Here is a 55756-nt window from a genome sequence, read left to right as displayed (position 1 = left end):
TACCTGCTTTTTGAAGATTTTCAGTTTCCTGACGAATAATTTCTGATGCAAAAGCGCTACCGCCCGGAGAATTAACACGGAGAACAACTGCCTTCACTTTCTCATTATCGTGAGCCTGTCTTAATAATCTCGCAATGGTATCACCACCAGCAGACTCTTCATCACTTTCTCCATCAATAATTTCACCTTCCACATTCACAACAGCCACAATATTTGGTTCATCTGGTGCAGATGCAAAACGGTCCTCTAAATGAGGTAGATAATCTTCAAAATCTAATAATTTAGTATTTCCCTCTGCATCTTGACCAAAAAATGCGGTCAATTTTTTATCTAAATCCAATCTTGTCGCAAAATGTGTCACTAACTGACGTTTTTTCACATAAGCCGTTTCATCACCCTTTAACACTTTTAAATCACTAATATATTTTTGTGCATTCGGTAATACATCATTAGCGGTAATATGACGATTAACCATTAACGTTTGCATATAGTTTTGCCACATGCCCCCAAGCCATTTTTGCATATTCGCTTTTGCTTCTGGCGACATATCATCACGCAAGAAAGGCTCTACCGCGGACTTATATGTCCCCACTCGGAAAATATGCGGCGTAATTTCAAGTTTTTCGAGCATGGATTTAAAGTAAAGATTTTCCTGACGCAAACCTTGAATGCTGACTTGTCCAATCGGATTGAGATAAATTTCATCCGCAAAACTCGCAAGAAAATATTGTGATTGTGTGTAATTGTCAGCATAAGCAATAACTGGCTTTTGTGATTCTTTAAAACTTTGAATGGCCTTTCCTACATACTCTAATGATGGAAGATCCCCCCCTTCAAAGTCATTTAAATTCAACACTAAACCACGAATTCGTTCATCATCTTTTGCAGATAAAATACTTTGCACCACATCAAAGGTTGAATATTTATAAGAGACTTTTTTATTATTTAAACGTTGGAATTCCTTTTCCCAACTCAACATATCTTCCGTGTTATCCGCAAGATAGCCCGTTAAATTTAAATATAATGCACCTTGATCACCTGATAAAACTTGGGTTTTCTTGCCATCACCCAAAAGACCGACAAGAAAAACCAATGCTAAAACAAATAATAAAAACACAAAATTCATCACAAGATTTCGGATAAAATTGAGTGCTTTACAACAAAATTTCAATACGTTTAATATGGCATTCATGTGAAATTAAACCTTTAAAAACAGAAATAAAAATTGTGCGTAGCCTATCATAAAGTTTAGTGAAAAACTATGTTATAATTAACCGCACTTAAAACTAAAAAAGGGAAAAACACTATGGACGCATTAACTCTTTTAACACAACGCAAATCCAATAAAAAATTAACAGCTCCCGCCCCTAGCCAAGTGCAATTAGAACAAATGTTTCAAGCGGCTTTACGTGCACCTGATCATGGTAAACTCGAACCTTATCATTTTGTCGTGATGCAAGGTACTGGTTTAAGTAAATTAGAGAACTTACTCAAAGCAGCTGTAACTGAATTTAATTTAGGTGAAGAGCGACTAAAAAAAGCAGAAAATTTTGCACGACGCGCACCGATGGTTATTGCCGTCATTGCTAAAATTAATCATGAAGTCGCCAAAGTTCCTGGTTGGGAACAAATGCTTACTGCAGGTGCAGCAACTTATGCTCTTCAACTTGCTGGTAATGCGCTAGGCTTTGAGAGCTTTTGGGCAACAGGTCCACTTATTGAAGGACGTGAATTACGTGAAGCATTTGGCTGTGGTAAAAATGATAAGATTGTTGCCTTATTACAAATTGGTACAGCAGCTGAAAAATTAGAAAAAGAGTGTAAACCAAAAGATTTATCACGTTTCGTGAGCCATTTATAAAAATCAAAAAAGGCGGAAATTCCGCCTTTTCTATTCCTTTTATTCTAACTCGCCTTCTATCCCACTTCGGATTTTATGTTCAAACGCCGTATAATCCACTAAAAAGGCATCATGACCATAATCCGAGGGAAACTCGTAAAATTTTAAATCGACTCCCGCTTGTTCTAAAAGCTGTTTACTTTTATGTAAATCAATGGATTTAAATAGTTGATCTGTCGTGACGGATACTAACGTATAACGTGCTTTAATTCGAGATAAAGCTTCTTTTACATCCGTATAACCAACACTTGGGTCATACAGATCGAGTGCGCGTAATAAATGCAAATAAGTGTTGGCATCAAAACGATCTAAGAATTTTTTGCCTTGATAACTCAAATAGGATTCTACTTGAAAGTGGTCGCCCCAAAATTGCCCTTCAGATTTAGTTGCACGACCAAATGCCTTAGCCAACTGCACATCGGTACGATACGTTAACATTCCTAACATTCGTGCAATGGAAAGGCCTTGATTAGGTGGCGTGCCATCATAATAGTCACCATTATTGAAATTCGGATCATTAATCACCGCTTGACGCATGACATGGTTAAAACCTATGGCTTCCGCACTAAAGAAGATAGAAGAACAAAGATTGACAATGTTATCCATAAAATCAGGATAATCAATTGCCCATTGTGTGGCTTGCATACCACCAAAAGAGCCACCCACTATTGCTTTTAAATGTGGGATACCAAGATGCTCAAGCAAAGCTTTTTGCACTTTGATAATATCTTGAACGATGATATTTGGGAACTGGCTACCATAAGGCTTTTCAGTAATTGGATTTATCGAACTCGGGCCCGTTGTGCCTTTACAACCACCTAATACATTTGAACAAATAAAAAAGTATTTAGATGTATCAAAAGCTAGACCTTCGCCCATAAAGTTTTGCCACCAACCATCTTTATTCGGTTCATCAAAATAAGGTTCTGCATCTCCCGTTAAGGCATGACAAATTAATACAGCATTGCTTTTATCTGCATTTAAAGTCCCGTAAGTTTGATATGCGACATTGATAGGCGAAAGCTGACCACCCAATGTTAATTGGAGGGGATTGTCTTGAAAAAGCACGACATTTTGCACAGCCATTAAATGATAACCTTTTACGTTGATGATTTAACAATTATCAACAGCTCATGTTTTTTGTCAAGAAATTTTAGACGTTTAGACGTCTAAATATTTTCTTATCAATTCAGTAAATAAATTACACTTGAACTTACATTGTTTTTTCAGTATGTTAGCAAAATGCAACTATCTAAAACGCTGTCAAAAATGACCGCTCTTTCCTGGCTCTCATGCCTTCCTCTAAAAAAACTCCTCGGTTATATCTTGGGGCTCTTTTTACTTGTCTTGATAGGTTGCTTCACCATTGATCGTGCCGTGAGCTTTTATGTACAAGACCGTGTGTATGAAGATCTCGAAACACTCCCGCATCGCCATTATGCATTGGTACTCGGTACATCCAAATATGTTGCCAAGGGAAAAACCAATAAATATTATGATTACCGCTTGGAAGCATCAAAACTCTTGGTCGAGCAAGATAAAGTCGATTATTTACTACTAAGTGGCGATAATCGCACGCTTCAATATAACGAGCCTCGCACCATGTTTTTGGATCTACGCAAAATGGGCGTATCTGAAAGTGTGATGTTTAAAGATTTTGCAGGATTCCGCACCTTAGACTCCGTTGTACGCGCAAGCAAAGTTTTCCAAGTGCCCTCTTTTACTATTATCAGCCAAAAATTCCATTGTGAACGTGCACTACTGATTGCTAAGTACTACGATATTGATGCAATTTGTTTTACTGCAAAAGAACCCGAAATGTATTTTGGGATACGTATTCGCGAAATATTTGCTCGCGTGAAAGCCGTGTTAGACTTAATTATTGGTGTAAAACCTTATTTCCTTGGTGCACCAGAGCCTCTGCCAATACCTATCGAATAGTTAATGATTCTTTAATTTTTACCCTATTAAATCAAAAAATATCTAAATAATTGGTTTTTTACTCTATTTTTTTGGAGTATTTATTTGACAATTTTTGATGAAATCGCTATTTCTAATACCTAATCATAAAACACAACATCTTACTTTTCATTTTTAGAGGATTATCTTATGTCTCATTTATCGGTAGCAAAATTTGGTGGTACATCTGTTGCAAACTACTCAGCTATGCAGGCCTGTGCCAAAATCATCATTGCAGATCCTAATACTCGCGTTGTGGTGCTTTCAGCATCAGCTGGTGTGACAAATTTATTAGTCGCCTTAGCAAATGGCGTGAAAGCTGAAGAACGTGCAAAATTAATCGGTGAAGTCCGTCAAATTCAGGAAAATATTTTAAATGAATTACAAGACGACAGCCATGTACGTCCTATCATCGAAAAATATTTAGAAAACATTACCGCACTTTCTGAAGCAGCAAGCCTTGCGACATCAAAAGCTTTAACTGATGAAATCATCAGTCAAGGTGAAATGATGTCGACACAAATTTTCATTGAAGTATTAAGAGAATTACAAACTACCGCAACTTGGGTTGATGTACGTAGTTTAGTGGCAACTAATGATAACTTTGGTAAAGCCGCACCAGATGACTCTCAAACTCAAGTAAACTGCGATAATTTATTAAAACCATTAATTGACCGAGGTGAATTAGTCATCACCCAAGGTTTTATCGGCCGTGAACCAGGTGGTAAAACGACTACTTTAGGTCGTGGTGGTAGTGACTACTCTGCGGCACTGTTAGCTGAAGTATTAAATGCAAAAGACGTATTAATTTGGACGGATGTAGCGGGTATTTATACGACTGATCCGCGTATTGTACCCAATGCACAACGTATTGATACAATGAGTTTCTCCGAAGCTGCTGAAATGGCAACCTTTGGTGCGAAAGTATTACACCCTGCAACACTACTTCCAGCTGTGCGCAGTAATATCCCTGTTTATGTCGGTTCTAGTAAAGCGCCTGATGCAGGCGGTACTTGGGTAACACGCGATCCACAACCACGTCCTACATTTCGTGCAATTGCATTACGTCGCGATCAAACCCTATTAACCCTTTCAAGTCTAAGTATGCTACATGCACAAGGCTTCCTGGCGAATGTATTCAATATCTTGTCCAACTATAAAATTTCCGTCGATACAATCACCACGTCTGAAGTGAGCATCGCATTAACCTTAGATAAAACAGGATCTGTTTCATCCGGTATCGAATTACTTTCTCCAGAATTGCTAAATGAATTAAACCAATATTGTACCGTAAGAGTGGATACGGGAGTCTCACTTGTGGCCTTAATAGGCAATGATCTACACCTTGCCTCAGGTGTAGCTAAACGCATATTTAATACCTTAGAAAATTATAATATTCGTATGATTAGCTATGGTGCAAGTACGAATAATATTTGTATGTTAGTACAGAGTGACAAAGCGGATGATGTAGTTCGTTCATTACATAAATCGTTGTTTGAATAATAAATTTATAGAAAGTGTGGTTAAAAATAACCGCACTTTTTTACGTTTAGAATTTGAGATTACGATAAAAAAAGAGTAAAGTATTAGCTTATTTGATTTATGGACTGACGCAAACTTAAGGCGGAAATTATGGGAAAAAGTGTTGTTATTCTTGGCGCTCAGTGGGGCGATGAAGGAAAAGGTAAGATCGTTGATTTATTAACAGATCGAGTTAAATATGTGGTGCGTTACCAAGGTGGCCACAACGCAGGTCACACGTTAATTATTAATGGTGAAAAAACCGTATTACGCTTAATTCCATCAGGTATTTTACGTGATAATGTGACCTGTTTAATTGGTAATGGCGTAGTGCTTTCTCCTGCCGCATTAATGCAAGAAATGGGCGAGTTAGAAAACCGAGGGGTAAAAGTACGTGAACGTTTGTTAATTTCTGAAGCTTGTCCATTAATTCTCCCTTATCATGTTGCGATGGATCATGCTCGTGAAGCTGCATTAGGCAAAAAAGCCATTGGTACAACCGGTCGGGGTATCGGTCCCGCTTACGAAGATAAAGTGGCACGTCGTGGTTTACGCGTGGGTGATTTATTCAATCGCGAAGCCTTTGCTGAAAAATTAAAAAATATCCTTGAATACTATAATTTCCAATTGGTGAACTACTACAAAGTAGAACCTGTTGATTATCAAAAAACATTAGACGATGTGTTTGCGGTAGCTGATATCATCACGGGCATGGTAGCAGATGTGACAACCATCTTAGATACGGCTCGCAAAAATGGCGACAACATTTTATTCGAAGGTGCACAAGGTACCATGCTTGATATCGACCACGGCACCTATCCATATGTAACCAGTTCCAACACTACCGCAGGTGGCGTAGCGACTGGTTCAGGTTTCGGTCCTCGTAACCTTGATTATGTGTTAGGTATCATCAAAGCATACTGTACACGTGTTGGTGGCGGTCCATTCACCACAGAATTATTCGATGAAACGGGTGCTGAAATTGCACGTAAAGGTAATGAATTTGGTGCTGTAACTGGTCGTCCTCGTCGTTGTGGTTGGTTTGATGCTGTAGCCATTCGTCGTGCAATTCAACTAAACTCAATTTCTGGCTTCTGTATGACCAAATTAGATGTATTAGATGGCTTTGATGAAGTGAAAATCTGTACAGCTTACAAAATGCCAAATGGCGAAATCGTTGAATATGCACCATTGGCAGCGAAAGATTGGGAAGGCGTAGAACCAATTTACGAAACTTTACCAGGTTGGAAAGAAAACACCTTCGGTGTCACTGATGTAAATAAATTACCGCAAACTTGCCGTGATTACATCAAACGTATCGAAGAAGTAACTGGTGTACCGGTAGATATCCTTTCAACGGGTCCAGATCGTGTTCAAACGATGATTTTACGCGATCCATTTGCGGCCTAAAACGGCATAAAAATAAACCGCACTTTGGCACAACCAAGTGCGGTTATTTTTTAAGGAGTTTTTAATGACTGAACAAGATATTGCTGACTACCTAAAAAATCACCCTGATTTTTTTACCCATCATCCTGAACTACTTCAACTGCTTAGTATTCCGCATAGCCATGAAGAAGGGACGATTTCCTTAGTCGAAGCACAGCTTGCTCAGCAACGAGAACAAATCAAAACGCTTACTCAACTCCTCGAAAAATTTCATCTGCTTGCCCATCAAGAAGCGGATATCTTCTTTGCTCTGTTACCTTTGCAGAAAAAACTATTTCAAACAGAAGACTTTATTGCCATCAATGAAAAACTTGATGACTGGGCAAAAGGCTATGAGCTAAAAGGTGCTAAAATCTTACTTTTCACTGACAGCTGGCAAAAAAAGGACACTATTCCTGAACAACATTGGCTAGACCGAAAAGCGTTTGAACTCATTCGCCTAGAGCGCATGGGGTTACGCCAATTCTATTTAGGCGATCTCTCCAATAAAGAAAAAGCCCTTATGTTCCTTCCGGAAGAACTCCCTATCGGTTCTGTGGCGATTTGCCGTTTAGGTGGAACACCGCAAAAACCAACCGCACTTTTAGTCTTCAAATCTCGAGACACTGACCGTTTCCACAACGACCAAGACACCACATTTCTTCGACATTTAGTCGATATTGTAGAATTGCATTTGGGAAGGTGGCTTTAAATATTGAAAATCAACTTGTGATATACAATCATCATTATGAGTAACGGGTATGCTACATAGCATTAACACCATTTTGTCATTTCCTTTATTAACTATTAGCATTCAGTCAAAACACCTAAAAAGAAAGTCCAATTATTCGGCCACCCAAAAATGCGAAGCCTTCTTAACCTGACTTTCTTTGATGATTAAAGTATATTCTTCTCACCACGAGAAAGACTAATTAAGCCTGAACGCACAATTTCAAGTAATGTGCTTTCTTCTTTCAGTGCCTCAACAAAAGCATCTAATTTGTCTTTTGTACCCGTTAACTGAATGGTATAAGATTTTGTTGTCACATCCACAATCTGACCACGGAAGATGTCGGCTAAACGTTTTAATTCATCACGCGATGAACCTGTTGCACGCACTTTCACTAACACCACTTCACGTTCTACGTGATCATGCTCACTCAAATTGATAACTTTAAACACATCCACTAATTTGTGAAGTTGCTTTTCAATTTGCTCAAGTACTTGCTCATCCCCTACCGCTTCAATCGTCATACGAGAAAGGGTTGGGTCGTCCGTAGGTGCCACGGTTAAGCTTTCAATGTTAAATGCACGTTGGGAAAATAAGCCGACCACTCGAGATAATGCACCGGATTCATTTTCTAATAAAACAGATAAAATTCTACGCATTATTCTTTCTCCTCTTGTGGTTTGCTGAAAATCATCTCATTCATCGCCCCGCCGCGAACTTGCATCGGGTAAACGTGTTCGGTTTCATCAACATTAATATCAACAAAAACCAATTTATTTTTAATGCTGAAGGCTTCTTGTAATTTGCTGTCTAATTCATCAGGTGTCGAAATTTGAATCCCCACATGACCATAAGACTCGGCTAACTTCACGAAATCTGGTAAAGAATTCATATAAGTTTGGGAATGGCGACCTGAGTAAATCAAATCTTGCCATTGTTTTACCATGCCTAAGAAGTGGTTGTTCAAACAAATCACCACAACTGGAATGCGATATTGTGTTGCCGTTGAAAGCTCTTGAATATTCATTTGAATACTGCCATCACCCGTTACACAAACCACGGTTGCATCAGGATGTGCAAGTTTTACCCCTAATGATGCTGGTAAACCAAAGCCCATCGTACCTGCACCACCTGAGTTGATCCAACGACGCGGTAAATCAAACGGATAATGTAACGCGGCAAACATTTGGTGTTGCCCTACATCGGATGCCACATAAGCTTGGCCTTTTGTAATGCGATACACCGCTTCCATCACTTGCTGTGGTTTGATGACGCCTGAAGTGCGGTCGAAATCCAAGCACTTTTTCGCTTTCCATTCATCGATTTGTTTCCACCAATCTTCTAAGTGATTTTGCGGACGTGAACCGATTTCTTCACCTAATAAGCTTAAGAATTCATCCAATACATTTTTCGCATTACCTACAATTGGAATGGCTGCTGGTACGTTTTTAGAAATAGAGGTTGGATCAATATCAATCTGAATCACTTTTGCATTTGGGCAATATTTATCTAAGTTGTTAGTGGTACGGTCATCAAAACGAACGCCAACACCAAGGATTAAATCACTTTCATGCATTGCTGTATTGGCTTCGTAAGTCCCGTGCATTCCAAGCATGCCTAAAAATTGTTTGTCCGTACTTGGGTACACGCCTAAACCCATTAACGATGAGGTAACCGGTAAATTTAAACGTTGTGCGAATTGTGTTAATTCTTTATGACAGCCTGCCGCAATTGCACCACCACCCACGAATAAAACCGGTTTTTTAGCCACTAATAATGCTTTTAATGCTTTCTTAATTTGACCTTTATGACCATTTACGGTTGGATTATAAGAACGAAGCTCAACAGATTTTGGATATTCGTAAGGATATTTTAAAGTTGGATTTACCGTATCTTTTGGAATATCTACGACAACAGGACCTGGACGGCCTGTTGAAGCGATATAAAAGGCTTTTTTCAAGATACCTGGAATGTCTTCTGCTTTTTTAACGATAAAGCTGTGTTTAACCACTGGGCGAGAAATCCCCACCATATCACATTCTTGGAACGCATCACGGCCGATTAAACCACTCATTACCTGACCTGAAATGATCACCATTGGTACCGAATCAGTATAAGCGGTCAAAATCCCCGTAATCGCATTGGTTGCACCTGGTCCTGATGTGACTAACACACAACCCACTTTACCGGTCGCACGCGCATAACCATCTGCCATATGTACCGCAGCTTGCTCATGACGGACTAAAATATGTTCAATCCCACCAAGGGTATGGATTGCATCATAAATATCCAATACGGCACCGCCCGGATAACCAAATAAATACTCAACGCCTTCGTCACGCAAAGACTGAACCACCATTTCCGCACCGGATAATTTCTTCATATTTTACTCCTAAAACTGACCGCACTTTTATTACTACGATTCGTAGTCAAAACAATGGAAACATCATACCGAAAGAAAACAACTTGTCTAGCATTGCAAAAGTCTAAAAAGACAAATTTAAAAGAATTAAAATCTGGAAAAATATGAAAATAAAGTTTTAAATAAATATTAAAGTCAAAAAATAAAGAGAATTGTATTTTTATATAGAGTTTTATAAAAATAAAAAAATTTTATTCTTTTGTTCAGAAATTTGAACTAGATCACATTTTAAATGTTGTGTTCTCTTATGAGTGGAAGAAAAAGAATCGATGACAAGAAAAAACCGCACTTGGAAGCCCAAAAGTGCGGTTAGATTTTAAGTGATTTTTAATTAGCCGTTATAGCGTTTGAACACTAAAGTTGCGTTTGTACCACCGAAACCAAAGCTATTTGACATGACAGTTTGTAAGCCTGCATTTTCTTTTGTTTCAGTCACGATATTGCAGCCTTTTGCCGCTTCGTCTAATGTTTCGATATTAATGCTTGGTGCAATGAAGTCATTGTGTAACATTAATAAGGTATAGATTGCTTCGTGTGCACCTGCTGCACCTAAAGAGTGACCGGTCATTGATTTGGTTGAAGAAATCGCTGGAATTTTGTCACCAAATACATTTTTGATTGCCCCTAATTCTTTCACATCACCAACTGGTGTTGATGTACCGTGTACGTTGATGTAATCAATTGGAGTATCTACCGTTGCCATTGCTTGTTTCATACAACGCTCTGCCCCTTCACCGCTTGGCGCGACCATGTCGTAACCATCAGAAGTTGCACCATAACCCACGATTTCAGCGTAGATTTTTGCGCCACGTGCTAATGCATGTTCTAATTCTTCAACCACTACAACAGCACCACCACCAGCGATAACGAAACCATCACGGTTTGCATCGTAAGCACGAGAAGCTTTTTCTGGGGTATCATTGTATTTGGTTGAAACAGCACCCATTGCATCGAATTCAGTTGCACATTCCCAAGATAATTCTTCCGCACCACCCGCGAAAACCACATCTTGTTTACCTAATTGGATTAATTCAACTGCGTGACCGATACAGTGTGCAGAAGTTGCACAAGCAGAGCTGATTGAGTAGTTCACACCACGGATTTTGTAAGGGGTTGCTAAACAAGCTGACACACTTGATGCCATGGTTTTAGTTACCGCATAAGGACCAATCGCTTTCACACCGCGTGGACCACGCACTGCATCACAAGCCACTAATTGGTTATGTGCTGAACCAGTACCTGCACCGATTACAAGACCTGTACGGTCATTTGAAACTTGATCTTCTGTTAAACCTGAATCTTCAATCGCTTCACGCATTGAAAGGTATGCATAAGCTGCCGCATCCCCCATAAAACGATACACTTTACGATCGATATGCTCGCTTGGATCAAGTTTGATTGTGCCGGCAACATGGCTACGCATTTTCATTTCAACAAACTCAGGGACAATTTCAATTCCCGATTTACCCGCTTTTAATGATGCCAAAACTTCTTCTTTGTTGTTACCGATACTTGAAATAATACCAAAACCAGTAATTACAGCTCTTTTCATTCTTTATTCCTTATGATTTAGGGGAAATTTAATTCAACTTACAGTTGTTAGCTGAACGCAATTTACTATGAAATGAAAATATTGCAAGCAATAATTCATTTGTTCGACCAGTTAAGTTTTAACCGTCTCAAAATTTCCGTGCTATTATAAAAGAATTTGATAAGGCAAAAAAGGGCTAACACATGTTCACCATTCAGCATGCAAAAATTCATTTTAACGAAGAGAATACCCCCGTTTCAGATAAGTTTGATGACGTGTATTTTTCCAATCAAGATGGTTTAGCAGAAACCCACTATGTGTTTTTAGAAGGTAATCAGTTGTGGGAACGTTGGGTTCATTACCAAGAAGCCCATTTTGTTATTGCTGAAACAGGGTTTGGCACAGGATTAAATTTCTTTGCGGTGACCACGCTATTCCGTGAATTTCGTCAGAAATATCCAGATTCACCTTTAAAACGCCTTTATTTTATCTCTTTCGAAAAATACCCTTTGCCACTTGATGCATTACAACAAGCTCATTTAGCCTATCCACAATTTTCTTGTCTTGCTCAGCATTCACAACAGCATTGGCTTAATCCCATTCAAGGTTGCTATCGTTTTCATTTTGATGAAACCACGTTAGATCTTTGGTTTGGCGATGTCGCTGAAAATCTGCCGCAACTGGGCGATTATATGAATAGCAAAATTGATGCGTGGTTTTTAGATGGTTTTGCGCCGAGTAAAAACCCCGACATGTGGAATGAGCAGCTTTATCAGCAAATGTTTCGTTTTACCAAGCTACAAGGTACCTTTGCGACTTTCACTGCGGCAAGTGCGGTGAGAAAAGGCTTAGAAAATGCAGGCTTTGATATTACAAAACGCAAAGGCTTTGGTAAAAAACGAGAATGTCTTTCCGGCCAAAAAACGCAGGAAAAACCAACCGCACTTTCTACGCCCTGGTTTCATAGTCAGCCAGCCAATCTCAAAGAACAAGATATTGCCATTATTGGTGGCGGGATAGCCTCGCTTTGTACAGCTATTTCATTGGTTAAACGTGGGGCTAACATCACAATTTATTGCGAAGATGAACAAACTGCCCTGAATGCATCTGGCAATAAACAAGGTGCTTTTTATCCGCAACTGAGTGATGATAACGATCGCAATATTCGTTTTTATATTCATGCCTTCGCCTATGGTCATCAATTCCTACAGTGGGCAATTCAACAACAAATCGAATTTGAACATAAGTTCTGTGGTGTCGCACTTTGTGCTTACAATGAGAAAGCTGAAAGTAAATTAAATAAAATCGCTGCGCTGAATTTACCTTCTGATTTATATCACTCATTAAGTCAAACTGAATTAAGCGAAAAAGTGGGTTTACCGTTACCTTTTGGTGGCGGCTTTATTCCTCAAGGCGCTTGGCTTGCACCACGTCAGTTAGTTCAACATGCTTTTGTCTTTTTAGAAAAACAAGGTGTCCAGATTAAAACATCACAAAAAGTAACTGCACTTTCTCAAACAGAAAATAGTTGGCAAATCACCACAGCTGAAAATGAAACTTTCTGCCATGAAGTGGTTGTTTTAGCAAACGGACATAAACTCACTGAGTTTGAACAAACACAGAAACTCCCACTCTATCCTGTTCGCGGGCAAGTGAGCCAAATTCCGACATCGGAAAACTTACTTAAACTCAAAACCGTGTTGTGCTATGACGGCTACCTGACGCCAGTCGATCAAGCGAAAATCAGTCATTGTATTGGCGCAAGTCATGTTCGTGATAATGCGAGCCGTGAATTTAGCCTAACCGAACAACAAGAAAACCAACAAAAAATTCAGCAGAATATTCCTGAATATTGGACAAAAGAAGTAGATACATCGGGTAATCTTGCTCGAATCGGTGTGCGTTGTTCGGTACGTGATCTTACGCCAATGATGGGCGCTGTTCCTCATTTTTCTGCTCAGCAAACACAATATCAAAATTTGTTTAATTTGCGACGCCGTAAACAGCCAATAGAACAAGCTGAAAACTACCCTAACCTCTATTTAATCGGCGCACTAGGCTCACGAGGATTAACCTCTTCGCCATTTTTAGGGGAAACACTGGCTTCCTTAATTTATGATGAACCCTTACCGATGAGTGAAGATCTGATTCATAATTTAATGCCAAACCGTAGTTGGGTCAGACGCTGGTTGAAGGGGGCGAACGTGAAATAAAAAAGTGCGGTTAAAATCAACCGCCTTTTTCTTAATACAAGCTTAAACGTTGTAATCGCTGTCTAGCGATTTCTTTAATTTCATTCTTTTTTGCTGTATTCATAATTTCTAAATAAAGCAATTTGGCTAAACCAATGTTAATCTGTGTACCAATACCCTCTTCATACATCCTTGCTAAACGAAATTTACCTTGATTGCTCCCCGCATTTGCAGCTTTTTGGAACCATTCAAAGGCTTTGGTAAATTCTTTCTGATTGGTATAAATTTCCCCTAATGTAAGCATGGCATCAGGATCTTTCGTTGCACTGGTTTCAAATAATTTAATCGCTTGAGCGGTATCTTGTTTCACATAGTTATTGCCGTTAAAATACATGACTGCCAAATTATTGATGGCTTTAATACTGCCTCGCTCAGCGGCTTCGCTAAACCACCAATAAGCCAACTCTTTATTTTCATCCACTCCACGGCCTAAATTATAAAGCATCCCTAAATTGCTTTGTGCTTGTAAATTACCTTCCAAAGCTAAAGGATACATAATTTCAAAAACGGCTTTCCAATCTTGTTTATCCGCTAATTTTTGCGCCAGATCCATTTTTTGCTGATCCGTCATTTGCGCTTTATCGACCAAATCAATGGTTTTCATCGCAAATGCTGAACTGCTTAAGGTGAGCGTGGTGAGGAGTAAAAGTTTGGCTAATGTCTTCATCTTATAACGTCGCTATCAATAAAATAATCAAAAAAATGGCGGATGTTCCGAATTCTATTAGACCGACTTGCTTAACCGAAAGTTTCTTGGTGGGTAAATAAATCGCACGAATTAATGCCGGCACAAAAGCAAGTGATAAGACATATTGTTGGGTAAACAAGCAACCGAGCACGCAAAGCACATGGAAAATAATAGAGGCTTTGAGATAAAGCGGATTTTTACGTTCACGCATCATTGATTTGACGTAAAGCGTCGTACCAATAAAAAATAAGCTTGGATATAACGCGACCCACCAGATTTTTTCATCAAAAGTGCGGTCAGAAAAATAATAGGATCCCATACCTGCAAGGGCAAAAATCGCAATACCCGCTAAATCATTGAGAAGATTCCGTTCATCTTTTTTCTTAGTGTAATAGATACTCACCAACACAAAAGGAAACATGGCTGCAATAAAGAAAAGAATCTGCCAGTTATAAAAAATGGCAGGAAGCGCAAATAAAAAAGCTGTGACACCATAGATGATTGTCCACTTTTTATATTCCGCCATATTTTTGCCTTTAAAGAGACTCAGCATTGGGTAACTCAGCAAATACATGCTGAACCAAGCTAAAAGCAAAAAGAAATGCGCCCAAACAGGTGAAGCTAATAACATACCGTAAACAAAAGGCAATAATGCCATCACAATGGCGCCATATTGATTCGAAATCAGGAGTTTCATAGTTTTCTTTAGTTGATAAAAATTCTCAATTATTTTATCTCACAATTTCTTGATTTACAAAGTCTAAAACCGCCTTTAGAATGGAATTATCGTCATCAAAAAGGAGCTATTATGTCGATTCAACGCATTCAACCAAGCAAACGCTTTTCTGAAGTGGTCATTCATAACAATACTGCCTATTTTGCAGGCCAAGTACCAGAAAAAACCGTTAAGCAAAATGCTTACGAGCAAACCAAAGAAGTCCTTTCACTGATCGATAAATTATTGGCTAAAATTGGTTCTGAAAAAAGTAAAATTCTTACCACGCAAATCTTCCTTGCTGATATGGCAGATTATGCTCAACTCAACCAAGCATGGGATGAATGGGTCGATAGTCAAAATCCACCAAGCCGAGCAACGGTAGAAGCAAAACTTGCGGATTCTGATTGGAAAGTTGAAATCGTGATTATTGCAGCTGTGTAAACACTGCTTTTTCAAAATGTGATCAACCGCAAAGAAACTTTTTTGTTTTTCCTTTACACTAAACACTGAATTAAAAAGAAGGAGTAATGTATGCAATCATGGACACCAGAAATATGGCAAGCAGCGGTGATCGGGCTTGTCGTTGGCGTAATCTTCGGCTATTTGCTATTACGTTTAACAAAAGGGTCTGTTAAAAAACAAGCTCAGACAGAAGCTGAACTGAAAGAAGTGAAAACACAATTAAGCGATAAACAAGCACAACTTGAAAAACATTTCGCTGAAAGTGCTGAATTATTTAAAACCTTAATTGGTGATTATCAAAAACTGTATCGTCACTATGCGGTTTCATCTGAAGCTTTACTCGGCAATAAACCTACCAATAAAGGTTTATTTACCCAGCAATTGGTGACAGCCTCATCAGAAAGTAAATCAGAAGAACCACCTCGCGATTATTCCGAAGGTTCATCTGGCTTATTAAAAACAGATAAAGAAAACCAATAATGATTAACGGTTGAACAATAAAAAATCAGGGATTAAATACTTAATCCCTGATTTTTTATTAATGATTACTCAATACTTGAGCCGGTTGTAACTTCGCGGCTCGACTGGCTGGATAAAGACTGGCGAGTAAACTTAATACTAATGCCGCCACGAGAACCAATACAACATCGAACCAATGTAATTCACTTGGTAAGAAATCAACGAAATAGATGCCATCTGATAACAATTTTCTACCGAGTAATGTCTCGATGCCTTGAATAATCGGCGTGAGATTCAGTGCAAGTACGACGCCTAACACGATACCAATCAAACACCCTTTCATTCCTGCAAGCAAGCCATACCAAATAAAGATCTGCTTAATAAAGCCATTATTTGCCCCCAGGGTTCGCATAATCGCAATATCACCTTGCTTGTCTTTTACCGCCATAATTAAGGTAGAAACGATATTAAAACACGCTACCCCAATTACAAGCACCATCGCGATATACATCACCGTACGGATAAGTTGAATATCACGATACATATAGCCAAATTTTGCCACCCAGTTTTGAATATAAAGCAGTTGCGGATAATCATTCAGCATCGAATAATCCATTTCTTGTACTTTAAATGGATCATCCACTTTCAATTCAACACCGGTAATTTGATCTTCACGATATCCCATTAATTCCTGTGCTTGAGGCAGGGAGAGTAAAGCATAACTGTGGTCTAACTGACCATCTAAACGTAAAATAGCGGTCACTTGAACACGCTCACGATTAGGCTGAGCCATTTGATCTTCACCATTCGGTTGAGAAATCAATAACGACACCCAATCGCCTGCTTTAACATCTAGCTCTTTGGCAATACCAGAGCCCAGCACCAATCCACCTTCTTCTGCGAATTTCTGCCAGCCATCACCTTCCACAAACTTACCAAGAGAACTCACTTGATCTTCAGCTTGTTTATCGACCCCTTTCACTTGAACGACTTTAAGTTTATTGCCATTTTCGACTAAGGCAGTAAAACTCACAAAAGGTGAAAGTGCGGTAATTTTTTTGTTTGTTTTTAGACGTTCCGCAAGGTTCTGCCAATGGTTTAATGTGCTCTCATTGCCCTGTGGGTTTAATGTGATTTCCGCATGTGGTACGACTGCCAAAATACGTGAATTCAGTTCACGCTCAAAGCCATTCATGGCACTTAACCCCACGATCAACACCGCCACGCCAAGAGCTATACCGATAGCAGAGAATTTTGAAATTAACGCCACCAACGGATTCTTTTGCTTACCCCGTTGATAACGCCAACTAATGAAAAAAGGCGTATTCATTATGCACCTTCCTTCAAAATTCCGTCTTGCATGGTTAAGCAACGAGACAGTTTTTGCGCTAATGACATATCATGTGTAACCAATAAAAACGCAATGTTTTGTTCCGCATTCAAGGTTTGAATCAACTCAAAAATACTTTCTGTGGTTTTATGATCTAAGTTACCTGTTGGTTCATCAGCCAAGACAAGAGCAGGGTTATTCACCAATGCACGAGCAATCGCAACACGTTGACGTTCACCGCCAGAAAGTGCAGATGGACGATGAGTAATACGATGACTTAAGCCTACTGCGCCTAATATTTTTTCAGCACGATCTTTTGCTTCTGTTTTATTCTGACGACCAATTAACATCGGCATCATCACATTTTCCAATGCGGTAAAATCTGCCATTAAATGGTGAAATTGATACACGAAACCGAGATTTTGATTACGCAATTTAGCCAATTCACTTTCAGACGCTTTTTGCAAAGATTGCCCTTTAATAAACACTTCCCCACTACTTGGCTGATCTAAACCGCCTAAGGTGTGTAATAAAGTACTTTTTCCCGAACCAGAGCTTCCCACAATCGCCACTAATTCTTGTGGTTTCATGGCAAAGCTCACGCCTTTTAATACTTGGGTTTGGTTCTCGCCTTCTTGGTAAAATTTATTAATATTTTGGCATTCTAATAAGTAGTTATTCATATTTTACTCATAACGTAATGCTTCCGCCGGCTCAGTTTTCGCCGCACGATAAGCTGGGTAAATAGTTGATAATAAGGATAATAATAGAGAAAAGGCAATCACAACAATGACTTGCACTGGCTCAATGGATGTTGGCAAGAAAACACCGTTCGGATTGACCGCACTTAAAATTGCCCCAAGGTTTAAGGTGATTAATACGCCCAGTACAGCACCAATCAATGTACCCACTAGCCCAACCAATAAACCTTGATAAATAAAGATAGAACGCACTTGTGATTTAGTCACACCTTGTGTTTGCAAAATGGCGATTTCCCCTTGTTTATCCACCACCATTAAACTTAATGAGGTCACGATATTGGAAATCGCAACAATAATAATTAAGCTAATCAACAAGTCCATCATATTTTTTTCCATACGAACCGCTTGGAAAAACTCCCCTTTTTGGACACGCCAATCACTGATATGGCTCTCTTTAAAATAGGTTGGCAATTCTGTGATTTGGAAAGGATCATCCAGGAATAAACGATAGCCTTGAGCTTCGCCTGGCTGAATTCGCATTAGGCGACCAATATCAGCTAAATTAGCAAAAACTTCATAACCTGACGCTTCGCCATAATCATAGTAAAGCTCGCTCACCGTAAATAAACGCTGCATCGGCACGCGACCAAATGGGGTGTATTGGCTGTTTTCCGTAATCATTAAACGAACCTTATCACCCACTGCTAAGCCTAATTTTTGTGCCAGGTTATCCCCAATAATCAACTTAAACTCACCTTGCGGTAAAAGTTGATTAAATTGGCTAGGATCGAAACCGTCCAGTAAAAGATCATCTGAAAAAGACTGAATACCAATCACTTGTCCTGCGCTCACGCCTTTTGCCGTTTGAAACACAACATTTGTGGTATTAATCGGCACAGCTTTTTGCACAAAGTGCGGTGTATTTTCAAGCGGTTTTTCTGCCGAAATAGGCACTTCTTGACTAACAATCGCGTGTGGAATGATCGAAAGCACCTGTTGTTTTTGATAGCCTTCTAATCCATTCATGACAGAAAGCACAATAATCAATGCCATCACACCCAGTACGATGCCAAAGCTTGCTAAATTAGCAACAAGTCGCCCAAAACGATCGGCGCTTTTTGCACGCCAATATCGCAGGGCGACGTATAAAGAAATAGGTAAATTCATTATTTTTGATTGAATTGTTGAACGAAATCTTCGATATTTTGCGTCACTTTTTTCGTTAGCGTGGTTACCGCACTATCACTCGCCCAAGCAATATGAGGTGTGATAATTAAATTCGGCATCGTTTTCGCTAATTCAATCAGTGGATTATTTTTCTCTGGAGGCTCTTTCACTAACACATCTAATGCGGCACCACCTAATTGTCCTGATTTTAATGCGTCACAAACCGCTTGCTCATCAATCAATGGACCACGACCAGTATTGATTAAATACGCCCCTTTCTTACAAAGTGACAAGGTTTCTTGATTGATTAAATTTTTAGTTGTTTCAGTTAATGCACAATGCAATGTCAGAATATCAGCCTGTTTTAGCACCTCTTCAAAAGGCGTGTAACCTTCACGACAAGTTGTCGCATTTCGATGTTCAGCATAAAGGACTTTCATGCCTAAAAGTTCTGCTAAACGCCCGACTTCTGTACCTAAACAGCCTTTTCCAAACACACCTAACGTTGAACCTTTAACATCTGTAATGGGATAATCAAAGTAGCAGAACTGTTTACTCTCAGTCCATTTTCCCGTGATTTGATCGCGCTGCCAGCCAGCCAAGCTGTGTTTTAACGCAAAAATCATGCCTAATACATGCTCAGGTACGGTCGTGGCAGAATAACCCGTCACATTTTTAACCGTCACACCTAATTCTTTTGCCGCGTCTAAATCCACGTTATTAGTACCTGTCGCAGTGATAGCAATGAGTTTTAATTTCGGTAATTGTTGCAACACCTCGCGGCTTAAAATCACTTTACTGGTGATAATAATATCCGCGTCTTTTGCTCGCTCAATGATTTGCTCTGCGGAAGTATATTTATACTCTACCCAGTTATGCGGAAAGCTTGGACGAGGAATAGGAATATGTTTCGGAATTGCGGTGCTGTCTAAAAATACGATATTCATTGTTATCTCCTTTTACAGAACAAAAGTGCGGTCAAAAACAATGCTATTTTCAACCGCACTTCTCTATTAAATAGACGTATCCAATTCAGGGAAAGATTTCACTAAATCATCAATGGCTTTCATCTGTGAGACAAAACCTTCTAATGCCGAAAGTGGCAATGCAGAAGGGCCATCACATTTTGCTTGATTTGGATTCGGATGTGCTTCTAAGAATAAGCCTGCAATGCCAATTGCTAAACCAGAACGGGCTAATTCTGTCACTTGTTCACGACGACCGCCTGAAGCAGCACCAAACGGATCACGACATTGTAATGAATGAGTCACGTCAAAAATAATTGGGCTGCCTTTCGACACTTTTTTCATTACGCCGAAGCCTAACATGTCCACCACTAAATTATCGTAACCGAAGTTTGAACCACGATCACAAAGGATAATTTTATCATTACCACATTCTTCAAACTTATCCACGATATTACCCATTTGACCTGGGCTTAAGAATTGTGGTTTTTTTACATTAATTACCGCACCGGTTTTTGCCATGGCTTCGACTAAATCAGTTTGACGAGCTAAGAATGCCGGTAATTGAATCACATCCACCACATCGGCAACAGGCTGACATTGATAGATTTCGTGCACATCGGTAATCACTTTCACGCCAAAGGTTTCTTTTATCTCTTGGAAAATTTTTAAACCTTCCTCCATGCCTGGACCACGGTAAGAATGAATTGAAGAACGGTTAGCTTTATCGAAAGATGCCTTAAAAACATAAGGCACACCCAACTTTTCAGTCACTTTTACATAAGCTTCGCAAACTTGCATCGCCATATCACGACTTTCAAGCACGTTCATTCCGCCTAAAAGTACAAAAGGTTTGTCGTTTGCAACATCAATATTGCCGATTTTTACAATTTTATTTTGCATAATATTTCCTTTTTAATGGATGGCATTGGCATCTTTCAATGCTTCGCCTTTCAGTTCTAAAAGTTGAGTTTTTAACAGAGATGAAGTGGGATCATTCGGACATTGATCCACAAAATATTCTAAATCCTCAATGGCGGAAGAATAAGCGCCCATTTGCGCCAACACTAAGCCACGATCGCGAATATCGTAAGGATCTTTTCTTACCGCTAACAAGAATTGGATATAATTAAAAGCAAAATCGTTTTGTTCTTCACGAATTAAGGCATTTTTGGCGAGCTGACGGAAACGTGTGGCCAGCATAGGAATATCCGCTCGGGCTAAATCCTCTGGTTGAATTTGAGCGCCAAAACCAAAGGCGCCTTCATAGAGTTTTTTCAATTCATCCACTGAAATATATTTTCCGCTCCAAGGATCAATAAAGGCTACTTCTCCGTCTACTTCTGCACGTAAAATCAGCTGGGTCGGGAAATTCACCGGATAAATCGGCAATTTTAAACTTGCAGCTAAATAAAGGATTAAGGCTCCAAGACTGACGGGCATGCCTTCACGTTCTTCTAAAATATACGGAAGATATAAATTACGGGCATAGAAATAATTGTCCGCATCACAATGAAAACCCCAATCACCGTAAAATAGCTGTAGTAATTGATGAATTTTAGCTTTATCATCCCATTCTTCTGGAATAGCTTGGCGAGCTCTACGCACTAAGCCCCCCACAAGCCCTCTTATACGAGGCTCATCAACTTGCTCTTTCTCATAAACACTCAGATAAAAATGAGTCATTTCAACATATAAAGCTTTTTGATCGTATTTCATTACCGCTTCCTATATCCCAACGTTACGCGCTCATTGTCGCCATAATCCCGTATGGTTGCAACCCCTTGCCAATGATTTTGCCAGAAAATTGACCGCACTTCTTCACCCTGTTTCCAGCCGTGTTCTAACAATAAATAGCCGTTATCTTTTAAATGTACTTGTGCGCACTCAATAAGATGGCGTAAATCAGCTAAACCGTTTTCACCCGCCACCAACGCCGAACGAGGCTCAAAACGCACATCACCTTGCGAAAGATGTTCATCGGTTTCATCAATATAAGGCGGATTACTAACGATAATATCAAACTGCCCTTCAACATGTTCAAACCAACGACTCTGAAAAAATTGTACCTTGAGCTGATTTTTTTCTGCATTGGATTGCGCTAATTTGACGACTTCAGGCATTAAATCCACACCGATGACATCTAATTGGATAGCCTTTTTTTGACAAATAGGAGAGAGCTCATAAGCTAACGCCAACGCAATAGCACCTGTGCCAGTGCCAAGATCGAGAATACGAAAGTGCGGTGGATTTTCTTCCAGTTTTTCTAAGGTAATTTGTAATGCTTTTTCTACGAGAATTTCAGTATCGGGGCGAGGAATTAATGTTCCTTCAGACACATTTAACGGCAACGACCAAAATTCTTTTTCACCAAGAATATAAGCGATAGGTTCGCCTTTTAAACGACGATCTAAAAGTGCGGTCAATTTTAACCGCACTTTTTCATCAATCTCGGTATCATCAAAAGCAAGGATTTGCGTACGCGATTTACCTGTAGCATGTTGAAGAAGCACAAGCGCATCAATTTTACTATTTTCAGTGGGATTTTTTGGAGCTAAATCCGCCATTGCTTGTACCAGCCATTCTTTATAATTCATTATTTTTCGTCTTTTAACACAATTGTGCCAGCCACTAAATCAGTTAAAGAACGACGATCATCACGCACAAGAGCAACAATACCGCTAATAATCAATAAGAAACTTGTCCACGCCAATAAAATATCAATAATTTCGCGACCGATGTATTTACCAAATTCAACAGGCTGATTGGTATGATAATTAAATACTCGCAAGCCTAACCAGCGTTTTGCCATTGTCTGACCATAAGTTTTCATGAAATATAACTGAAAACCAGCATATACAATCGTCCCCACTACACCGGCAAAATCCCCCAATGCAAAACCAAGACCAACCATCACCCAAAGCACAAGCCCATTAATCATACTTGCAAGCCAACGTTTAAAACGGCTTGCTTGAGCGGGTTGAGAAGGTTTGAAAGCAGAAGAAAATTCAGCATCTTTTTGATTTTCAATGATCATTTTATTTCCCTGTAAAGTTAAAAAGGACATCTGAAATCAGATGCCCCTATCATTAATTCTGTTCAGACAATGCCGCCAACTGATCCGCTTGATATTCGGTAATAATCGGCTGAATTAGTTCATCAATTTTGCCGTTCATCACTTCATCTAAGCGATAGAGCGTTAAGTTGATACGGTGATCTGTGACACGACCTTGTGGGTAGTTATAAGTACGAATTTTATCGGAACGATCGCCTGAACCTAATAAGTTACGACGCATATCTGTTTGTTCTGCAGCTTGGCGTTCTTGCTCTGCTTGAACAATACGTGATGCTAATACCGACATTGCTTTCGCTTTATTTTTGTGCTGTGAACGCTCATCCTGACATTCCACCACAATACCTGTTGGAATGTGAGTAATACGTACGGCAGAGTCTGTTGTATTAACGTGCTGACCACCTGCACCAGATGAACGGTAGGTATCAATACGTAAATCTGCTGGATTGATTTCCGGCATTTCAGATTCAGGTAATTCAGGCATAACCGCAACAGTACAAGCTGAAGTATGAATACGCCCTTGCGATTCAGTTTTTGGTACACGTTGTACACGGTGGCCGCCTGATTCAAATTTTAACTGACCATACACGCCATCACCGCTTACTTTCACGATCACTTCTTTATAACCGCCCTGCTCGCTTTCATTTGCGCTGAGCATTTCAACACGCCAGCGTTTACTTTCTGCATAACGGCTGTACATACGGAATAAATCGCCGGCAAAGATACCCGCTTCATCCCCACCTGTACCTGCACGAATTTCTAAATAGCAGTTATATTCATCATTTGGATCTTTCGGTAATAAAAGAATTTGAAGTTGTTGCTCCACTTCTTCAATTTCGGCTTTGGATTCTTCAATTTCCATTTCTGCCATTTCTTTCATCTCAGGATCATCTAACATCAATTCTGCTTCAGCAATGTTAGAATTAAGCTGATTCCAACGATTAAAACATTTCACCACATCTTCAAGTTGTGAATATTCTTTAGAATACGCACGGAATTTATCCTGATCTGAAATCACCGACGCATCGCCTAGCAATGCCTCTAATTCTTCATAACGTTCTTTTAAACTTTCAAGTTTTGCAATAATAGAATCTTTCATATTTTTATAAAGTTAAAGCCAAAAATAAAATCGACCTATTCTAGCCGATTTTAAGGAAAATTGACAGACGCAAAATCTGCCTAAAAATGACCGCACTTTAAATGCGAGTAACATCAAATTTCGCTAAATCAATTCGATCTTCTGTGCCATAAAATTGAGTCAAGGCATGACGCAAGGTTTCGGCACGTTTTGGTAAGCCTTTTTCTGCATAGGTTTTTACTTGTTCATATACCGCTTGCTTAAATGGTTGCGTATCCCCTGGATTGCCATTCAAATTATCCGCACTGGCAAAATAACGAAATCCCGCCGCAGTGGCTAAAATCCATTCCAATGCTTGAGGCTTCACTTCCACCTTTTCAAAATCACGCTGACGATCTTCTGAACGCCCATCCGGCTCATACCAATAGCCAAAATCTTCTAATTTACGGCGTTCTTTCCCCGCCACTAACCAATGGGCAATTTCATGTAATGCACTGCTGTAAAAGCCTCGCGCAAAGTAAATGGCGTGATAAGGCACCTCATCATTTGCAGGAATGTAAATCGGCTCATCCCCACCTTTAACCAATCGAGTATTATATTCTTCTTCAAAACATTGATTAAAAATCGCAATGATGTCCTCAAATTTATGTTCCATGCTTTCTCCAAATATTTTTATAAATAACGCCTCTTAAAAGGTTTGAGAATTATCTCATTTTTCATGTCTTTCACAAAATCTTGGTTAAATAAAAAACGTCTGAAATTAACGTTTCAGATTTTTAGGTGTTTTTAAACCTATCTTTAAGCCCCATCTATTTAATATCCCCCTTGAGCGCATGCCCGAAATACCGTTTGTATTCACGGCTGAATTGGCTAGGTGATTCGTAGCCGACTTGGTAAGCGGCTTCGGTAATACCTCGTCCTTCTTGTGCGATCAATCGTCTGGCTTCCATCAAACGTAATGATTTTTGATATTGTAGCGGTGAAAGGCTGGTTATCTTCTTGAAATAACTATGAAATCCAGATAATGACATGCCACTTAGATTTGCCAAGGTTTCCACAGTGATGGTTTCACTAAAATGTTGTTGCAGATAATGGGTGGCTTGGGCGATTTTTTTGGTGTGAGACCCATTGCTTACCATGGCTTTAAATTTGCCACCTTGTTCGCCTGTAAGGAGTCGATAATATATTTCTTGTTGGATAAGGGGTGCAAGAAACCCAATACCTTTTGGATTTTCGTGCAAGAATAATAAGCGTTCAACAGCATTTTTGAGAGATTCATCCAAATGCCATTGTGCAAAACCTTCGTCGCCCGGTTGAAGAGCATCTGCAAGGTTTGGATTTGCTAATAAAATCTTGCTAACGCTCTCAATATCAATTTTCATCGACATCACTAAAAACGGCTTTTGCGGCTCTGCATATTTAATCTCGCCACGCATCGGCACATTGACAGGGCAGAACATAAAGTGTTGATTATCAAATCGGTAGCATTGTTCGCCTAGCTGCACTTCACGTTCTCCGCTTAACACGATGCAAATGCTCGGCTCTTGAATAATACCTTCGTAACAAAATGGTTGATCTGAATGGCGAAGAAATAAGCCTTTAATCGATGATGAATAGAGTTCGTTATGTGGAATAACCTTTAATAATCGTTCTATCATTTCAGTTGAGAACATAATTTTGTAGGAATAGGCAAGTAATTTGGATAAATCATATAACACTTCATATTGCCGTTCAATATAATGAACTCACTTTTAACGGCGGTACGCCAAACCATATTAACCAACATTAAATGAGGAAAACATTATGAAAATTTTCTACAAAACATCAGCAACAGCAACCGGCGGACGTGATGGTCGTACCCAAGTGGACGACGGTTCAATCAGCTTTGATTTGGTTTCATTTCAAAATGACGGCACCGGAGCTGATGAAAAACACCAACGCGCCGAGTATGGCAAGCACCGCCGCACCGACGAAAAACGGCCGCATGGGGTGGGTGAAAAACTTATTCATGGTTTGGCTTAATTCTGCATGAAGATGCTTTCGGATATGGATTTATTGGGCGGACAGGGTTGTATCTTGTATTGAAGAAGCAAGCCGAAGGTTTGTCAGATACTCAAATGCCCGTATCATTCATATTATTGATATTATTGTTTGAATTGTATTATTTTCAATAATAATAAATAACCCTAAACCAATATAAATAACAGCCATTATCCAACGACTAAACTTCTCTACAACTTCACCAACACCTGAAATATTAGCCAATCTTTGTGCTGTATATACTAAAACAAAAATCAATATTAAAAATACAAGAAGAGTAACTAATAAGTCGACAAGATCTAAAGTCACAAAGTAAGGAACAAAAAGTCCAATATTATCTGCACCACAACTAGCAACTGTAACCAAAGCAACAATACCGACTAATTTTGACAACCCTTTTTCATCCAATTCTTTTTTAGCTCTTTTTTCGCCCTCACAATCGTCGTAAATAGCAACTTTAATACCTAAGTAAATCGGTATTAAACCTAATAAACCCAACACCCATTTTTCCGGAACATAATTCAAAACAAAAGCTAGAAATAAACTAACTAATATTAAAATTACAGAACCTAAATATTGTCCGATATAAATATCTCGATATTCTTTTCTAGTATTTGCTCTAGCAAAAAATATTAATAGTATTACCAACAAATCTACTGCTGTAGCAATATATAAAACAGCAGCAGTAATCACAGTCGAAAACATAAAGCACCTCATAATGAATCCCCTGCCCCCTTGGCACCACGGCTTCTTCAAAAGCCCAATCGCGTTCGGACAGCGGCGTAGGCAGGGTAATCACGTTTTGCACGTTCATGCCCTTAGTGGAAAGCAGCATGATTTCATAGCTCAGGCGTGCGGCTTCGAAGCGGTCGTGCGTTACCAGCATACACGCCATGCCCTGCCGCTCGATTTTTTTCACCAGCATGGCGACCAAAATATCGCGCAAATCGCGGTCCAAACCGACGAACGGCTCGTCTAGCAAGGCAAGGTCGCAGCCGCACAGCAGCAGGCGCAAAAATGCTACCCGTTTCGCCATGCCGCCGGACAATTCGGTCGGATATTTGTTCAAATCGCCCGCAGTCAGCCCGACTTTCGCCGCCAGCGCGATGATTTCGCCTTCATCGGGTTTGTCCATAAAAATAGCAATATTCTGCATCGCGGTCAAGTTTTCCAGCAGGCGGTTTTCCTGAAACAGAAAACCCGTTTTGCGGAAAGTATTGCGTATCGTGCCCGATTTCGGCGTTTCCAAGCCCGCAATCAAACGCAAAACCGTCGTATTGCCACAGCCGCTCGGCCCGAACAAAGCTTTCACTTCGCCATGTTGCAGGTTCAAACTGAAATCGTGCACGATGGGGTCACGGAGAATTTCAAAACGCACGTTTTCAAGACAGAGCATCACCTTCTCCACGGCATAAACAAAATTTCCAAAGGCTTGGTAATCAGGTATTCAAACAGTGACACAAACACGATAACCAACACCACATAAGCCATCACCGTCGAAGTCCCCCTGATAGCGCAAGCGTCCTCGCTTGTGCCATTACAATCTATTGTGGTTTCGGAGTTAGCAAAATCCCGAGGCAAGCTCACGAATAAAGTTTACCGGAAAAGTGATATTTGGCGATAAAGTGATTACCTGTTTAAGTTCTTCAATTTTCTTCTAATGACAAAAAAGTGCGGTTATAAAATCAAAAGGATTCTGAACGTTGGCTTTGCCAACGGCTCCCCAGATAGCCCCTCCTTCTGACGCGTAGTTTTATCTATCTAAAAAATAAGCAAATTGAAGTTATTCATGAAAATAGTAAAAATCTGAATCAAACGAAATTGATTTTCAGGCACGCGTTAGGAAACGCGCGCTATCGTGGGGTCCAGGTTTTGGGGTGCAGATCAAAGTGCTGTCAATCTTAAGTGAATTTTATATTAATTTTGATATTCCATAATTCACTAAAAATCCACCAACCACTAGCCATAAATAAATTAGTATTCCTAAAATCAGAGGTTTTAATCCTGCTTTCTTGATTGCGCTTGCTTGTGTAGTTAAGCCGAGCGCAGCCATCGCTGAAATTAATAAGAAAGAATCGATTTCAACTAATAAGTTTACAAGTTCTTTTGGTAATAAATCAAAAGAATTAAAAATCGCAACACCAATAAAAAGTACAGCAAACCAAGGAATTGTAATTTTGTGTGATGTATTTTCTGATACTCCATTACTACGTGTTAATAACCAAGAAAGCATTAATAAAAATGGGGCGAGCATCATCACTCGGATCATTTTGGAAATGACGGCAGTATTTGCCACGATAGGATCAATATTTTCCCCAATCGCATAAACTTGAGCCACCTCATGCACGCTAGAGCCAACATAAATACCGAATTGATGAGCATTAATTAAATGTTGTGACCAAGTGTAGAAAAAGGGGTAAGTAAAAATAGCAAGCGTCCCGAAAATGACCACTACGGCAATCGCTACTGAAACTTTATGAGATTCTGCTTTGGTAACAGGCTCTGCCGCCATAACCGCTGCCGCACCACAAATACTACATCCAGCCCCAGTGAGATAAACTAATTGTTTATCCATTTTTAGATAACGAATGCCTAAAAGTGCGGTAAAAAAGAAGGTTGAAATTAGCATAATCGCATCAGTGACAACAGCATTTAATCCTACATCGGCAATATCGCCAAAAGTGAGGCGGAAACCATACAACACAATGCCTGTGCGAAGAAGCGTGCCTTTCGCAAATAACACACCTTTTTCCACTTGTGTTGAAAATTGCGGATAAATGGTATTGCCGATTGCCATTCCCAGCAAGATGGCAATAATTAAAGCACTGATATGATAATGATGGGAAAAATCAGTGTTTCCTAAATAGTTAGCAAGTATAGCGATAATCGCAATAAATATAAGTCCGAAATAAAAGGGACGAGTGTTCATTTTTCCTTTCCTTAGTGAGTCAAGCGGTTTCATCTAAAATTTTGCCAAAATAGCTTTCGACTAAGCGACGAGTAACATCAGTTTGTGGATTAAATGAAAAACCTGAAGCGTGGGTGCAATAAGTTAAGCCATTTTCAGTTAAAAATGTTGGAATACTTGGCGCAGCCTGTAATTCTACACTTTAGCTTATGCAGAGCAGAAAATATAAAAATCTCAGATTTAGACGTAACATAACAAATGCATTGTAATAAATTATGTGCCAAATTGTAAGGCATATTAGTAAAAATGGCTAGGATATTGAATGTTTAATAGGGTTCAAAAGGAAATCAATCAAATTATTAATCGTGGTTTTGACCGCACTTTGATCTGCCCCCAAAAGTTAGACAGGTTAGTTAACTTAAATATTGAGCTCGGTATTGCACCGGGCTCAACCCTTTGAAAGCAAGTTTAATTCGTTTTTGGTTGTAATACACTAAATATTCTTCAATTTCAGCCTGTAATTCAGCAATTGAATGATAAGTCCGAGAGTAAAAGCACTCTGATTTTAGTATCGCAAAAAAACTTTCAATCACCGCATTATCGTAGCAATTTCCTCGGCGACTCATACTTTGCACCGCTTTACCCTCCAACATCTTTACCCATTCCGCCGTGCCATACAATACACCTTGGTCGCTGTGAATAATCGGGCATTCTGTCGGTTTAAGAATTGTAGCGTGCAACTTGTTGCACGAAATCGTGAATGCCCGAAAGGGTTAAATAACGTTCCGTGCGTGATTCGGTCGTGCATCAAGATGCACGCTACGAGGGGTAAATAATCCTCCTATATGTTGAATTTTGGTTGTCAGCCTTGTTCATTATATAGCGAGGATTTTTTCTGTTCATCGCTTAAGCTATTTGTCTCCATACGCATAGCGTATGGTTTTTATAGCCTGACTTTGCCTGGCTATAATCAAAAGCCGTCTGAAAATTCAGACGGCTTTTATATAACGAAGTGCGGTTAAATTTTTAGGTGTTTTTTGTGAATTATCCTAAGAACTCAACCACTTGTTTTTAAAACTTCACTGTTTCACCATCTTCTGGAATTGCTACATTTTCAAGCTTATTTGCTTGGACAAATTGGCGTAAATCCTTACGGTAAACAGACATATGATTTACTGCATCCATGTGCACCGTGATAAGTTTTGTATTTGGTAGCATGTTACGAGCATGAGCAACATCTTGTAACCCCATAATAATGCCATCATTCGGAAAAGCTAAGGTACGCGCATCACCTGTGTTCATAATCATTACATCAGGTTTATAACGATTAATGGCTTTGTTTACTTCGGCAGTCCAAACTGTGTCACCAACCAAATAAACCGTTGGATGGTCTTTCGCTTGGAATGTTACGCCCATCGCCTCATCTAAAATCTCGGCTAATTGTGGTACAGCGTACATTTCCGTTGTGCCGTGAGAACCGCCGGTTTTATTTAAAATAATACCTTCGAACTCCACCGGTTTTTCTAGCGATAAACTGGTTATGTTAGTAAAACCTTGCGCTTTGAGTAAGTCGCCATCCCGTTCATGTTGCACAAAAATTTTGATGGATTTAGGTAAAATTTTTTGTGCAACCTTATCCCAATGATCTTCATGTGTATGAGTTAAAATAATGGCATCAACATCTTTAAAAGTATCTTCTGCTTTCATTGGCAATTCCACAAGTGGATTACGCAAATGGCTATTTAATGTTCCTTCAAAGCCTGCATAACGTCCTTTTTCAGCAAGCATCGGGTCAATTAAAAAAGTTTTCCCTGCGTAGTTCAGGCGACCAGTAGCATTGCGGATATGTTGGTAGCTATCAGTGTTTTTAGAGGCAAGATCTACGGCGAAAGTATTTGCGCTAATAGCCAATGCTGTAGTGCTAATTAAGGTTTTTAAGTTCATTGTTTTTCCTTTTCTATACGTTATTGAATGAATAAACATATTATAGTGAGAACAAGATTGCGTAAAAATGGATAAAAAATCAATAAACGTAATAATCGGGTCATTTCTGTGTTATGCTCATATCAAAGTAGGAGAATAAAATGAATACACCCACAGTTGCTTTGATTGTGTATGAACAAATGATGCCCATTCATTTTGCGATGGCATATTCCGTTTTTTCTATGTCGGATTTAAACGGCAAGCCGTTATTTGACTGTAAAATCGTTAGCGATTCGGACAACCTGACAAACTCGCTATTTCACATACATTTAGATGGAGGTTTAGAATGGTTGGATAATGCCGATATTGTTGTGATGACTGGATGGCATGATACTCAAGTGATGCCGAGTGAGACTTTATTAACAGCGTTACGGCAAGCGTATCAACGTGGTGCGACAGTAGTGGGTTTATGTTATGGTGCCTATGTGTTGGCGTGCAGTGGCCTACTTAACGGCAAAAAAGCAACCACGCATTGGCTAGGAGATAGTGATTTTACTAATCGTTTTCCGCAGGTGAAATGGGATTTAAATCCCATTTATTTGGAACAAGATCGACTGATTACCTCAGCAGGAACGGCAGCTTCCATGGATTGTTGCCTTTCTATTGTCCGTAAATTATATGGTGTAAAAATTGCCAATCATATTGCCCGAATACTGGTTATCCCCCCTCATCGTGAAGGCGGACAAGCACAATTTATCGAACGTCCTATTTCTCGTTCCACACCTAATCATAATATCAATGCGTTGCTTGCTTATTTAAATGAAAATCTGACCGCACTTCATTCGACTGATAGTCTTGCAGAACGTTTGTCAATGAGCCGTAGCACTTTCACCCGACATTTCCGTAAAGCAACCGGAATGTCATTAAATCAATGGTTAATTGAAGCAAGACTACAGCGAGCAAGAGAGCTTTTGGAAAGCACAGATTTATCTATTACTGATATTGCAGAACAAAGTGGGTTTCATAGCGATACCGCCTTGCGTCAGCACTTCTTGAAAAAGCATAAGATTTCACCAAATCACTGGCGTAAGCAGTTTCAAATTGAGGATATTTAGATCTTTTTATTTTAAAGTGCGGTCAGATTTTTGGATGTTTTTACAAATTCAATTCAAAATTAGACCGCTTGTTTGATCTAAACTCAGTCTATTTCTCTTCCCTCTCCCCGTTAGGAAATTTGATTAGATAAAAATAAAAAAGGTGAGCCAAAATGCTCACCTTCTAAACTCATATTTTGTAATTATCCGAACACTTTTTCCAAATGTGCTTGGTAGTCTGCTAAGTATTGTTCTACTTGTGGGTTTTTAATCACATCGTTACATAAGAATGTTGGCAGACGGGTCAAGCCGATGAATTCGTTGAGTTTGTGGAAGTGCATGTATAACGCATCCACGCCTTTGCCTTCGAAGAAATCGCCTTCGCGGGTAAAGGCTTCAATCGGCGCATTCCACGTAAGCGAAAGCATGTGTTTTTTGCCTTGCAACAAGCCACCTGTGCCGTAGCCTTCAGTCGGATTGACACGATGGCGACCATCACTGTGGTAAAGCTTGCCGTGTCCAGCGGTTAATACTTCGTCTATGTATTTTTTCACTGTCCAAGGTTCGTGCATCCACCAACCTGGCATCTGCCAAATCACGGCATCCATCCACAAGAATTTTTCAATTTCTGCTTCAACATCATAGCCAGCATCAATCACGGTTTCTTTTATATTGTGTCCAAGTGCGGTCAAAACTTCTTTCGCTTTTTTGTGAAGTGTGTGGTTTAACTCACCATGTGAATGTCCGAAATCTTTACCACCGTCTAATAATAAAATATTCATTTTTTCTCCTTTAGCTGATAATTTACCGATTACTAAGCACTTTACTAATGCAACAATTTAACCAATCAATAAGCGCCAACTATTAAACTTACTACTCAAGTTCGAGAGTTTGATAGAAGTTAAAAGCGTAATAAAAAAGCCTTGAAGTCATTATTTTCAAGGCTTTAAAGTCTTTCATAGGACTTGATAGGTTTATTTTGTGGTGGAGCTGGCGAAAACTGATCTATGTAAATATCACTTTGTTTTTAAAAGAAATATTTAATAGTTAAAAATAGCTTACTACCAAGCTTACTACAATAAAAAACAGGACGCCAATTCAGACGTTATTTAGCCTAATTTCGCCGAGATTATAACACCAAATTTTGCAATTGTTTGCGTTATTTTGCGTTAAAGGATCTGATTAAAAGGATCTAAAAGGCGGTAGATCTGAAAAGGCTTTGTAAAGGAGCTAAAATTGCGTTGAAACACACACATTTACTGTGCGGGCGTGGCGAGGGTTTGTCTGCGATTTTTCATGCGTACAATTGGGCGAAAAATCGGTCTGAGATAAGGATTTAAGATTTGTCATATTGATTGATTTGATATAATACACTGGGGCGGTACTAATACTATATAGGACAAAAAAAGCTCTTTGAGCAATAAAAAACCCGCATTTCTGCGGGCTGTTTATTTGGAAAGGATCTATTGTAGCAATTTGTATTCGGTAAACGTGATCACTTCTTCCCCTACCCAACTATTAATCTCTTTCAAACGTTCTTGCAATGGAATAATCTCATTGATAAAGAATACTCGCGTTGCCTTTTCAACGTCACCAAAGCCGCCTGTATTATTCGGCACAATCCCCATTAATTGCGGTGGTACACGATGAGCTGCTAATACATCATCACGGCTTGCGTTCTTAATGTTTAGGAAGTCATCTTTAGCAATAGCATCAGACAAAGGAATAACTTGCATCCCGTCTTTCTTTCCGTCTGGAATATAAACAAATAAATTCTTAAAGTTGCCAGTGCCTTTGGTTTGGCGGATTTGTGTTTTGATTGCTTCAATATCATCTTGGTTCTGTGTTGGGTCGGTCATGTAAATAATCGAACCCGCATGCGCACCATTCAGATAATATTTACGACGGAACAGGGTTGCACTCTCGTTAAGAAATGCGGATTGTAAAGCAGCTAAATATTCCGGCACGCCGTAAATCTCTTGGTTAATGTCAGGATTGATAAGTTGCAGCACGGAACCTTTTTTAAATTCATATTCTTCATAGCCAGTCACGATTTGGAAGAATTGACCTTCATCAACACCAACACGCATATATTTTGCTAAAGGCGATCTAAGTGCAATCACATCACCGAATACATTTTTCACGACTTCAATGAATGCATTGCCAAATACTAAGTAATCTTGCACCAGTTTTTCTAATTGGGTACGAGGTAAAAGTGCGGTTGTTTTGCACGTTGAAAGTAAAATGTTTTTCTTCACTGTGATCGCACTGTTGTGATGGGCTGAGGCATTTAAGGCTTTAGCCAAGTAACTTAAATTAATTGGCGGATTATAATATTTTTCATACATCAACACGCTTTCGAAATAATTCAGTACTTCTGCACGGTCAAGCACCGGAATAGGTTCACCAAAGCTAAATGCCTGTGCTTGATTTCCAGTAGAAAGTGCGGTAGATTTTTTTGTGTTTTTGCTCATTGGATTATCCTATTAAAAGGTAAATATTGTTGATTTGTTGCTTGATACATCACCGCCTAAACCATAAGGCACATTTAAAATGCAGTTCATGATTGCCCATGATAAGTCGCCGTGGCTTGCATCTTCCGAACGGTCAGAAACATAAGTAATCTTTCCGGTTCCCGTAATGCGTTTTTTCACGGTCATGAAACTGGTCACAATATCATTGTCGCCACTGTCGAATTTCAAGCGACGTTTTTGAATCAGATTTTGGGTTTTCAGAACCATCTCATTTTTCAGGTCTGCGTTATAATCCAAGCCTTGCACCATCGGATAGAATTTCTTCACTTCTTGGAACACCCCGGAACCCATTCCCGTTTTGTCAATCACAATGCGAGTCACATTGTAATCATCGCAAAACTGTTTAATGCGGTTTGCTTGTGTTTCGTAATCCATACCGTGAAAAGTTTGTTTGTGTAAAACGCGATAATCTCCCCCTTCCACTTTCGGCGGTGCAACAATCACTAAGGCTGCACGGTCGCCACTAAAAGCAGGGTCATAGCCTAACCACACTTCTCGATTGCCAAAAGGTCGTTGATAAAATGGCTTAAAATCGTGCCATTCTTCTAGGCTGTCAACTTGACAAAGTTGCAAGTCGGCAAATTTAAAGGCGGAACTGTTATCATCAGCAAACTGGCACAGAAAAAGCTGTTCAAATTCTTCCTTGCTGTTTTCTGCTAACAAATCTTCAATGTCGAACAAATTGCAACCACCTTCTAAAGCATCATAAATCGTCACAATCTGTTTCCACTGACGGTCACCGCAAAGTTTCCCCATGCCCAAATTTTCATGTGAAATATCAATTTCTACTTTTTCCGATTTCGCCCGTCCACGATTAAACGATTTCCCGGAAAAGAACGCATAGGCAGGATGGGCGATTGTCGAAGGTGTAGAAAAGTAGGTTTGCCGATAAATCTTTTGGGCCGCCATACCACTGGCGACTTTCCGCATCACATCAAATTTCGGTACCCAAAACACCTCATCGAAATACAAGTTACCGTGGTAGGATTGTGCGGTTGCAGAATTCGTTCCCAAAAAGTATAACTCCGCGCTATTTGGCAGCTTAATAGTTTCTCCTTTTAATATCACATCTGCGGTTTTTTTCGCATATTCCACAATGTAAGAACGGAACTGCAACGCCTGCTTTTTACTAGCTGAAAGAAAAATTTGGTTATGGCCCGTCGTCAGCGCATCAATAAAAGCTTCATGGGCGAAATAGTAAGTCGCCCCGATTTGTCGGCTTTTTAAAATATTTCTAATGCGGTTTTCTTTCGCTTTATGCCAAACACGCTGATAATTAAACATCCCATCAAGAAAGCCATTAATCAGCAATTCTTCTTGTTCCTGATCAATGGCATTGGGCTCGGCTTTCTTGCGGTCGCCCTTGTTGCGGTTCGCCAATTTCGGATTTAAATCCACTTCATTGCCATCGCCGAAAGAATATTTTTTCACTCTCGCCATGCGTTCCATTTGTCGCCCGAGCAAATCAATTTCTTTGTAATCTAAACCGCTCTTTTCTTCTTTCGCAATCAGCAAATTTAATCTTGTCTCAAGTGCTAATTCCACCCGACCGACAGGCGCAATATCGTCCCACTTTTCTCTGTCTTTCCAACTGGCAATCGTTGATGCAGGAATATCAAGCTGACGAGATATTTCAGCGATTTTATAACCGCTAAAATACATTTGTTGTGCTTTTCTTTTTATTTCCGCCGTTACATCGGGCGAAGCTTGATTGATAACTTGTTCGTCCATTCATCATCCTTTCAATTTACAACCGCATAATAGAAAGGAGGCGAATGTTAGTCTTTCCGCTTGCTCTGTGAATCGGCATACAACAAAAGCAACTCATAGACCACCAAAATTAAACCTTTCAGAATAATGGCAATCTTTGAATCAAACCAAACAAAGGATAAGCAATGGCAAAAACTTCAAAATGGTTTGTAGTCGCAACGGAAGGGGCAACTACAGACGGTCGCACAATCAATCGCACTTGGATTGAACAAATGGCGGCAAATTATGACCCTAAAAAATACGGTGCACGCATTAATCTTGAACACATTAAATGGCGTTATATGTGGAACGATGATCCGCACTCAAAATGCTATGGTGATGTGGTTGGTTTAAAAACGGAAGAAAATGCTGAAGGTAAATTGCAGTTACTGGCTCAAATCGACCCAACGGACGATTTAATCAAACTCAATAAAGAACGCCAAAAAATCTACACATCAATTGAATGTGATCCTAATTTCGCCGACACAGGTGAAGCCTATTTAGTCGGTTTGGCTGTAACGGACAATCCTGCAAGTCTTGGCACAGAAATGTTGGTATTTTCTGCCGGTGCAAGCGCAAATCCTCTCAACAACCGCAAAGAAAAAGCCGAAAACCTTTTCACTGCCGCAATTGAAACCGAATTAGAGTTTGAAGAAGTGAAAGAAAAAGGGCTGTCTGTCTTTGCCAAAATCCGCGCATTATTTGCAGACAAAGAAAAAACCGACGATGAACGCTTTGCCGACCAAACGCAAGCCATTGAGCTTTTAGCGGGACAAACCAAAGAAACATTGGAAAAATTGACCGTACTTTCTGCCGATTTAGCAAAACAGCAAACCGAATTAACAGAAGTGAAAGCAACCAATGAAAGCATTCAAGCCAAATTCACCACGCTTGAAAAAACACCGTCCGCCGACTTTGGCAAACGTCCAATCGTTGCCGGTGAAGGTAAATCAGAATTTTTAACCGATTGCTAAAGGAACAACCATGCGAAACGAAACTAAACAGAAATTTAATGCCTATGTGGCCCGTGTCGCCGAATTAAACGGTGTAACAAGTAATGATGTGGCAGAAACATTTTCCGTCACCCCAAGCGTAGAGCAAAAACTGATTGAAAAAGTAATGTTAAGTTCGAACTTCTTACAATGGATTAATGTCGTTCGTGATCCATTAATGGAAGCGGAATTGGTCGGTCTTGAAGTGGCTTCCGCGATTGCAAGCACCACTGACACCAATACCAAAGAACGCGAAACCAAAGATATTTCCAAAATGACTGGTCGCAAATATAAATGCGAACAAGTCAATTTCGACACGCATATTCCATGGGCAAAACTCGACCAATGGGCGAAACACCCTGACTTCCAGAAAAAATTGGCGAATTTAACGCAAAAAACCATCGCCTTAAACCTCATTATGATGGGGCTAAACGGCACAAGTCGCAGTGAAACCTCCGATTTGTCTTCAAATCCGAAACTGCAAGACGTGAAAAAAGGTTGGCTACAACAATTACGTGACGATATGCCAACACATGTAATGAACGGTGCAAATACTGAGAACAAAATCAAAGTGGGTAAAGGTCAAGCCAAAAACCACGGATATGAAAACATTGATGCCTTAGTGCTTGATGCAGTCAACACCTTAATTGATGAAGTTTACGCCGATGACACCGAATTGGTGGTTATCTGCGGTCGTGAAATCTTAAACGATAAATACTTCAACATCGTTAACACGGATTTAAAACCAACGGATGACCTTGCAAGCCAAGTGATCATCTCACAAAAACAAATCGGTGGTTTAAAAGCGATCCGCGTCCCATTCTTCCCGAAAAACTCAATCCTGATCACCCGATTGGATAATTTATCCATCTACATTCAGGAAGGGTCAATGCGCCGTTTCATTAAGAATAATCCGAAACGCAACCGTGTAGAAGATTACTTGTCGCAAAACATCGACTACAAAGTCGAAGAATACGGTTGCGCGGCATTAATCGAAAACATCACGTTTGAAGATGTTGAAGAAAAAAAATCAACTTCTGAAGAACATCAATAATGGCTGAACGTCTTTCACCCACACAAATTCATCTTCGTACCATTTCCGCTGCTGTGGCTCACGCAGCGGAAACCGAAGATCTAAGCGACTTTACGGAATATGAAAAAATGTGCCGTATTCTTGCGAGACATCGAAAGGATTTGAAAAACATCCAATCAACGGAACGCAAAGGCGCATTTAAAAAGCAAATTTTGCCTGACTATCTACCATGGATTGAAGGGGCGTTATCGGTCGGAAGTGGTAAACAAGATAATGTCTTGATGACATGGTGCGTGTGGGCGATTGACTGTGGCGAATATCATCTCGCCTTACAGATTGCCGATTATGCCGTATTTCATGATTTACGCTTGCCCGAGCCATTCACCCGAACACTTGGCACTTTGTTGGCAGAAGAATTTGCCGACCAAGCCAAAGCCGCACAAGCCGCCAATAAACCGTTTGAAGTGGCTTACTTAGAGCAAGTCCAACGCATCACCGCTGATTGCGATATGCCCGATGAAAGCCGTGCGCGATTATTGCGTGAATTGGGCTTGTTATTGGTTGAAAAGAACCCTGAACAAGCACTGGCATATTTAGAACGTGCTTTGGGTTTAGATCAGAAAATTGGCGTGAAAATCGTCACAACGGGTGCAGCATCATTTAGTTTTGAATATCGTTACACACTCAATGTCGTGGTAACTGATTATGCAGGCGATATTGCCACCTTGATTGTACCAATGATGGCTTATCTGCGCACAAATCAACCTGAAATATTAGAAAATCCACAAATTCGAGAGAATGCATTTAAATTCCAGGTGGATTACAACAATAACAACACCGCAGATATTAGCTTCGAAATCCAACTCACTGAACGTGTCGTGTCGAAAAAAGACGGGAATAACGTGCAGATCCATTATGCAAAAGAACCCGTATGGGATGAACCAAACCGAGTAAAAGTCTATTTGGAAAACTGGGATTCATTAATTTTTGAGGGTGATATAGTCTAATGGCTACAGTAGAAGAAGTTCAGGCAAAATTGACCGCACTTATTGCCAATCTTTCTCCACAGGTGCGCAGACAGCTTGGGCGAAAAATCGGGCAAGCCTTACGAAAAAGCCAATCGAACCGAATTGCACGCCAACAAAATCCCGATGGTTCTGCCTTTGAACCTAGAAAACCACGTAAAGAATTTGGAAAAAAGAAAGGACGAATCAAACGCAAAGCCATGTTTGCCAAATTGCGTACAGCTAAGCATTTAAAAATTCGGGCGAATGGTAATGAAGTTTCTGTCGGATTTAATGGTTCGAGTGCCGCCATTGCAGCAGTGCATCAATACGGGTTGAAAGGCACAGTTAATAGAAACAAAGGTGTTAAGGTGCAATATGCCCAGCGTGAATTGCTGGGCTTTAGTGATGAAGATGTGGAATTGATTGAAAATTTGATACTAGAGCAACTGTCAGTTTAGTTATGCGTTTGCGTTTTTATCAGGCAACGACATTACAACAAAACCAAAAATAACAGTAAGCAGTAAAGAAAGAAGAAGGCTATCGGTGAGTAACCAAAGCAGAAAAACTAATGCGGTAATTGGGAAAAATGCAACTGTTGCCATACTGAAAATAGCCGAAACCATAGTCAAAGTTAAACCGCCGACGAAAAACAGCATTAAGCAAATAATGAATAGTGCACCAATAATTGTCAGTATCATCGCCATAATGTCCTCCTTTATTAGGTCGATTATTAAGCCAAACAGTAAAATTTGTCAATAAGAAGTGAGCAAATATGAATAATTTACAACTTACCGTTTTGTTAAACGCCATTGATAAAATGAGTGCGCCGATGAAAAACGCCTCCAAAAGCGTGAATGCACTTTCTGAACAGTTAAAACAGAGTAAGTCTGCTTTGAGAGATCTTGAAAAAGTACAAAATCAAATGGGGGCTTTTTCGCGCACAACAGAAAACATAAAAAAAAGCACGGAGGCTATCGACAAACACGCTAAAAAATTAGACAACTTGCGCAATAAAATTTCAAAAATGAAAGATGACCGCGTGAATTTAAAAGGAAAAATTAAAGATGCGGAACTTTATCATGCTAAATTAATTTCTCAAGGGGATGTGGTTTCCGCTTTAGGCGTTCGTGCAAGAATTAGTGATTTGACAAAACAATATGAAAGATTAAAAGGGGATATTGGTTCAACAAGGAAAAAAATCACTCAAGCAGATTCCACTTGGAAAGCAAGTCGCCGAGAAAAAGCGCAACAATTACTTCAACTTCGTGATTTAAAAAGAAGACTCAAAGAAATTGGGGTTGATACTAAAAACTTTGCACAACATGAGGGAACATTAGCTGAAAAAATCAAAATGGCAAATACGGCGATTGAGAAACAAAAGTCTGCGCTTGAAAAAGCTAATCGCGCCAAAGCCAGGAATGATAAATATCAAGCTCAAGTATCATGGCTAAAAGATAAAAGTGACCGCATGGCTAATTTCGGTCAGAAAACAATGATTAGTGGGGTGGCAACTGCCGGATTATTAGCAAAGCCGACACAAGAATTTGCAGCTGCAGAACGTGCAGCCACAAATTTAAAAGTGGCAATGATGGATAAAGACGGCAAAGTATCCGACAGTTATGAAAAAATCAATCAACTTGCGACCGAGTTAGGAAATAGATTGCCGGGCACAACCGCTGATTTTAAAGATTTAATGACCATGCTTATTCGTCAAGGGATGGGGGTTGACACCATTCTTGGCGGCACTGGCGAAGCTGCGGCTTATTTATCCGTTCAGCTTGAAATGCCACCGAAACAAGCTGCTGAATTTGCCGCCAAAATGCAAGATGCTACACGCACTACCGAAAAAGACATGATGGGCCTGATGGACGTGATTCAGAAAGGTTTTTATGCAGGCGTGGACCCGACCAATATGTTAGGCGCTTTTAAAAACCTTGGTTCTGCAATGGATATGATTAAAATCAAAGGATTAAACGGCGCGAAAGTGCTTGCTCCATTTGTGGCAATGTTCGACCAAGCCGGCATGGACGGTTCGGCATCAGGTAATGCTATGCGTAAAGTATTGCAACGAGGTATGGATACAGGGAGCATTGGAAAGGAACTGAAAAAGCTGAAAAAATCAGGCATGATTTCAAAAGGATTCGATATTGATTTTACTGATGGCAAAGGCGAATTTGGCGGCTTTGATCATATGTTCAAAGAATTGGAAAAACTCAAAAAACTCGATACGGAATCACGTAATAAAATTATCAAACAAGTGTTTGGTGATGATGCCGAAGTCAATATGGTGCTTTCTACTATAATTGAAAAAGGCAAGGCAGGTTATGAAGAATTTGCCGTAAAAATGGAAAAACAAGCGGAGTTACGTAAACGCGTGGATGAACAACTTCGCACACTATCTAACGTTTGGGAAGCTGCAACCGGTACCTTTACTAATTTACTCGTAGAAATCGGTTCAACTTATGCACCACAGCTCAAAGCCTTAATAGATGAATTTGGCGCTTTAGCTGAAAAAGCGATGAACTGGGTTAAGGCTAACCCGGAATTAGTCGGTAGTTTTGCCAAATTTATTGCTATTGGCGGTGCGACGATGATTGTAGTCGGTGGATTGTCTACTTTATTAAGCTATACACTGTATCCTGTGGCGCGTTTAGGTCTTGGATTTGCAAAATTAACCGGCATTAATACCCTCCTAGCAAAAAGTTTTAACAATACAACAAAAACCGCGATCACCTCTAACAAACATCTCTTTTCATTCAGAGGATGGAAATCGGTTTTTCAATTCGCTTTGTCCAGTGTAGGAGAGTTTATCGGGAAAACCCGTCTCAAGACATCTCAATCAGCTCGCTATCGCAATCTCACCAACTGGCACAATGAACACATTCTTTGGGCAACAAACAGGCGAAATTGTCAGCGTTTACCCTATCTAAGGATTTATATGACAGCACAATATTTCACAGTATTAACCAACTACGGCACACAAGCTTTTGCAAAAGCTTTAGCAACTAATCAGCCGCTTATATTATCAAGCTTTGCAGTGGGCGATGGTAACGGACAAGCCGTTACACCAACAGCAGACCGCACAGCGTTGGTGAAAGAGACACACCGCGCAAATATCAGCGCCGTGTCACTCGATCCACGCAACAATAAGCAAATCATCATTGAATTAACCATTCCGGAAGATGTGGGCGGGTTTTATATCCGAGAAATGGGCGTTTTCGATAGCACAAACAAATTAGTGGCTTATGCAAATGCGCCTGAAAGCTTTAAGCCAAGACTCGAAAGCGGAAGCGGCAAAGTACAAGTGTTGCGGATGATTTTAAAAGTAAGCAATTCCCAAGCCGTTACATTAAGCATTGATAATTCGGTAATCTTTGTTACACGTCAGCAATTAACTCCACAAAAAATCACATCATCAACCACAAACGGATTTGATGAAAGCGGGCATACACACGAAATCGAAAAAGCCGACACAACAAAAGCGGGAATTGTACAACTCACAAATGACACAGGGCTTGACAGTGATAAGCTAGGATTATCAGCAAGAGCAGGCAAAAAACTGGCACAGCTAATCAGCAAGGTTCAACTCGCCCTTGGTAATTACATTCCAAACAACAAAAAATCAAATTCAGTCACTAGCAACAGCAATGACAATGTAGCGACATCATCAGCAGTTAAAATTGCTTATGATAAAGGAGTTGAAGCAAAAACTGCAGCAGATAACGCACAGCGTTCTGCCGATAATGCTAACACCAATGCAAACGGTAGAGTTTCTAAAAGCGGAGATGTGATTGACGGCGATTTTAGAATTAATGGCCAAAATGGAAGTTGGAGCAAGATTCAGTTTGGTTCTAAAATAGGCTTGTGGGAATTAGAAGTTCATCCAGATTCACATACTTCAGAAAACCGCCGATTCAATATGAAGTATAACGGAGATAAGGTAGTTTACTTGTCATTCCCAACTATCGGGGATAACAGTGAAATAGTCGCATATAGAAGTTGGGTTGAAACTAGATCAACACCGTGGAACAAGATATATGGGAAACCTGCATTCGCGACTAGATGGCCGACCGCAGCCGAACAAGGATATTCATATTATTTAGGTAAAACAGGTTGGATAAAGCTTCCTAGCGGGTTAATTATTCAATGGGGTCAAACACCCGTAAATCACAATGGGAAAAGCACCGATATTGTTTTCCCAATCGCATTCCCGATTCAGGTTATTAATATTCAATTAACTGAAAATCAAATGCGTACCGTTGCAGAGAACGCCACACACCTAGTAGCGCTTGATGTAACTAATACAAAATTTACATTCAAAATGAACTCAACCGGACATACTAACACATCGGCATATTGGTTTGCTATTGGATATTAACGAGGTTTAAAAATGTACTTTTACGACAAAGAAACGAACGGATTTTATATTGACGGTATTCATGAAATTCCAAAAGGTGCAATAGAAATCACGGACGAAACCTACCGCACTTTATTAGATGGACAAGCCGCCGGTAAGCAAATTATTGCCAATAAGCAAGGTGATCCAGTTTTAGTTGACCCACAACCCAGTGAGACACATGTGTTAAATCCTAACAGCTTACAATGGGAAATTTCAGCCGAAAAACAAACCGCACTTTTAGCACAACAAAAAGAAGATTTACTCAATAAGTTAGCGGACAAATCCGACCAACTTAAAAATATCCTACTGGCAGGGTATCCACAAACGGAAATCGAAAGTTTTTACCGTCAGGAAAAAGAGGCTCTTGCATGGCAAGCCGACCACAGTACACCCACACCAATGCTTGCACAAATTGCGCGTGTACGTGGTGTGCCACTGGATATGCTAATTAGCAAAGTGATTGAAAAATCCGCTCAGTTTTCTGTGGTTATTGGCATCATTATTGGGCAACGTCAGGCATTTGAAGACCGTTTGCTGGCTTTAAAAACACCCGAGGAATTAACCGCACTTGAACAGGAGATTGAGCAATGGCAATTCCAAACAAATTAACACGCTATGGCTATCACGTTATTATCGCCTTAGACCAGTTGTTTAACGCCTTAACAGGTGGCGCAGCAGATGAAACTCTTTCTAGCCGCACTTATCGCGGTGCCATGTTAGCCGAGCAACCAAAAAAACGTTGGCGTGTGTTGTATCGTTTGATTAACGGCCTTTTCTTTGACCGCAATCACTGTAAAACGGCCTATGAAAGCGAGATTTCGGGCAAACAACATGATGAACGCTTTAAGGCGGTGCAACATGACTGATATTATCTTTAACTGGATTCGCGGAGATGATGAAGCGGAAACCTTAGTTTTTACCGAAGAAAACGGCGAACCCTTAGATTTTCCCGGCAGTCGATTTGATTGCGATATCGTGCCTTTAGGCAGTGCAAGCGAGAAGATTTGCCTATCAGGTTGGCAAAGATATTACCCAATTACAAGAGGCTGTAGCAGCATTACAAGCCGCCGCTACCGCTCAACAGGGGACAAAAACCAAATGGGTGCAAAAAGTGACGGCTAAACCAGGTACGGTTTTTGGCGGGACGGTAAAAATCAAAGTCAATCCTAACCTGGTCAATAAAATTTGTGCTGTTAAACAGGGGCATTATGCTCCAACATTTGAACAGTTGGATGACTATTTTGAAATACCAAAAGATGAAGATGCTTTTCCGGTTTATTTTATTGCCATTGCAGACCAAGAGGGACATGTGGATTTTGAGACTGAGGTGGGGTGATAAAAATAACGGCGGGTAATTCCGCCGTTTTTATCCGTCCGCCTCTACCTCATCGCCCTTTGTTAGTTTAAATACCACAACGCCAGTCGCTACCACTGGCTTTTAAATCCTTACAAAATAGCCCTATCTCTCAACAACAGGGCTAAAATTATGTCTGATGAATATCTCCATGGGGTCAAGGTAACGGAAATTTCCGAAGCCTTGCGAACACTCACCACATCATCCACTGCAGTTATCGGTTTAGTGGCAACCGCACCAGATGCAGATGCATCGGTTTTCCCACTCAACAAACCCACTCTTTTAACTGGAATCACAGCCGAAATGCAAGCCAAAGCAGGTAAAAAAGGCACGCTATCTCGTGCGCTAGATGGCATTGCGGACATTGTGAATTGTAAAGTTGTCGTCATTCGCGTGGAAGAAAACGAAGATGAAAGCACCATGAAAGCCAATGTGATCGGTTCAGTCGATAACGAAGGCAATTACACTGGCTTAAAAGCGTTCCTCGTGTCTGCTGCAGTTTGTGGCGTTAAACCTCGTATTTTCTGTATCCCGAAATATGACAGCCAAGATGTAACCACTGAATTGTTAAGCGTAGCGAAAAAGCTCAATGGCTTTGTGTATGCCTCTTGCGGCACAGCAAAAACCAAAGAAGAAGCCGTGACATACGGCCGCAATTTCTCACAACGTGAATTAATGCTGATTTTCGGTGATTTCTTATCATTTAACCCAAACACCAAACAAACCGAAGTGGATTATGCCGTTGTTCGTGCTGCCGCAATGCGTGCATATCAAGATAAAGAATACGGCTGGCACACCTCAATTTCAAACAAAGGTTTAACTGGCGTGGAAGGTTTCACCAAGCCACTTTCATTTGATATTAACGACAGTGCAACCGACGTGAATTATCTCAACGAACAAGGCATTACTTGTTGTGTCTATCACAATGGCTTTAAGTTCTGGGGATTACGCACTCGTTCGGCTGACAAATTATTTATCTACGAAAACTACACTCGCACGGCACAAGTGTTGAAAGACACCATTGCACAATCCTTTGACTGGGCGATGGATAAAGACATCTCCGTGAATCTTGTAAAAGAAATCGTAGAAGCGATCAACGCAAAATGGCGTGAATATGTGACGCAAGGTTATTTAATCGGTGGCAAAGCATTTATCAATGCCAACCTCAATACTGCCGCAACCTTAAAAGATGCAAAATTGCTTGTATCTTATAAATACTGCCCTGTTCCACCGTTAGAACAACTTGGCTTTAACCAATATATCAGCGATGAATACCTTGTGGAATTTGCCGCAAACATTGCAAAAGTAGGAGCGTAAAAAATGGCATTACCTCGTAAACTCAAATTAATGAATTTTTTGGCTGACGGTAATTCTTACCGTGGCCAAGTCACCGAAATCACCCAACCTAAATTGGCGATGAAACTGGAAGAATACCGTGCAGGCGGCATGTTTGGCCCAGTAAAAGTGAATTTAGGCGTAGAAGGCTTGGAAGCGCAATTCAAGATGGGCGGTTATATGACCGAACTTATCAAAGAATTTGGCAGAAAAATTGACGGCACAGCATTACGTTTTGCGGGAGCCTATCAACAAGATGACACCGAAGAAGTGGTTTCAATTGAACTGGTGATGCGTGGTCGTTTTGGAGAGATTGACAACGGCACAAGTAAATCAGGCGATGACACCGAACAAAGCTACACCGTGCCATTAACCTACTACAAAATCATCGAAAACGGCAAAGACCTTGTGGAAATTGACTTAATCAATTCCGTTTTCATTGTCGGTGGCGTTGATCGTCTCGCAGAACATCGCGCAGCAATCGGCATTTAATTCACACACACCTTGCCCCGAAAGGGGCTTTTATTAAATCCCCCTCCCCTCTTTACAAAAAGAGGGATTTTAAAGGAAACATAAAATGAAAACAGAAAACACCAAAATCATCACGTTAACCAACCCAATTACTCGTGGCGAAAATCAAATCACGGAAATCACCGTCAATAAACCAACGGTACCCGCATTAAAAGGCTTAAAAATGTTTGATGTGTTGCAAATGGATGTGGACGCATTACAAGTGTTACTTGTACGTGTCACCACACCTGTTTTACACAAATCCGACTTTGTCACTATGGAAGTGGCGGATTTTACCGAGCTTGCTGCGGCGGCTGTCGGTTTTTTAGGGAAGAACTCGGAAGTGGAAACCGAAGCGACCGAATAATGATTGCCGCCACGGTAGAAGATGCCATGGCGGACATTGCACTGATTTTTCATTGGCCACCACAAGCCTTTGAGCAAATGACATTTTCCGAATTAATGCAATGGCGAGAAAAAGCAAGAGAACGAAATGAAACAGAAACTGATTGATTATTTATTAAATATGCCACGGTATATTGTATGGCGTGGAATCTTCATTCTTTCCATTAACTTTTGGTTGCTTGTGATTTTCGGCATTGCATTTCTCTTTCGCTAATTCATCAAGTGCGGTCAGAAATCACGGGATTTTTGACCGCATTTTTCTTTAGGATAGAACATGAAATCAATTCTAATCTTCTTTTTCTATTTTTTATCAATTATTGCCGTCACAGGGTACGCCACTTTTTTGATGTATCACAACATTGACGGGTGGGGTTGGATTATTTTTATTGATGTTTTATTGGCATTAATGACAGTCAAAGTTAAGGAAGAAAAATAATGTTCCAAAACTTCGCACTTGCCACATTGGGCATGTTTGTGTTCACTCGGAAAAGTGGTGACAACTACAATTTCTCCATTGCCGAAAGTGAAAACTACAAAGCCGTACGGGCATATTGGCACGATACGGACACAGGCAAACGTGGTGAAATTACGGTGGATGAAAACACCAAGATAGTGAAAAAACAGCGTATGACAAAAGGCAGAACGCTGAAAAACGGCACAGTGAAAGGCAGACGATTAAGCAAACGCAAATACAACACTATTGAGCAACAAGAGCCAATCACCAGTGATAATGCGCAAATAAAATCACTCCGCCACACTTATGCAAGCGAAAGAACCGCCATCAACGCCGCCAAATCCGCCTTTGACAAACTCAAACGAGGCGTGGCAACATTTAGCCTTAATCTCGCCTTTGGTGAACCTGATCTAATGCCAGAAACGCCGATTGAGCTTTCAGGCTTTAAAGCAGAAATTGATGCCACAAATTGGTTGATCACAAGAGTGACGCACAATCTTTCAGACGCTGGATTTACCAGTCAAATTGAATGTGAATTGAAAGTGGAAGATGAAGAAGTGGACGTGAAGAAAGTGAAAAAATAAAGCCCTCAAATGAGGGCTTATATCATCGATTTTTATTTAATAACATTTTCATAATTTGTGATACTCGCTTCTTTGCCTGTTCTCTTTGAACGGTCAAAATTACGAAAACAACAAATAGCGCAAAATTTGAAATCACAAATATTACCATACCATGTTTTGAATCGTAGAAATGAGAGCGTATATTAATAATAAGATTGAATACCCAACCCAATAGCAGTGATGTTCGCCAAGTTCCATAAGAATCATAACTGCTCTTTTCTAAATTATAAAGATTAAGTAAGTCATTGTTTGTCATAAGCACCCCGCACATAAATAAAATGTGGGGGTATTATATAACATCCATAGAGGTAACTTTTGCCGGTTGCTTGTCGTCTTTTTCTTCACTAGCTTGAGACTTTAAAGACTTAATTTCATCTAAGATAACATTATTCTGCTCTTTAAGTTCTTTTAATTCTTCTTGTTGTTGCTCAATCATCTCTATTATTTGTTCTTGTTGGTGATCATCAAATATATAATCAAGCCCCTTTTCTGCTGCATATCCAGAAAGGAAAATGAATATTGGAATCAAAACAGAAATGACTTTATGGTTATTTTGATATATTTGATAGATTGCAAACCACAGGGAATCAAAAGTCTCTTTAAAAGAATGAGTTTGATCATCTTCAATTTGCTCAAGATTTTTTATATTAATAAGCAAAGAATTAAAGGCATCTTCTGATGCAACATCATCAATGTTTAATGCTGTCTTAAGTTGAACAAGCACATCTTGAATCTGTTTTATTTCAGGCGGTAAAGAAAAACCGATCAATTCATCGCCAAGAGTATGGAACGCAATCAATTCTTTTATATTGGCCAGTTCTGGGATTGGTGGGAGTAGATTAAGGCTAACGCTGCCTGAAAGATCTTGCAAGCTAACGATGTTTTTTTGTAAAGCGGCAATATTACTCGGCAAACTATACCCAATAATATTGCCATTTAGCGTTTTAATTGAATCCATATTTATTTTCGGCAGACATTCTCACAAGGCACGCCATCGTGGTCACGGTCCAGGCGGCTTTCACCACATTCGTTTAAATGAAATTTAGCTTCAGCGCAAGAACTCATCTCTTTGCAATATTTACTGTCAGCACAACTAAACTGTTCTGCATCTGCTTTTTTACTTTTGGCAAAAGTTGCTGTTGGGAAAACAAAAGAAAGTACGGTTAGAATTAAGAGAAGTTTTTTCATTGAATACTCCTTATTCAAAAATTACCGGTTGTTTTTCTAGTTTTTCAATTGAAAAGAAACTCAAGCCACCTAGGTTTTTATGTACGTTCATTTCAACTTTATGACCATCAACTTCTTGAACTTCTTTAATCGAGCCTTTTGCCTTACTTACTTGTTTACCAATTTTATCAATCATACTGGTTGCAACTTTGAATGTTTTGTCAGGACTAGGTGTAGCAAGAACAGATACGCTAAGAACAGATAGAGCTTGTAAGATATATTCTTGACTATTTGAAAAAGCAAATTGAGCGGTGACTTTAATAATTTTATTATCTGGAGTTACAGTCAAATGGATTGCAGAAATATCGGAAAGGGAAAGTGTTCGTTCGGTATTGCCGTCATTGAGTTCATGAGAGTTATCCTTCACAAAAGAAACACCCAGCGTCTTACCAATTTCAATTAATTTTGAGTAAATTAAGTCTGCTTGCACATTAAGCGGCTGTGGCACCATTTTATATGGTGTCTCAATCTTTCCAGTTAAAAGTGATTTTAAAATTTGTGACTGATAATCACTCGAAGTGAATTTTTGTGCTTTTTTAGAAGGAGTAAAACCTAAAATGACCCATTCAGAATCTTTGTCAAAACTCACATAATCATCAAAATCTTTCATTCCACTAAATGTTTGTAAAGTTTTTAATGCTTGTTCTCGAGTGATTTTCCCCTTTATAGCTTTATATCCTTTGCCGTAAGGTTTATTCCCTTCTTTTACTGGCTCCAAGGTTATCTCTATCTCATTTTCATTTGTATAAGCAAAAAACTGATATACCGCAAGAATAAAACGGTGTTCCAGTAATTGTTTTACATCATCAACAGATAATGCGGCACCTGTATCTTCTTTTAATGTTACTTTTAATGGAGATTTAGCATTGATCACTAATGTCTTATCTTCGGAGTTGTAATCTGAACCGTTTTCAAAAGCATCAAGTGGATTTTTGTAAATTACTCGCCCTTTTTCAGTTTTAGTAAATGGGACATCAATATATTTCTCTGGTATGACTGCTTTTATTTCAGATGTCTTTTGTTCAGTATTAACAGCGGATACTTCAGTTTGCTTAGGTTGGTTAGATTGAGATGATTCAGTGGATTTGTCATCACACCCCATAACAGCCATGGCACATAATGTTAAAGCGAATAGTTTTTTCATTGCGGTATCTCCCCTGTTTCAATCATTGTTTTGAATTCATTTTCATCAAGCAAAATCGCACCAACATCTATTGCAGAATTGATTTTTGTCGGTCCTGCATTATCACCCATAATAAGAAAATTAAGGTTTTTGGTAACAGTTTTACGCACTTTGAAATCGTGGATTTCGGCAAGGGTTTCTAAATATTTCCGATCTACTTTTGAAAAGCCGGTAAAACAAATTTCAAGCTGACTTGATGTGTATTTGCTAGATAATTTGGATTGATATTGATTTTTTCGAATTCCACGTTGTTCTAACCACTCATCTACAGTATAAAATTCACCATTTTGTTCAATTAATCCATCTATACGATCAAGACGAAAAGTTCTATTATCCCCTGCTATATAACAATAACCTTCAATATAAACATCATCGGTATAATCCACTCGCACTTCTCGATGCTTAGTGTCACCGTCTGCATTCGTATATGTAAACTCAATAATGTTTTTACCTTGTGTACGAAATCTTGAATTTGAACTATCTAAAGAATTAGATTCAAATGATAAAATAGATGCAGAAGATGAAACATCACTTGTTTTTGTTTCTTTCTGCTTTTTCAATTCATCACCTTTGCCAAAAACGCCTATTGATAAGACAAATGCAACAAATGCAATAAAATAATGTTCCGTTGTGGCGAAGGCATAAAACAATCCCATGAACAACCAACCAAGAATCACCGCAGGAGGCGCTGAAGCCAATCGAGTCCATTCGGCTTTTAGGAGGAAAATATAATAAAAGCCGTAAGTCGCTGCTACAAAAACTAAAAATGCTAGAAATCCCGTCATTTTATCACCACTTCCGCCACTTCATCGGCATGCTGAATACTACTCTGCCGTGGATAAATACATCGTCATCTTGCGTGAATGTCCATTCTTTGTAGGTTGGGTTGTCGGAAATGACGAACATTTCTTTTCCCACTTTTTGCAAACGCTTGATGAATGTTTGGCCGTCAAAGGTGAAAACATAAAGCCCATCGGCGGCAAAGTAATTTTCGGAAATATCCACATAAAGCAAATCACCGCTTTCAAGGGTTGGCGCCATGCTATCCCCTTTCACTGTGATCAACTTCAAATGTTTTGCATCAGCACGTCCGAATTGTTGACGGAAGAACGTTAAATCAAATTCTTGTGAAAGCAAGCCTTGTTCGGTTGGGCTTAAATATGCCCCGTTTCCGGCACTTGCTTCCACGTCCAAAATATCAATCCGCACTGTGTTTGGGTTTTGCGGTTCGCTCACTTCTACAATGCGATAAGACGGATCTGGGTCGCCTTCACCTGTTTTTAACCAATGCGGATCCACATTAAGTGCGGTTGCAATTTCTAAGATTTTTTTAGGGTTTCTAGTTTCGCCACTCAAAATCTTAAAAACAGAAGGCTGCTTAATACCGATTAATCTTGCCAATTCCGCTTGGGATATGCCTTTTTCATACATTAATGAAGTTAAGCGTTCAGATAAAGTTGCCATAATTTCTCCTATATTTTGATTTTATAACTAAAGCTATAGAAAATAAATTTTCATTTAGCTATTGACTATGGATAGTTAAACCTATAATCTATAGCTAAAACTTAGTTATAGGAAATTATTTATGAATGTTTTTATAGTTAAAGCAATAGAAAAAGCTGGCGGGCAATCAGCATTAGCTAAAAAATGCGGCGTTAGTCAGCCAACCGTAAATCAGTGGCTAAAGGGTGGAAAAATGGATGTGAAATATATCCCCGCCATTATCAAAGCAACAGAAGGCAAAGTAAGAGCCGAAGATTTACGCCCTGATGTGGATTGGGCAGTGATTCGGAATAGTTAAATAGAAAAGGTGGTGTGTATGTGTGAAACAATTAATCTAACGGCGGAAGAACTCGCAATTCGCGAGCCAAGTGTTCATCTAGTGAGAGTGCTAACGCAAATAATCCGCGAGCTTGTTGTGGACGTTTCTCTTTTGCCAGTTCAAGGCAATAGCAATGAATGTGATAAGCAAGTTCCTTGTGGGTTATCAACTTCGCAGACATTACTGCTTGATAGATTGGCAAAATGGTCTGCTTACAAAAATGCTGGATTGGCGTATTGCAATACATTGCTCGAACAAGGCTTTGCAGCAGACAAAACGCTGTACTATCTCGCTTGTCCCGAGAAATTTGTCGAAGTCTCTCAAGTTCTAGATCAATTATGTTCTGATTACCGGGATGAAATGGGTCATTTGCGTAGTAATCCATTAGACACTCCTTTATTTACTGCACTTTCTTACTATGCTGGCACGCTGGCAACGTACAGTATTCAGCTTATTGTGGCATTAGAGAAATTTAAGCATAACACTGAATCGATTAAATGGGAAACCAATGAAAATGTTTTTGCCGATGTGATGGAAATTGTTAGACGTTATCAACCAATTAAAAAATAAAGGTGGAAAAAGTGAAAGTTAATGTTAAATGCCCGAAATGCGGTTCAGAAAATATCTATGTGCGAACCTCAGAAAGATTATCAAAGTTAACCACGCAAACATTTGGCTATTGCAGTGGCTGTCGTGAGTGTCGTTTTAAAGTGATTAGTGAGATTGTCGAAGTTGAAACCGCAAGCTTTGAAACCAATCAGCAAGCCATGTTAGGCAGTAAGCCATTAGACGAGACGGACACTCGACAAGTCGAAATTCCAACCGATTAATTCTTAATTTTTAAACATTAATTTAAAGCCAGTCGTTTGAAGAAATTCATGCGACAGGATTTTTGCAACCAAAATTTAGGGAGAACCAGAAAATGTCACGTAAAAACTATGTGTACGACAACGGCAAATGTGCTGCACTGTTCTTTTAATGCTTCTGCGGCTTGTTTTTGCTCAAATTCGTGCGGGTCAATCTTATTGGCTAAAAGTTGGCGGAATTCAAATGCTTTTTGGCGAGCATCTTTAAGCGATACTGCAGGGAAAGTGCCGATGGTTTTTTCTGTGCGTTTTAATGTGTAGGGGCGTTTATAATTAAACACCCACGTTTTCACCCCGTTGGGCTTGACGACAAGTTTCAGCCCTTCCCCATCGAATAAATAATAGATCTTTTCTGCCGCTTTGGCGTTGTTTACCTGTGCAATGGTTAGCTGCTTGATGATTTTTGCCATGGTAGGAATTTCATAAAATGGTAGTAAGATTTTGCGCATTGTAAGTTCTTACTTCCATTTTTACTACTAAAAATTGCGATCGTTCGTGAAATTAACTGATCTTTTGAGCAGTATTAAGACACTAAATAAAAACGGTCAAACTATTGATTTTTCAATAAATTTGACCGTTTGTGATCTTTTATGATGTTGTTTAGTGGTGGGCTGGCGTTATCTGAATTGTTGTTTGTAAGCCTTGTTATTGCTAGATCTGTGCAATTTGGTTTTTACTCCGTATAACTAAACGTATAACTAAAATCTAAAGTGCCTATAAAAATGGCGGTAATAGGGAGGTTTCTTAACGCTATAAAAAAGAGGTTTTCGGGAATTATAAAAAAGCGATTTAAGCAGAAGATGATGATGGTTAGAAATGCGAAAAATTGGCAATCTCCGCGCGCCCGTTACCCCGTGGAAAAGGGTATCCCTTCAGGAGTACCTTTTATTCAATGGGGAATAAGTCCGTTTTTAGTCGCCGTTATCTGTCATCATAAAATCTTAATTTTGCGGTTGTAAAAATTGAGTTGAATGTACGGTTTTGACAGGTAAGCCCATAGCGATTTTACCCCTCGCGCGCGCGTACTGGTCGCAAAACTCAATAAAAAAACGCCTAAAAGTAGGCGTTCTATCATTAATAGCGTTGATGATTGATTATTATATCCCAGCGATAAGCTCAAAGGTTTGCGGTGCTTTATCCACCATACGCAACAATAAAGAGGCGTGTGCGCTAGGTTTGGTTTTACCTTGCTCCCAGCCTTGATAGGTTCTTACACTGGTTCGTAACTTCTGCGCAAAGACAGCTTGAGAAAGGTTTAATTTCTCTCTAATTGCTTTCACTTCCTCTGCCGTAATGCTTGCGGGTTCGATTCGTTCGCGCGTTTCTGTGCGGAGTGTGATTTTACCTTGTAAATGTTGCTCAAGAGCTTGCGCGCCTTCCATTAAATCATCAAATAAACGGCTCATTCTTTCCCCCTTGCCATTGCTTTCAAATTCTCTAATACAACTTTAAATGCGCGTTTCTCGCTTTCGTTTAAGTCTGCTTTTTCACCTTTTCCGTAAGCACTAAAAAGCCATATTTGCGCACCGTCTAAAAAGTAGTAATAAATCACCCTTGCGCCACCACGTTTGCCTTTATTTCTCTCACTATCGGCAATTCTAATCTTTCTCAATCCGCCTGTATTTTGTATCACATCGCCTTTTTCGGGGTTTTCTAATAGCTCATTCTGAAAAGTCCGATATTCATCATCAGATAAATGTGCTTTTCTATAACGCTCAAAGGGCGGTAATTCAATAAACGATAGTTTCACGATAAATAGGCTAAATATTATTTGCTGCTCATTATACGCTTTAAGGGTATGAAGTAAATATTTTATTGCTCATTTCCTCGCGCGCGTGCGCGTACTGATGACAAAACTCAATAAAAAAGGCTCAATGTACTGCATCAAGCCTTTATTTATCCTTGATTAATTAT

The 55756-nt window shown here is 39.7% G+C and carries 63 protein-coding genes and 5 pseudogenes (1 of these 68 cut by a window edge); 31 read left to right on the top strand and 37 right to left on the bottom strand.

Annotated features, from left to right (window positions below; all coding sequences use genetic code 11):
• Positions 1 to 1192, bottom strand: the 5' portion of a protein-coding gene (gene sppA, locus ACXVWP_RS09605; RefSeq protein ID WP_297569740.1) for a signal peptide peptidase SppA. It extends 671 nt beyond the left edge of the window; the window shows 1192 of its 1863 coding nt (coding positions 1-1192); it begins with the start codon at positions 1190 to 1192; the stop codon falls past the left edge of the window.
• 114 nt (positions 1193 to 1306) lie between these two features.
• Between sppA and ACXVWP_RS09600 the strand changes: the two genes are divergently transcribed.
• On the top strand, positions 1307 to 1861 hold the full coding sequence (locus ACXVWP_RS09600) for a nitroreductase family protein (protein ID WP_265469627.1): 555 nt from the start codon (positions 1307 to 1309) through the stop codon (positions 1859 to 1861).
• A gap of 39 nt (positions 1862 to 1900) precedes the next feature.
• Here the strand turns inward: ACXVWP_RS09600 and metX are convergent, their stop codons facing one another.
• Positions 1901 to 2986, bottom strand: a complete 1086-nt coding sequence (gene metX / locus ACXVWP_RS09595) for a homoserine O-acetyltransferase MetX (protein WP_297569741.1) — start codon at positions 2984 to 2986, stop codon at positions 1901 to 1903.
• A 183-nt stretch (positions 2987 to 3169) separates the two neighbouring features.
• Here metX and ACXVWP_RS09590 point away from each other — a divergent pair, with 183 nt between their 5' ends.
• From ACXVWP_RS09590 to ACXVWP_RS09575, 4 genes are all read left to right on the top strand, one after another.
• Positions 3170 to 3841: a SanA/YdcF family protein gene (locus ACXVWP_RS09590; RefSeq protein WP_458473374.1), complete on the top strand. Its 672-nt coding sequence runs from the start codon at positions 3170 to 3172 to the stop codon at positions 3839 to 3841.
• A 168-nt stretch (positions 3842 to 4009) separates the two neighbouring features.
• Positions 4010 to 5362 (top strand): lysine-sensitive aspartokinase 3, encoded by a 1353-nt coding sequence (gene lysC / locus ACXVWP_RS09585; protein WP_297569745.1) that lies wholly within the window; start codon positions 4010 to 4012, stop codon positions 5360 to 5362.
• 129 nt (positions 5363 to 5491) lie between these two features.
• Complete coding sequence (purA, locus tag ACXVWP_RS09580) at positions 5492 to 6790, top strand: adenylosuccinate synthase (protein WP_289901681.1); 1299 nt, start codon at positions 5492 to 5494, stop codon at positions 6788 to 6790.
• Positions 6791 to 6854: 64 nt separating this feature from the next.
• The gene (locus tag ACXVWP_RS09575) at positions 6855 to 7520 is read left to right on the top strand and encodes a DUF484 family protein (protein WP_289901680.1); all 666 of its coding nucleotides are present in this window, start codon (positions 6855 to 6857) and stop codon (positions 7518 to 7520) included.
• Positions 7521 to 7705: 185 nt separating this feature from the next.
• Here ACXVWP_RS09575 and ilvN read toward each other — a convergent pair whose 3' ends face one another.
• From ilvN to fabB, 3 genes are all read right to left on the bottom strand, one after another.
• The gene (gene ilvN, locus ACXVWP_RS09570) at positions 7706 to 8197 is read right to left on the bottom strand and encodes an acetolactate synthase small subunit (protein WP_289901679.1); all 492 of its coding nucleotides are present in this window, start codon (positions 8195 to 8197) and stop codon (positions 7706 to 7708) included.
• Entirely contained in the window at positions 8197 to 9921 is a 1725-nt protein-coding gene (locus ACXVWP_RS09565) for an acetolactate synthase 3 large subunit (protein WP_289901678.1), read from the bottom strand. Before ACXVWP_RS09565 ends, ilvN begins: the two co-directional genes overlap by 1 nt.
• Positions 9922 to 10291: 370 nt before the next feature.
• Positions 10292 to 11512, bottom strand: a complete 1221-nt coding sequence (fabB, locus tag ACXVWP_RS09560; protein WP_049355550.1) for a beta-ketoacyl-ACP synthase I — start codon at positions 11510 to 11512, stop codon at positions 10292 to 10294.
• 182 nt (positions 11513 to 11694) lie between these two features.
• Between fabB and mnmC the strand changes: the two genes are divergently transcribed.
• Positions 11695 to 13704: a bifunctional tRNA (5-methylaminomethyl-2-thiouridine)(34)-methyltransferase MnmD/FAD-dependent 5-carboxymethylaminomethyl-2-thiouridine(34) oxidoreductase MnmC gene (gene mnmC, locus ACXVWP_RS09555; RefSeq protein ID WP_297569970.1), complete on the top strand. Its 2010-nt coding sequence runs from the start codon at positions 11695 to 11697 to the stop codon at positions 13702 to 13704.
• 31 nt (positions 13705 to 13735) lie between these two features.
• Here the strand turns inward: mnmC and ACXVWP_RS09550 are convergent, their stop codons facing one another.
• Positions 13736 to 14410 carry a tetratricopeptide repeat protein gene (locus ACXVWP_RS09550; protein WP_289901676.1) on the bottom strand — a complete coding sequence of 225 codons (675 nt, stop codon included), beginning with the start codon at positions 14408 to 14410 and terminating at the stop codon, positions 13736 to 13738.
• A 1-nt stretch (position 14411) separates the two neighbouring features.
• A complete protein-coding gene (locus ACXVWP_RS09545; protein ID WP_049355553.1) occupies positions 14412 to 15128 on the bottom strand; it encodes a YwiC-like family protein in 717 nt (238 codons plus the stop codon).
• 111 nt (positions 15129 to 15239) lie between these two features.
• On the opposite strand from ACXVWP_RS09545, the gene ACXVWP_RS09540 reads away from it, so the two are divergent.
• Positions 15240 to 15590: a RidA family protein gene (locus ACXVWP_RS09540; RefSeq protein ID WP_297569973.1), complete on the top strand. Its 351-nt coding sequence runs from the start codon at positions 15240 to 15242 to the stop codon at positions 15588 to 15590.
• 90 nt (positions 15591 to 15680) lie between these two features.
• Positions 15681 to 16091, top strand: a complete 411-nt coding sequence (locus ACXVWP_RS09535; RefSeq protein ID WP_049355555.1) for a Z-ring associated ZapG family protein — start codon at positions 15681 to 15683, stop codon at positions 16089 to 16091.
• Between the two features lie 58 nt (positions 16092 to 16149).
• On the opposite strand, the gene lolE is transcribed toward ACXVWP_RS09535, so the two are convergent.
• From lolE to ACXVWP_RS09480, 11 genes are all read right to left on the bottom strand, one after another.
• Positions 16150 to 17400 carry a lipoprotein-releasing ABC transporter permease subunit LolE gene (lolE, locus tag ACXVWP_RS09530; RefSeq protein WP_289901675.1) on the bottom strand — a complete coding sequence of 417 codons (1251 nt, stop codon included), beginning with the start codon at positions 17398 to 17400 and terminating at the stop codon, positions 16150 to 16152.
• Positions 17400 to 18083 carry a lipoprotein-releasing ABC transporter ATP-binding protein LolD gene (lolD, locus tag ACXVWP_RS09525; protein ID WP_014065207.1) on the bottom strand — a complete coding sequence of 228 codons (684 nt, stop codon included), beginning with the start codon at positions 18081 to 18083 and terminating at the stop codon, positions 17400 to 17402. Before lolD ends, lolE begins: the two co-directional genes overlap by 1 nt.
• Before the next feature lie 3 nt (positions 18084 to 18086).
• Positions 18087 to 19268 (bottom strand): lipoprotein-releasing ABC transporter permease subunit, encoded by a 1182-nt coding sequence (locus ACXVWP_RS09520; RefSeq protein WP_297569976.1) that lies wholly within the window; start codon positions 19266 to 19268, stop codon positions 18087 to 18089.
• On the bottom strand, positions 19268 to 20215 hold the full coding sequence (locus tag ACXVWP_RS09515; RefSeq protein ID WP_128787226.1) for a 2-hydroxyacid dehydrogenase: 948 nt from the start codon (positions 20213 to 20215) through the stop codon (positions 19268 to 19270). Before ACXVWP_RS09515 ends, ACXVWP_RS09520 begins: the two co-directional genes overlap by 1 nt.
• 66 nt (positions 20216 to 20281) lie before the next feature.
• On the bottom strand, positions 20282 to 21136 hold the full coding sequence (gene kdsA / locus ACXVWP_RS09510) for a 3-deoxy-8-phosphooctulonate synthase (RefSeq protein WP_128787225.1): 855 nt from the start codon (positions 21134 to 21136) through the stop codon (positions 20282 to 20284).
• Between the two features lie 12 nt (positions 21137 to 21148).
• Positions 21149 to 21952, bottom strand: a complete 804-nt coding sequence (locus tag ACXVWP_RS09505; protein WP_126471625.1) for a SirB1 family protein — start codon at positions 21950 to 21952, stop codon at positions 21149 to 21151.
• Positions 21952 to 22830: a peptide chain release factor N(5)-glutamine methyltransferase gene (gene prmC, locus ACXVWP_RS09500; RefSeq protein WP_128787224.1), complete on the bottom strand. Its 879-nt coding sequence runs from the start codon at positions 22828 to 22830 to the stop codon at positions 21952 to 21954. The genes ACXVWP_RS09505 and prmC overlap by 1 nt, the downstream gene beginning before the upstream one ends.
• Positions 22830 to 23270, bottom strand: a complete 441-nt coding sequence (locus tag ACXVWP_RS09495) for an RDD family protein (protein ID WP_005644900.1) — start codon at positions 23268 to 23270, stop codon at positions 22830 to 22832. The genes prmC and ACXVWP_RS09495 overlap by 1 nt, the downstream gene beginning before the upstream one ends.
• Before the next feature lie 52 nt (positions 23271 to 23322).
• Positions 23323 to 24405 (bottom strand): peptide chain release factor 1, encoded by a 1083-nt coding sequence (prfA, locus tag ACXVWP_RS09490; protein WP_128787223.1) that lies wholly within the window; start codon positions 24403 to 24405, stop codon positions 23323 to 23325.
• A gap of 97 nt (positions 24406 to 24502) precedes the next feature.
• Positions 24503 to 25039: an elongation factor P hydroxylase gene (locus tag ACXVWP_RS09485; RefSeq protein WP_297569984.1), complete on the bottom strand. Its 537-nt coding sequence runs from the start codon at positions 25037 to 25039 to the stop codon at positions 24503 to 24505.
• 154 nt (positions 25040 to 25193) lie between these two features.
• The gene (locus ACXVWP_RS09480) at positions 25194 to 26057 is read right to left on the bottom strand and encodes an AraC family transcriptional regulator (protein ID WP_297569990.1); all 864 of its coding nucleotides are present in this window, start codon (positions 26055 to 26057) and stop codon (positions 25194 to 25196) included.
• Between the two features lie 130 nt (positions 26058 to 26187).
• Between ACXVWP_RS09480 and ACXVWP_RS09475 the strand changes: the two genes are divergently transcribed.
• The gene (locus ACXVWP_RS09475; protein WP_178165526.1) at positions 26188 to 26406 is read left to right on the top strand and encodes an OsmC family protein; all 219 of its coding nucleotides are present in this window, start codon (positions 26188 to 26190) and stop codon (positions 26404 to 26406) included.
• Positions 26407 to 26514: 108 nt separating this feature from the next.
• Here ACXVWP_RS09475 and ACXVWP_RS09470 read toward each other — a convergent pair whose 3' ends face one another.
• The 6 genes and pseudogenes from ACXVWP_RS09470 to ACXVWP_RS09445 form a co-directional block, all read right to left on the bottom strand.
• Positions 26515 to 27129 carry a CadD family cadmium resistance transporter gene (locus ACXVWP_RS09470; protein ID WP_294839444.1) on the bottom strand — a complete coding sequence of 205 codons (615 nt, stop codon included), beginning with the start codon at positions 27127 to 27129 and terminating at the stop codon, positions 26515 to 26517.
• A complete protein-coding gene (locus tag ACXVWP_RS09465) occupies positions 27044 to 27820 on the bottom strand; it encodes an ATP-binding cassette domain-containing protein (RefSeq protein ID WP_297569989.1) in 777 nt (258 codons plus the stop codon). Before ACXVWP_RS09465 ends, ACXVWP_RS09470 begins: the two co-directional genes overlap by 86 nt.
• Positions 27820 to 27948, bottom strand: a pseudogene (locus ACXVWP_RS09460) (ABC transporter permease); the annotation flags it as partial. The gene ACXVWP_RS09465 and the pseudogene ACXVWP_RS09460, both read right to left, overlap by 1 nt.
• Before the next feature lie 388 nt (positions 27949 to 28336).
• Positions 28337 to 29353, bottom strand: coding sequence for a YeiH family protein (locus ACXVWP_RS09455; RefSeq protein ID WP_065244871.1), 1017 nt, complete (start codon positions 29351 to 29353; stop codon positions 28337 to 28339).
• A 392-nt stretch (positions 29354 to 29745) separates the two neighbouring features.
• Positions 29746 to 30072 carry an IS3 family transposase gene (locus ACXVWP_RS09450; protein WP_133253120.1) on the bottom strand — a complete coding sequence of 109 codons (327 nt, stop codon included), beginning with the start codon at positions 30070 to 30072 and terminating at the stop codon, positions 29746 to 29748.
• 331 nt (positions 30073 to 30403) lie between these two features.
• Positions 30404 to 31276: an MBL fold metallo-hydrolase gene (locus ACXVWP_RS09445; RefSeq protein ID WP_289901666.1), complete on the bottom strand. Its 873-nt coding sequence runs from the start codon at positions 31274 to 31276 to the stop codon at positions 30404 to 30406.
• 140 nt (positions 31277 to 31416) lie between these two features.
• On the opposite strand from ACXVWP_RS09445, the gene ACXVWP_RS09440 reads away from it, so the two are divergent.
• Positions 31417 to 32370: a GlxA family transcriptional regulator gene (locus ACXVWP_RS09440; RefSeq protein ID WP_289901665.1), complete on the top strand. Its 954-nt coding sequence runs from the start codon at positions 31417 to 31419 to the stop codon at positions 32368 to 32370.
• 182 nt (positions 32371 to 32552) lie between these two features.
• Here ACXVWP_RS09440 and ACXVWP_RS09435 read toward each other — a convergent pair whose 3' ends face one another.
• The 3 genes from ACXVWP_RS09435 to ACXVWP_RS09425 form a co-directional block, all read right to left on the bottom strand.
• Complete coding sequence (locus ACXVWP_RS09435) at positions 32553 to 33131, bottom strand: NAD(P)H-dependent oxidoreductase (RefSeq protein WP_049356558.1); 579 nt, start codon at positions 33129 to 33131, stop codon at positions 32553 to 32555.
• Positions 33132 to 33812: 681 nt separating this feature from the next.
• Positions 33813 to 34823 (bottom strand): phage portal protein, encoded by a 1011-nt coding sequence (locus ACXVWP_RS09430; RefSeq protein WP_458473373.1) that lies wholly within the window; start codon positions 34821 to 34823, stop codon positions 33813 to 33815.
• Between the two features lie 12 nt (positions 34824 to 34835).
• Positions 34836 to 36614, bottom strand: coding sequence for a terminase large subunit domain-containing protein (locus ACXVWP_RS09425; RefSeq protein ID WP_297567540.1), 1779 nt, complete (start codon positions 36612 to 36614; stop codon positions 34836 to 34838).
• A 164-nt stretch (positions 36615 to 36778) separates the two neighbouring features.
• Between ACXVWP_RS09425 and ACXVWP_RS09420 the strand changes: the two genes are divergently transcribed.
• The 5 genes and pseudogenes from ACXVWP_RS09420 (at position 36779) to ACXVWP_RS09400 (ending at position 40122) form a co-directional block, all read left to right on the top strand.
• On the top strand, positions 36779 to 37606 hold the full coding sequence (locus ACXVWP_RS09420; protein WP_289901812.1) for a GPO family capsid scaffolding protein: 828 nt from the start codon (positions 36779 to 36781) through the stop codon (positions 37604 to 37606).
• Between the two features lie 10 nt (positions 37607 to 37616).
• Positions 37617 to 38678: a phage major capsid protein, P2 family gene (locus ACXVWP_RS09415; RefSeq protein ID WP_289901813.1), complete on the top strand. Its 1062-nt coding sequence runs from the start codon at positions 37617 to 37619 to the stop codon at positions 38676 to 38678.
• Positions 38678 to 39166: pseudogene (locus ACXVWP_RS09410) on the top strand (phage terminase small subunit); the annotation flags it as partial. The gene ACXVWP_RS09415 and the pseudogene ACXVWP_RS09410, both read left to right, overlap by 1 nt.
• Positions 39167 to 39664 carry a phage tail protein gene (locus ACXVWP_RS09405; protein WP_458473379.1) on the top strand — a complete coding sequence of 166 codons (498 nt, stop codon included), beginning with the start codon at positions 39167 to 39169 and terminating at the stop codon, positions 39662 to 39664.
• The gene (locus ACXVWP_RS09400) at positions 39664 to 40122 is read left to right on the top strand and encodes a phage virion morphogenesis protein (protein WP_297567545.1); all 459 of its coding nucleotides are present in this window, start codon (positions 39664 to 39666) and stop codon (positions 40120 to 40122) included. The genes ACXVWP_RS09405 and ACXVWP_RS09400 overlap by 1 nt, the downstream gene beginning before the upstream one ends.
• Here ACXVWP_RS09400 and ACXVWP_RS09395 read toward each other — a convergent pair whose 3' ends face one another.
• Positions 40123 to 40368, bottom strand: coding sequence for a hypothetical protein (locus tag ACXVWP_RS09395; RefSeq protein WP_297567550.1), 246 nt, complete (start codon positions 40366 to 40368; stop codon positions 40123 to 40125). It abuts the gene before it with no gap.
• Between the two features lie 68 nt (positions 40369 to 40436).
• Between ACXVWP_RS09395 and ACXVWP_RS09390 the strand changes: the two are divergent.
• From ACXVWP_RS09390 to ACXVWP_RS09330, 13 genes and pseudogenes are all read left to right on the top strand, one after another.
• A pseudogene (locus ACXVWP_RS09390) lies at positions 40437 to 42230 on the top strand (phage tail tape measure protein); the annotation flags it as partial.
• A gap of 250 nt (positions 42231 to 42480) precedes the next feature.
• Positions 42481 to 42594: pseudogene (locus ACXVWP_RS09385) on the top strand (phage tail protein I); the annotation flags it as partial.
• Positions 42595 to 42602: 8 nt separating this feature from the next.
• Positions 42603 to 44042 carry a phage tail protein gene (locus tag ACXVWP_RS09380; RefSeq protein WP_458473378.1) on the top strand — a complete coding sequence of 480 codons (1440 nt, stop codon included), beginning with the start codon at positions 42603 to 42605 and terminating at the stop codon, positions 44040 to 44042.
• A gap of 12 nt (positions 44043 to 44054) precedes the next feature.
• Entirely contained in the window at positions 44055 to 44672 is a 618-nt protein-coding gene (locus ACXVWP_RS09375; RefSeq protein ID WP_297567555.1) for a hypothetical protein, read from the top strand.
• Positions 44651 to 44929 (top strand): DNA helicase UvrD, encoded by a 279-nt coding sequence (locus tag ACXVWP_RS09370; protein ID WP_297567558.1) that lies wholly within the window; start codon positions 44651 to 44653, stop codon positions 44927 to 44929. Before ACXVWP_RS09375 ends, ACXVWP_RS09370 begins: the two co-directional genes overlap by 22 nt.
• Positions 44922 to 45185 carry a hypothetical protein gene (locus ACXVWP_RS09365; RefSeq protein ID WP_297567561.1) on the top strand — a complete coding sequence of 88 codons (264 nt, stop codon included), beginning with the start codon at positions 44922 to 44924 and terminating at the stop codon, positions 45183 to 45185. Before ACXVWP_RS09370 ends, ACXVWP_RS09365 begins: the two co-directional genes overlap by 8 nt.
• Positions 45175 to 45399, top strand: a complete 225-nt coding sequence (locus ACXVWP_RS09360; RefSeq protein ID WP_297567563.1) for a hypothetical protein — start codon at positions 45175 to 45177, stop codon at positions 45397 to 45399. The genes ACXVWP_RS09365 and ACXVWP_RS09360 overlap by 11 nt, the downstream gene beginning before the upstream one ends.
• A 150-nt stretch (positions 45400 to 45549) precedes the next feature.
• Positions 45550 to 46734 carry a phage tail sheath subtilisin-like domain-containing protein gene (locus tag ACXVWP_RS09355; RefSeq protein ID WP_297567566.1) on the top strand — a complete coding sequence of 395 codons (1185 nt, stop codon included), beginning with the start codon at positions 45550 to 45552 and terminating at the stop codon, positions 46732 to 46734.
• Between the two features lie 3 nt (positions 46735 to 46737).
• Positions 46738 to 47244, top strand: coding sequence for a phage major tail tube protein (locus tag ACXVWP_RS09350; RefSeq protein ID WP_297567568.1), 507 nt, complete (start codon positions 46738 to 46740; stop codon positions 47242 to 47244).
• 85 nt (positions 47245 to 47329) lie between these two features.
• Positions 47330 to 47629: a phage tail assembly protein gene (locus tag ACXVWP_RS09345; protein ID WP_112130604.1), complete on the top strand. Its 300-nt coding sequence runs from the start codon at positions 47330 to 47332 to the stop codon at positions 47627 to 47629.
• Positions 47629 to 47775: a GpE family phage tail protein gene (locus ACXVWP_RS09340; RefSeq protein ID WP_289901830.1), complete on the top strand. Its 147-nt coding sequence runs from the start codon at positions 47629 to 47631 to the stop codon at positions 47773 to 47775. Before ACXVWP_RS09345 ends, ACXVWP_RS09340 begins: the two co-directional genes overlap by 1 nt.
• 166 nt (positions 47776 to 47941) lie before the next feature.
• Positions 47942 to 48103, top strand: a complete 162-nt coding sequence (locus ACXVWP_RS09335; RefSeq protein ID WP_289901831.1) for a hypothetical protein — start codon at positions 47942 to 47944, stop codon at positions 48101 to 48103.
• 44 nt (positions 48104 to 48147) lie between these two features.
• Positions 48148 to 48705 (top strand): annotated as a pseudogene (locus ACXVWP_RS09330) (phage late control D family protein); the annotation flags it as partial.
• A gap of 22 nt (positions 48706 to 48727) precedes the next feature.
• Here ACXVWP_RS09330 and ACXVWP_RS09325 read toward each other — a convergent pair.
• From ACXVWP_RS09325 to ACXVWP_RS09300, 6 genes are read right to left on the bottom strand one after another with little or no spacing between them, the layout of a single operon-like run.
• The gene (locus ACXVWP_RS09325) at positions 48728 to 49000 is read right to left on the bottom strand and encodes a hypothetical protein (RefSeq protein ID WP_297567574.1); all 273 of its coding nucleotides are present in this window, start codon (positions 48998 to 49000) and stop codon (positions 48728 to 48730) included.
• Positions 49001 to 49033: 33 nt separating this feature from the next.
• Complete coding sequence (locus tag ACXVWP_RS09320; protein WP_297567576.1) at positions 49034 to 49702, bottom strand: hypothetical protein; 669 nt, start codon at positions 49700 to 49702, stop codon at positions 49034 to 49036.
• 2 nt (positions 49703 to 49704) lie between these two features.
• Positions 49705 to 49932, bottom strand: a complete 228-nt coding sequence (locus ACXVWP_RS09315; RefSeq protein WP_297567579.1) for an excalibur calcium-binding domain-containing protein — start codon at positions 49930 to 49932, stop codon at positions 49705 to 49707.
• Positions 49933 to 49942: 10 nt separating this feature from the next.
• Positions 49943 to 51115 (bottom strand): hypothetical protein, encoded by a 1173-nt coding sequence (locus ACXVWP_RS09310; protein ID WP_297567582.1) that lies wholly within the window; start codon positions 51113 to 51115, stop codon positions 49943 to 49945.
• Positions 51112 to 51939, bottom strand: coding sequence for a BRCT domain-containing protein (locus ACXVWP_RS09305; protein ID WP_297567585.1), 828 nt, complete (start codon positions 51937 to 51939; stop codon positions 51112 to 51114). Before ACXVWP_RS09305 ends, ACXVWP_RS09310 begins: the two co-directional genes overlap by 4 nt.
• A gap of 4 nt (positions 51940 to 51943) precedes the next feature.
• Positions 51944 to 52618 (bottom strand): XRE family transcriptional regulator, encoded by a 675-nt coding sequence (locus ACXVWP_RS09300; RefSeq protein WP_297567587.1) that lies wholly within the window; start codon positions 52616 to 52618, stop codon positions 51944 to 51946.
• A gap of 121 nt (positions 52619 to 52739) precedes the next feature.
• On the opposite strand from ACXVWP_RS09300, the gene ACXVWP_RS09295 reads away from it, so the two are divergent.
• Genes ACXVWP_RS09295 through ACXVWP_RS09285 form a run of 3 tightly spaced genes read left to right on the top strand, consistent with a single transcriptional unit; the run spans position 52740 to position 53806 of the window.
• The gene (locus ACXVWP_RS09295) at positions 52740 to 52955 is read left to right on the top strand and encodes a helix-turn-helix domain-containing protein (RefSeq protein ID WP_005663372.1); all 216 of its coding nucleotides are present in this window, start codon (positions 52740 to 52742) and stop codon (positions 52953 to 52955) included.
• Positions 52956 to 52973: 18 nt separating this feature from the next.
• Positions 52974 to 53546, top strand: a complete 573-nt coding sequence (locus tag ACXVWP_RS09290; RefSeq protein WP_151485336.1) for a hypothetical protein — start codon at positions 52974 to 52976, stop codon at positions 53544 to 53546.
• 11 nt (positions 53547 to 53557) lie between these two features.
• Complete coding sequence (locus tag ACXVWP_RS09285) at positions 53558 to 53806, top strand: ogr/Delta-like zinc finger family protein (protein ID WP_118879002.1); 249 nt, start codon at positions 53558 to 53560, stop codon at positions 53804 to 53806.
• Between the two features lie 95 nt (positions 53807 to 53901).
• Here ACXVWP_RS09285 and ACXVWP_RS09280 read toward each other — a convergent pair whose 3' ends face one another.
• From ACXVWP_RS09280 to ACXVWP_RS09270, 3 genes are all read right to left on the bottom strand, one after another.
• Entirely contained in the window at positions 53902 to 54291 is a 390-nt protein-coding gene (locus ACXVWP_RS09280) for an integrase arm-type DNA-binding domain-containing protein (RefSeq protein WP_297567595.1), read from the bottom strand.
• Positions 54292 to 54939: 648 nt separating this feature from the next.
• Positions 54940 to 55248, bottom strand: a complete 309-nt coding sequence (locus tag ACXVWP_RS09275) for a helix-turn-helix domain-containing protein (RefSeq protein WP_048953974.1) — start codon at positions 55246 to 55248, stop codon at positions 54940 to 54942.
• Positions 55245 to 55592 (bottom strand): type II toxin-antitoxin system RelE/ParE family toxin, encoded by a 348-nt coding sequence (locus tag ACXVWP_RS09270; protein ID WP_048953973.1) that lies wholly within the window; start codon positions 55590 to 55592, stop codon positions 55245 to 55247. The genes ACXVWP_RS09275 and ACXVWP_RS09270 overlap by 4 nt, the downstream gene beginning before the upstream one ends.
• Positions 55593 to 55756 lie beyond the last annotated feature (164 nt).

It is taken from the genome of Haemophilus sp. SZY H56 (assembly GCF_054332415.1).
The sequence above is the reverse complement of the archived record's forward strand: the minus strand, read 5'-3'. Positions and strand labels throughout refer to the sequence as shown.

What these genes read in the sequence shown, in the direction of transcription:
- ACXVWP_RS09600 (WP_265469627.1), top strand. Translation starts at nt 1,307, where the DNA reads ATGGACGCATTAACTCTTTTAACACAACGCAAATCCAATAAAAAATTA.
- metX (WP_297569741.1), bottom strand. Translation starts at nt 2,986, where the DNA reads ATGGCTGTGCAAAATGTCGTGCTTTTTCAAGACAATCCCCTCCAATTA.
- ACXVWP_RS09590 (WP_458473374.1), top strand. Translation starts at nt 3,170, where the DNA reads ATGACCGCTCTTTCCTGGCTCTCATGCCTTCCTCTAAAAAAACTCCTC.
- lysC (WP_297569745.1), top strand. Translation starts at nt 4,010, where the DNA reads ATGTCTCATTTATCGGTAGCAAAATTTGGTGGTACATCTGTTGCAAAC.
- purA (WP_289901681.1), top strand. Translation starts at nt 5,492, where the DNA reads ATGGGAAAAAGTGTTGTTATTCTTGGCGCTCAGTGGGGCGATGAAGGA.
- ACXVWP_RS09575 (WP_289901680.1), top strand. Translation starts at nt 6,855, where the DNA reads ATGACTGAACAAGATATTGCTGACTACCTAAAAAATCACCCTGATTTT.
- ilvN (WP_289901679.1), bottom strand. Translation starts at nt 8,197, where the DNA reads ATGCGTAGAATTTTATCTGTTTTATTAGAAAATGAATCCGGTGCATTA.
- ACXVWP_RS09565 (WP_289901678.1), bottom strand. Translation starts at nt 9,921, where the DNA reads ATGAAGAAATTATCCGGTGCGGAAATGGTGGTTCAGTCTTTGCGTGAC.
- fabB (WP_049355550.1), bottom strand. Translation starts at nt 11,512, where the DNA reads ATGAAAAGAGCTGTAATTACTGGTTTTGGTATTATTTCAAGTATCGGT.
- mnmC (WP_297569970.1), top strand. Translation starts at nt 11,695, where the DNA reads ATGTTCACCATTCAGCATGCAAAAATTCATTTTAACGAAGAGAATACC.
- ACXVWP_RS09550 (WP_289901676.1), bottom strand. Translation starts at nt 14,410, where the DNA reads ATGAAGACATTAGCCAAACTTTTACTCCTCACCACGCTCACCTTAAGC.
- ACXVWP_RS09545 (WP_049355553.1), bottom strand. Translation starts at nt 15,128, where the DNA reads ATGAAACTCCTGATTTCGAATCAATATGGCGCCATTGTGATGGCATTA.
- ACXVWP_RS09540 (WP_297569973.1), top strand. Translation starts at nt 15,240, where the DNA reads ATGTCGATTCAACGCATTCAACCAAGCAAACGCTTTTCTGAAGTGGTC.
- ACXVWP_RS09535 (WP_049355555.1), top strand. Translation starts at nt 15,681, where the DNA reads ATGCAATCATGGACACCAGAAATATGGCAAGCAGCGGTGATCGGGCTT.
- lolE (WP_289901675.1), bottom strand. Translation starts at nt 17,400, where the DNA reads ATGAATACGCCTTTTTTCATTAGTTGGCGTTATCAACGGGGTAAGCAA.
- lolD (WP_014065207.1), bottom strand. Translation starts at nt 18,083, where the DNA reads ATGAATAACTACTTATTAGAATGCCAAAATATTAATAAATTTTACCAA.
- ACXVWP_RS09520 (WP_297569976.1), bottom strand. Translation starts at nt 19,268, where the DNA reads ATGAATTTACCTATTTCTTTATACGTCGCCCTGCGATATTGGCGTGCA.
- ACXVWP_RS09515 (WP_128787226.1), bottom strand. Translation starts at nt 20,215, where the DNA reads ATGAATATCGTATTTTTAGACAGCACCGCAATTCCGAAACATATTCCT.
- kdsA (WP_128787225.1), bottom strand. Translation starts at nt 21,136, where the DNA reads ATGCAAAATAAAATTGTAAAAATCGGCAATATTGATGTTGCAAACGAC.
- ACXVWP_RS09505 (WP_126471625.1), bottom strand. Translation starts at nt 21,952, where the DNA reads ATGAAATACGATCAAAAAGCTTTATATGTTGAAATGACTCATTTTTAT.
- prmC (WP_128787224.1), bottom strand. Translation starts at nt 22,830, where the DNA reads ATGAATTATAAAGAATGGCTGGTACAAGCAATGGCGGATTTAGCTCCA.
- ACXVWP_RS09495 (WP_005644900.1), bottom strand. Translation starts at nt 23,270, where the DNA reads ATGATCATTGAAAATCAAAAAGATGCTGAATTTTCTTCTGCTTTCAAA.
- prfA (WP_128787223.1), bottom strand. Translation starts at nt 24,405, where the DNA reads ATGAAAGATTCTATTATTGCAAAACTTGAAAGTTTAAAAGAACGTTAT.
- ACXVWP_RS09485 (WP_297569984.1), bottom strand. Translation starts at nt 25,039, where the DNA reads ATGGAACATAAATTTGAGGACATCATTGCGATTTTTAATCAATGTTTT.
- ACXVWP_RS09480 (WP_297569990.1), bottom strand. Translation starts at nt 26,057, where the DNA reads ATGTTCTCAACTGAAATGATAGAACGATTATTAAAGGTTATTCCACAT.
- ACXVWP_RS09475 (WP_178165526.1), top strand. Translation starts at nt 26,188, where the DNA reads ATGAAAATTTTCTACAAAACATCAGCAACAGCAACCGGCGGACGTGAT.
- ACXVWP_RS09470 (WP_294839444.1), bottom strand. Translation starts at nt 27,129, where the DNA reads ATGTTTTCGACTGTGATTACTGCTGCTGTTTTATATATTGCTACAGCA.
- ACXVWP_RS09465 (WP_297569989.1), bottom strand. Translation starts at nt 27,820, where the DNA reads ATGCTCTGTCTTGAAAACGTGCGTTTTGAAATTCTCCGTGACCCCATC.
- ACXVWP_RS09455 (WP_065244871.1), bottom strand. Translation starts at nt 29,353, where the DNA reads ATGAACACTCGTCCCTTTTATTTCGGACTTATATTTATTGCGATTATC.
- ACXVWP_RS09445 (WP_289901666.1), bottom strand. Translation starts at nt 31,276, where the DNA reads ATGAACTTAAAAACCTTAATTAGCACTACAGCATTGGCTATTAGCGCA.
- ACXVWP_RS09440 (WP_289901665.1), top strand. Translation starts at nt 31,417, where the DNA reads ATGAATACACCCACAGTTGCTTTGATTGTGTATGAACAAATGATGCCC.
- ACXVWP_RS09435 (WP_049356558.1), bottom strand. Translation starts at nt 33,131, where the DNA reads ATGAATATTTTATTATTAGACGGTGGTAAAGATTTCGGACATTCACAT.
- ACXVWP_RS09430 (WP_458473373.1), bottom strand. Translation starts at nt 34,823, where the DNA reads ATGAGCAAAAACACAAAAAAATCTACCGCACTTTCTACTGGAAATCAA.
- ACXVWP_RS09425 (WP_297567540.1), bottom strand. Translation starts at nt 36,614, where the DNA reads ATGGACGAACAAGTTATCAATCAAGCTTCGCCCGATGTAACGGCGGAA.
- ACXVWP_RS09420 (WP_289901812.1), top strand. Translation starts at nt 36,779, where the DNA reads ATGGCAAAAACTTCAAAATGGTTTGTAGTCGCAACGGAAGGGGCAACT.
- ACXVWP_RS09415 (WP_289901813.1), top strand. Translation starts at nt 37,617, where the DNA reads ATGCGAAACGAAACTAAACAGAAATTTAATGCCTATGTGGCCCGTGTC.
- ACXVWP_RS09405 (WP_458473379.1), top strand. Translation starts at nt 39,167, where the DNA reads ATGCCCGATGAAAGCCGTGCGCGATTATTGCGTGAATTGGGCTTGTTA.
- ACXVWP_RS09400 (WP_297567545.1), top strand. Translation starts at nt 39,664, where the DNA reads ATGGCTACAGTAGAAGAAGTTCAGGCAAAATTGACCGCACTTATTGCC.
- ACXVWP_RS09395 (WP_297567550.1), bottom strand. Translation starts at nt 40,368, where the DNA reads ATGGCGATGATACTGACAATTATTGGTGCACTATTCATTATTTGCTTA.
- ACXVWP_RS09380 (WP_458473378.1), top strand. Translation starts at nt 42,603, where the DNA reads ATGACAGCACAATATTTCACAGTATTAACCAACTACGGCACACAAGCT.
- ACXVWP_RS09375 (WP_297567555.1), top strand. Translation starts at nt 44,055, where the DNA reads ATGTACTTTTACGACAAAGAAACGAACGGATTTTATATTGACGGTATT.
- ACXVWP_RS09370 (WP_297567558.1), top strand. Translation starts at nt 44,651, where the DNA reads ATGGCAATTCCAAACAAATTAACACGCTATGGCTATCACGTTATTATC.
- ACXVWP_RS09365 (WP_297567561.1), top strand. Translation starts at nt 44,922, where the DNA reads ATGACTGATATTATCTTTAACTGGATTCGCGGAGATGATGAAGCGGAA.
- ACXVWP_RS09355 (WP_297567566.1), top strand. Translation starts at nt 45,550, where the DNA reads ATGTCTGATGAATATCTCCATGGGGTCAAGGTAACGGAAATTTCCGAA.
- ACXVWP_RS09350 (WP_297567568.1), top strand. Translation starts at nt 46,738, where the DNA reads ATGGCATTACCTCGTAAACTCAAATTAATGAATTTTTTGGCTGACGGT.
- ACXVWP_RS09345 (WP_112130604.1), top strand. Translation starts at nt 47,330, where the DNA reads ATGAAAACAGAAAACACCAAAATCATCACGTTAACCAACCCAATTACT.
- ACXVWP_RS09340 (WP_289901830.1), top strand. Translation starts at nt 47,629, where the DNA reads ATGATTGCCGCCACGGTAGAAGATGCCATGGCGGACATTGCACTGATT.
- ACXVWP_RS09335 (WP_289901831.1), top strand. Translation starts at nt 47,942, where the DNA reads ATGAAATCAATTCTAATCTTCTTTTTCTATTTTTTATCAATTATTGCC.
- ACXVWP_RS09325 (WP_297567574.1), bottom strand. Translation starts at nt 49,000, where the DNA reads ATGACAAACAATGACTTACTTAATCTTTATAATTTAGAAAAGAGCAGT.
- ACXVWP_RS09320 (WP_297567576.1), bottom strand. Translation starts at nt 49,702, where the DNA reads ATGGATTCAATTAAAACGCTAAATGGCAATATTATTGGGTATAGTTTG.
- ACXVWP_RS09315 (WP_297567579.1), bottom strand. Translation starts at nt 49,932, where the DNA reads ATGAAAAAACTTCTCTTAATTCTAACCGTACTTTCTTTTGTTTTCCCA.
- ACXVWP_RS09310 (WP_297567582.1), bottom strand. Translation starts at nt 51,115, where the DNA reads ATGAAAAAACTATTCGCTTTAACATTATGTGCCATGGCTGTTATGGGG.
- ACXVWP_RS09305 (WP_297567585.1), bottom strand. Translation starts at nt 51,939, where the DNA reads ATGACGGGATTTCTAGCATTTTTAGTTTTTGTAGCAGCGACTTACGGC.
- ACXVWP_RS09300 (WP_297567587.1), bottom strand. Translation starts at nt 52,618, where the DNA reads ATGGCAACTTTATCTGAACGCTTAACTTCATTAATGTATGAAAAAGGC.
- ACXVWP_RS09295 (WP_005663372.1), top strand. Translation starts at nt 52,740, where the DNA reads ATGAATGTTTTTATAGTTAAAGCAATAGAAAAAGCTGGCGGGCAATCA.
- ACXVWP_RS09290 (WP_151485336.1), top strand. Translation starts at nt 52,974, where the DNA reads ATGTGTGAAACAATTAATCTAACGGCGGAAGAACTCGCAATTCGCGAG.
- ACXVWP_RS09280 (WP_297567595.1), bottom strand. Translation starts at nt 54,291, where the DNA reads ATGCGCAAAATCTTACTACCATTTTATGAAATTCCTACCATGGCAAAA.
- ACXVWP_RS09275 (WP_048953974.1), bottom strand. Translation starts at nt 55,248, where the DNA reads ATGAGCCGTTTATTTGATGATTTAATGGAAGGCGCGCAAGCTCTTGAG.